Here is a 55516-nt window from a genome sequence, read left to right on the forward strand (position 1 = left end):
AACGCAACCCCATCGCCGTCGCGTTCGTCGCGATCCTGCTCATCATCGGCCTGCTGGCGGCCGCCGCCAACGCCGACGACCTGCCCGTCATCGGCGGCGGCACCGGTTACACCGCCTACTTCTCCGAGGCCGCCGGGCTGAAGTCGGGGCAGGAGGTCCGCGTCGCCGGCGTGAAGGTCGGCAAGGTCACCGGGGTCCGCCTGGACGGCCCGAAGGTGCGGGTCTCCTTCCGGGTCAGGAAGACCTGGATCGGGGACCGCACCACCGCCACCATCATGATCAAGACGCTGCTCGGCGGGAAGTTCCTGGCGCTCGACCCGCTCGGCAGGACCGAGCAGGATCCGGGGACGCCGATCCCGCTGTCGCGGACCGTGGCGCCCTACGACGTGATGCAGGCGTTCAACGACCTCGGCGGCACCCTCGGCCGGCTCGACACCGGCAAGATCGCCGAGTCCCTCACCGTGCTGTCGCGGACCTTCACCAACACCCCGCCCAGCGTCGGCAAGGCCCTCGACGGGCTGTCGGCCCTGTCCACGTCCATCTCCTCGCGCGACGCCCAGCTCGCCGACCTGCTGGCCGGGACCAAGCGGCTCTCGTCCACCCTCGTGTCGCAGAACTCCCAGTTCGAGTCGCTGCTCAAGGACGGCAACCTGCTGCTCGCCGAGCTGACCAGGCGCCGCCAGGCGATCCACGCGCTGCTCACCGGCGCCGCCGAGCTCGGCGAGCAGCTCCGCCACCTCGTCGACGACAACGACACCGACCTGCACTCCGCCCTCACCCACCTCGACAAGGTCACCGACGTGCTCACCCGAAACCAAAGCGACCTCGACCGGGCGCTGTCGCTCACGGGCACCTACATCCGCCTGTTCAACAACGCCGCCGGCAACGGCCGGTGGGTCGACGGATACCTGTGCGGCGCCGTGCCCCCCGACTACGTCACCGGGTCCGGATCGGCGTACACGCCGCCGAGCACCTGCCTTCCGCCCCGGGCAGGCGGCCGATGATCCGCCGGAGCCCCGTCCTGTCGATGCTGTTCGCCGCGCTGCTCGCCGCCGCGCTGGCCGTCGCCCTCTCGCAGCGCCCGCCCGGCACCCGGATCACCGCGTGGTTCACCAGCGGCATCGGCGTTTTCCCCAAGTCCAGCGTCCGCGTCCTCGGGGTGAGCGTCGGCCACGTCGATTCGGTCACCCCGCGGGGGCCGCGGGTGAAGGTCACCATGACCGTCGACCACGGCGTGAGGATCCCCGCCGGCGCCCGCGCCATCATCGTCGCGCCGTCGCTGGTGAGCGACCGGTACATCCAGCTCGCCCCGGCCTACACCACGGGCGCGACGCTCACCGGCGGAACCGTGCTCGACACCGACCGGACCGCCGTTCCGCTGGAACTCGACCAGCTCTACGACGCCGTCCGCGCGTTCAGCCGCGACCTCGCCCCCAACGGCAAGTACAACCCCGACGGGGCCCTGTCCCAGGCGATCGGCGTCGGCGCCGCGAACCTCAAGGGCAACGGCAAGAAGCTCAACGACACCGTCGAGGCGCTGTCGAAGCTGTTCAGGACGCTGGACGGCAGCGGCGACGACCTGTTCGGCACCGTGCACAACCTCGCGGACTTCTCCGGGATGCTCGCCGACAACGACCACCAGGTCCGCACCGCCGAGCAGCAGCTGGCGACGGTGTCGTCGTTCCTCGCCGACGACCGCGACGAGCTGGCCTCCACCCTCTCCGAGCTGTCCGCCGGACTGGCCAGGGTGAAGGTGTTCATTTCCGGGAACCGGGCGCTGCTGAAGAAGGACGTCGACAAGCTCGCCAAGCTCACCCGGACCATCACCGACCGGCGCGCGGCGCTCGCCGAGGCCCTGGACACCGCGCCGGTCGCCGCCTCCAACGCCCTGAACGCCTACGACCCGCTGACCGGGACGCTCATGGCGCGCGCGAACCTGCTGGAGGTCACCGCGGCCTACGGGCGGCGCGGTCCCGGCCCGCTGTGCGGCACCGCTGCACCGGGCGCGTGCGGGCCCGCAGCTAAGGCGGGCGGCTCGCCGCTCCCGCTGCCGCTCCCCGCAGCCGGAGGCCGGCCATGACCCGTCCGAAGTTCACCGCGGTGCTCCTGCTCGCCGGGCTCCTCACCACCGGGTGCGGGATCGGCGTGCAGGACATCACCCTGCCCGGCGGCGCCGACCTCGGCGCCCACCCCTACACCGTGCACGCCCGCTTCACCACGGTGCTCGACCTGGTCCCGCAGGCCGCGGTCAAGGCCAACGGCGTGACCGTCGGCCGGGTCGGGAAGATCACCCTGCCCCGCGGCTCCTGGACGGCCGACGTCACCCTGCTGGTCAACGGGCGGGTCCGGCTGCCGGCCAACGCCGAGGCGCATCTGGAGCAGTCGTCGCTGCTCGGCGAGAAGTACGTCGAGCTGGCCGCGCCCAAGGGCGAGCCGCCGGCCGGCCGGCTCGCCGACCGAGCCGTCATCCCGGTGGAGCGCACCTCCCGCAACCCGGAGGTGGAGGAGGTGCTCGGCGCGCTGTCGATGCTGCTCAACGGCGGCGGCCTCACCCAGATCAACACCATCGTCAAAGAGATGAACAAGGCCCTCGGCGGCAGGCAGGACGAGGTCAGGGAGGCGCTGACCCGGCTGTCCACCCTCAGCGGCGACCTCGACTCGCACCGCGCGCAGATCGTCGCCGCGCTCGACGGCCTCGACCGGCTGTCGAGCACCGTGGCCGCCCGCGATCCGCAGGTCGCGGGGATCCTGACCGACCTCACCCCCGGCCTGAAGGTGCTGGAGGAGCAGCGCGGCCAGCTCGTCACCATGCTCGGCGCGCTGGACAAGCTGTCGAAGGTGGCGGTGAAGGTGACCCGGGACAGCCACGACGACATCATCGCCGACCTGCACGGCCTCGCCCCGACCCTGCGCAAGCTCGCCGACACCGGCGACGACCTGCCCGCCTCCCTGCAAGTGCTGCTGACCTTCCCCTACACCGACCAGGTGACGCACGACATCAAGGGCGACTACATCAACGTGTACGCCACGATCACCGCGGCCAAGGGCTTCTGCCCGCTCCAGCCGACCGTCCCCATCGACCCGCCCCCGACCACCGAGACGTCCGCGCGGGCGCGCGCGCTGTCCCTGCCCCTGCCCGCCGCCGGCTGCACCCGGCCCTTCGACCCGAACTCCAAGGCGGCCGCGCCCTCGCTCACCGGGCCGACGCTCCCCGGCCCCGGGAGCCCCGCGCCCCAGGGGCCCGCCGCCGAGTCGCCCGGCCCGCAGGGCATCCTCGCCACCCTCGGGGGGCACTGATGCTCACCATCGCCACCCGCATCAAGCTGGTCGTGTTCGCGCTGCTGGCCGTGCTGGTCACCGGGTACATCGCCGTCCACTACGCCGACCTCGGACGGTACGTCGGGATGAGCGGCTACTACACCGTCCACGCCGACCTCGCCCAGACCGGCGGCCTGTTCCCCGGCTCCTCGGTCACCTACCGGGGCATCGAGGTCGGGAAGGTCGGCGGGATCCGCCTGCACGGCTCCACCGTCCGCGCCGACCTGCACATCGACCACGGGACGCGGCTGCCGTCCGACCTGACGGCAGCCGTCGCGAACCGGTCCGCCGTGGGCGAGCAGTACATCGACCTGCGGCCGCGCCGGGACGGCGGCCCCTACCTGCACGGCGGCTCCGTCATCGCCGCCAGCACGCCGGCGCCGGTCACCGAGACGCTCCAGGCCGTCAACGACCTCGCCGCGTCCGTCCCGCTCACCAGCCTGCGCACCGTCGTCACCGAACTCGGCGTCGCGTTCACCGGGCAGGGCCCCGACCTGCAGGCGCTGCTGGACAAGTCCGCGTCGTTCACCGCGACCGCCGACGCGCACTTCGACGACACCCTCGCGCTGATCCAGAACGGCAACGTCGTCCTGGCCACCCAGAACCAGGAGGCCGGCGCGCTGAAAAGCTTCGCCGCCAACTCGGCGCTGCTCGCCCGGCGGCTGCGCGACTCCGACGCCGACCTGCGCACCCTCATCACCGCCGCGCCGCCCGCCGGACTCCAGATCTCCCGGCTGCTGCGCGAGTCCGGCCCGGACCTGTCGGTGCTGCTCGCCAACCTGACGACGGGGTCGCGCATCGCCGCGCCGCGCACCGCCGAGCTCGGCCATCTGCTGGCCGACCTGCCGGCCCTCGCCGCGGTGGGCGTCACCATCACCCGCGACGGCACCATCAACCTCGGCACGGTGAACACCTTCTTCAACCCGCTGCCCTGCGTCACGGGCTACGGCGGGACGCCCTACCGCGACGGCCTCGACGTGTCGCACGCGCCGGCCCTCAACACCGGGGCCCGCTGCGACCTGCCCGCCTCGTCCGGCGTCAACGTCCGCGGCTCGGCGAACGCCCCCCACCACGGCGTCCCGCAGCCCGCCTCCCCCGGCGGCGCGCTCCAGGCCGCCGCCACCGCGGCGTTCCCCGGCGCGCTCAGCCTGCCCGCCACGCCACCCGTCCCAGGAGGAGACATGGCCGCACTGCTGCTTCCGGGCGGAGCCGACCGATGACCACGAGACTCCTCGTTCCGGCCCGGCCGGCCGCACGGACCGGCCTGGCGGCGGCGACGGCCGCGGCGGCGGCAGCGGCGCTGGCCTACGCGTCCCTGACCTGGGCGCCGGGCCTGCACCTGCGGCACGGCTCCACGAGCGACGCCGACGGACGCGCCCAGGTCACCGCGCAGGCCACCCGGCAGCTCACCGTCCTCACCTCGGCCGACCCCGCCGACGCGGCCGGCACCTGGCGGCGGTGGCTGGACTCCAGCACCGGGACCCTGCACGACCAGCTCGCCCGCGACCAGAAGGCCGGCATCGCCAAGCTCGCCGCCGGGCGCCTCAAGGCCGCGGGCCACGTCACCTCGGTCGGCGTCACCGACTACCACGGCACCGTCAGCGACGCCTCGGTCATCGCCGCCGTCATCGTCCACCTGACACCGAGCGCGCCGGACGAGGCGCGCCGCTACCAGGCCACCCTCCACCACACCGCGCACGGCTGGAAGCTGTCGTCGCTGACGGCGTTCAGCCCGCCCACGCCCGGAACGGGAGCGCCATGACCACCCACGACACGGCCGCAGACCACGGGACGAAGGCCGCCGAGGCCGAAGCCGCCGAGGCCGAGACGGCCGGCGACACCGAGGCGACCGGCACCGAGGCTGACGGCACCGAGGCTGACGGCACCGAGACGGGCGTGGCCGAGGCCGACGGCGCCGAAACGAGCGACACCAAGGCCGGCGACGCCAAGGCACGCGAACGCCCGCGCCGGGACAAGCCGCGCAAGGCGGCCGCGAAAAGGTCACCGAGAGCCAGACGGTGGGCGCTCGTCCTCGCGGTCCTGGCCGGCCTCGCCGCGGGCGGGACCGCCGCCCGGGCGACCGCGACCGGTGACGACACCCGCGCCACGGCCCGGCAGGACCGGATCCGCGCCTCCGTCACCGGCGAGGTCACCGCCACCCTGCCCGCCGTCTTCTCCTACAGCGCCGACAGCCTCGACACGACCCGGCAGGCGGCCGACCGCGGGCTCACCGGCGCCGCCGCCGCCCAGTACCAGTCGCTCATGAAGCGCGTGATGGTCGAGGCCCCGCGCCAGCACCTCACCGTGACCACCCGCGTCACCCGTACCGCGGTCATCACCTTGGACCGCGACACCGCGACGCTGCTGGTCTTCCTCGACCAGGTCAGCTCGCGCCCGGGCCAGAAGCAGGGCACCGCGTCCACCGCCCTGGTGGTCACCGCGAAGAAGTCCCGTGCCCAATGGCTGATCAGCGGCCTCGCGTCCGCCATGAAGGAGCGATCATGACCACCGACGCCGTGGACGGCACCGCGACCGACACCGCGACCTCGGCCGCCGACGACGAGCCGAAGGACACCGGCAAGGACACCGGCACCGGCAAAACCGCCTCCAAGCCCGCGGCCAGGGCCCGTCCGCGGCCCGGGAGAAGGACGATCACCATCGTGGGTCTGGTCGCCGTGACCGCGGCCGCGCTGTTCGCGGGCGCCGCCACGTGGCGGTACGTCGGCAGGGACGAAACCACCGGCCGTGAAGCCGCGCTGCGGGACCAGGTCGCCGCCGCGGCGACACAGGACGTCATCAACCTGAACACGCTCGACTACCGGACCACCGCCGCGGACCTGGACCGCTGGCAGAACTCCGCGACCGGCACCCTGTACGCACAGATCACGAGCGGTCGCGCCCAACTGGAGGCCGAGGCCGCCAAGGACAAGACCGTCAGCAGCGCCTCCGTCCTCGCGGTCGCGGTCACCGAGTTCGACCGGCGGGCCGGGAAGGCGGCCGTGCTGGCGACCGTGCGGGTCACCGTGACCAAGTCCGGCGGGAAGGGCGGCGCCGCCATCAGCCGCCTCATCGGCCAGCTGTCCCGCACACCGGCCGGATGGAAGATGTCCACGCTCTCGTCCGCGGGAGGCGGAGAATGACCAGCGCGACCACCACAGCCCTGAGGCGGGCCGTCAAGCGCGCACGCCGGCCCGCGGCCGGCGCCCGGCGCATGGCGGCCGCCCGGCGGCTCGCGGCACCGGCCGTCGCGGCGGCCCTGTGCGCCTACGGCGCGGCGATGTGGCATGCCGGAGGCACCGCGCCGCCGCGCACCGGGACCGCGCTGGTCGACGCCGCCGCGACGGCCGACGTCAACGGCCAGGTCACGCAGGCGATCAGCGCCCTGTTCTCCTACAACTACCTCGACCCGGGACGCACCGACACGGCCGTGCGGCTCTCCCTGACGCCGGCGGGACGCAGCCAGTACGGCAAGATGTTCACCCCGACGCGGCAGGCGGCCGACAAGCAGAAGGCGATCCTGACCACGACGGTCACGCACAGCGGCGTCACCAGCCTGCGGGACGGGCAGGCCCGCGTCCTCGTCTACGCCGACCAGCGCTCCACCACCTCGGCCGGCGGCTCGCAGCCGTCCTCGGGGACCGTGATCCTCGTCCACGCCGAGCGGATCAAGGACACCTGGAAGATCGGCCGCATCGACACCTTCACCTAGCACGCCAAGCCTCCGGACCCGCCCGCAGGTCCGGTTCCGCCGGTAGCCCACCATCCCCCCACCTGGAAAGGGCCACACGTGAAACCGATCAGACGCATCGTCGCGGCACTCGGCACCGCCGTGCTCGGCACCGCCCTCGCCGCCCTCTCCATCACCCCGGCGAGCGCCGCCCCGGCGCAGGCCGCGGACCCGGTCCCGAACTTCGACTACAGCAACTGCCCGAAGCTGCCGTCGGGGGCCGACCGGTCGGACTGGAGCTGCTTCGTCGCCGTCGTCACCTCCGGCGAGTTCAAGGTCGGCAAGTTCGACCAGCAGCTCACCAGCCCCATCACCATCACGTTCGCGCAGGGCTTCGACGCCGACGGCAACACCTCCACCATCTTCGGCAAGCTGCAGGCGAGCAAGATGCTCGTCCGCCCCGGCATCTTCGGCGACCCGATCCTGACCGCCGTCTACGCCAAGCCGGTGTACGTCGGCGGGTTCGCGATCGACAACTACAACATCGACATGAAGCTCAAGATCAACCTCACCAACCCGTTCCTCGGCGGGAGCTGCACGATCGGTTCGGACTCCTCCCCGATCGACCTGCACCTCATCACCGGGACGACGAACCCGCCGGCCCCGAACGGCCCGATCAGCGGGTCCCCGCCGCAGGTGGTGTCCCTCGACCCCTACGTCCTCAAGCTCACCAACGTCGACAACAGCTTCGCCGTCGGCCACGCCACCGGCTGCCTGCTCAACTTCGGCCTGGTCAACGCCATCGTCGACAGCCAGGCCGGAGTCCCCGCGGCCGCGGGCAAGAACACGATGATCTACAACGAGTACGCCAGCTACAAGAGCTACCTCAACCTCCCGTAACCGCGGTACCGGCGCCGGACGGCCGGGCCTGTGCGAGGCACGCCCCTGCCTTGCACAGGCCCGGCCTTCCGCACTTGCCTCTGGCGGCGGCGAAAGAGCTTTGATTACTGAAAGTAACTGTACGACTGCTTTGAGTGAACATAGCCTCGCCGCATGCCCATACCCACAGAACCCATCGGCAGCATCCCGCGCCCGGCCGAGCTGACGGGCGCCTCCCCGTCGGAGCGGGCGGCCGCCGCGGAACGAGCCGTCCAAGACACCGTCCAGCGCCTGCAGGAACTCGGCTCGCCGGTGGTGTCCGACGGCGAGCAGTCCAAGCCGAGCTTCGCCACCTACCCGGTCGAGGGGCTGACGGCCCTCGCCCCCGACGGTCCGGTGATCCCGTTCGCCGACGGTCACCAGCGGCAGCTGCCGCGGCTGACCGAAGGGCCGTTCCGCTACGCCCGCCGCGCCGAGGAGTACCTGCGGGCGGCCCAGCGCCATGCGAGCGTGCCCGTCAAGCAGGCGGTGATCGCCCCGTCAATGCTGAGCCTGCTGTATCCGGCCGACGGCCTCGACGGCTACCCGCGTGAGGCGTTCCTCGACGACCTGGCCGGCGAGGCCGAAGCCGACATCCGCTCCTGCCTGGACGCCGGCGCGCACGTCGTGCAGGTCGACTTCACCGAAGCGCGGCTGGCGCTCAAGCTGGACCCGTCCGGCGGCCTGCTGGAGAACTTCGTCGCGCTCAACAACCGGGTGCTGGAGCGCTTCTCCGGCGAGGAGCGCGCCCGGATCGGCGTGCACACCTGCCCGGGCGCGGACCTGGACTCCACGCACAGCCTCGACGTCGACTACGCCGCGCTGCTGCCCAGGCTGTTCCAGCTCAACGCCGGTGTCTTCTACCTGCAGATGGCCGGTGAGAGCGACCCCGACCGCGTCCTGAGCGTCGTCGCCGGCCACCTCCCGGCCGGCGCCCGCGCCTTCATCGGCGTCATCGACCCGATCGACCCGGCCGTCGAGACCCCGGAACAGGTCCGCGACCGGGTCCTGGCCGCCGCGCGGCATCTTCCCGCCGACCGTCTCGGCACCTGCGACGACTGCGGCTTCGCCCCCTTCGCCGACGACACCTCCACGTCGCGGGAGACCGCGTTCGCGAAGATCGCCGCCCGCGTCCAGGGCACGGCGATGGCCGCCGGGCAGCTGGGCCTGTGACGGGCCCGCCCCGCCCGGTCCCGCTTGGAGCTAGCCCCGCTTGGGCCAGACGGGGCCTTCGTCGGTCCAGACGACGCCCTTGTTGTGGCACAGGCAGAAGGGGTGGCCGATCGGGTCGGTGAAGATCCGCCAGCCGTAGCCCTCGGGGCCGATGAAGTCCCGCTGCAGGGTCGCGCCGAGGCCGACGACGCGGCGCTGCTCGGACTCGACGTCGTCCACTTCGAAGTCGAGGTGGAACTGCTTGGGGTGCTCGGTGTCGGGCCAGTGCGGCGCGCGGTAGTCGTCCACCCGGATGAAGGCCAGCTCGATCTCGCCGAACTGGATCCCGGCCCAGTCCTCGTGGCTGCCGTCCTTGATGGGGCGTCCCGTCACCTCGGAGTAGAACGCCGCCAGCTTCATCGTGTCCGGGCAGTCGATGATGAAGTCGGTGAGTCGCAGCATCCCGTGATCTTGTCACAAGATCACGGGAGCCGGGCCCGCCGCCGGCCCTCGGACGTGGCGGAATGTGGCCGCCGCCGCGCCGGTCGCCGGTCCCCTCGACCGCTCAGCCCTGCGGGTTCCGGGTGTAGCGGGCCAGTTCGTCGTAGTGCTCTTGCAGGGCCGGGGACTGGGCGACGCGGTTCTCCTGGAGCAGATTGCGGGCCATCTCCGGGGCGGCGGGCTCGCCCTTGCCGAACGCCTGAGCCATGTGCTGGGCGTGCGCCGGCTGCAGGCTCTCGCCGAACGGCGCTTCATACGGGTCGGTGACCGCTTCGATCAGGCACGGCCCGTCGGCCGCCATCGCCTCGGCGAACACCTCGGCCGCCTGGCCGGGTTCGTCGATGCGGAACGCGCGAAGGCCGCACGCGCGGGCGACGGCGGCGAAGTCGATCGGGTGCAGCTCGCAGGCCATCTGGGGGTTGCTCAGCAGCGCCGTCTGCTCCCACACCTCCAAGGCGAGGGAGTCGTTGCGCAGGACGACCACCTTGATCGGCAGTCCGTACTGGGCGAGGGTGGCGAGCTCCCCCATGCCCATGCTCATCGAGCCGTCACCGGTGAAGGCGATCACGGGCCGGTCGGGATAGGCGCATTGGGCCCCGATCGCGTACGGCACCGCCGAACCCATGCTGCACAGGGTGCCGGAGAAGGAGTACTGCATCCCCTGGCGCAGCCGCAGCCGGCCGCCCCAGGCGGTCACGGTGCCCGCGTCCCCGGTGACGATCGCCCCGTCCGGCAGCGCTTTGGACAGCTCCCACGTCACCACCTGCGGACGCAGCGGAGTGCCCGAACTCGCGGCCTGCTCACCGATCAGTTCCCACCACCGCCGATAGGACGCCTGCGCGCGCTCCAGGAAGGACCGGTCGGTCTTGCGGTCCAGCAGCGGCAGCAGCCGTTCCAGGACGTTCTTCGCGTGGCCGACCAGGCCGACCTCGACGGGGTAGCGCATGGCGATGCGGTCGGCGTTGAGGTCGATCTGCACCCCGCGCGCCTGCCCGGGCTCGGGCCAGAACTCGTAGTAGGGCGTGGACGACCCGACGATCAGGAAGCCGTCGCAGGTCTCGAACGCCTCATGGGAGGCGCGGGTGCCGATGAGACCCATGCCGCCGGTGGTGAAGGGGCTGTCGTCGGGCACGCAGTCCTTGCCCAGCCCGGCCTTGACGATCGGCGCGCCGAGCACCTCGGCCACCTGCTCCAGTTCGTCGCCGGCGCCCCGGGCTCCCGCCCCGGCGCAGATCGCGACCCGCTCGCAGGCGTTGAGGAGCTCCGCCGCCGCCCGCACCTGGTCCTCGGGCGGGACGACGGTGAACGGCTGCGGGGCGAGCGAGAGATGACCGGGGACGTTCTTGGGCGACGGGGTGTCGTCGCCGAGCGCGACGGACTGCACGTCGATCGGGATGGCCAGGTGCGAGGGGCCGCGGTTCATCAACGCGCTGCGCACCGCCAGATCGGTCGCCGGCAGGGCGTGCTCGGGACCCATGATCCGCTCGGAGAACATGCAGGCGTGCTCCAGCAGCCGGTCCGAGGGCAGGTCCTGCAGGAAGTGAGCGCCGATCGTGTCGTGGTAGGACAGGCCGGTGACGGCGATGACCGGCGCGCCGTCGACGCGGGCGTCGTACAGGCCGTTGAGCAGGTGGACGGCGCCGGGCCCGGCGGTCGCCGCGCACGCCGCGGGCCTGCCGGTGAACTTGGCGTACCCCACGCACGCCAGCGCCGCGTTCTCCTCGTGCCGGACATGCACGAACCGCATCCGCGGATGGGTGCGCAGCGCCTCGAAGAACCCGTTGACCTGGTCGCCGCAGATCCCGAAGCAGGTGTCGACGCCCCACTCCAGCAAACGCTCGACCACCAGATCCGAGGTCGTCCTGCTCTCCGCCTTCGTGGACCGCTCGCTCATCCGACGCCGCTTTCGCTCTCGCCTGCCGGCCGCTGAGGCCCGACAGGCCCGCGGTTCCGTCCCATGTTCCGCGCCCCTACCCGCATCGGTCCGGGCCACTCACCGTGGTGACACCAGGGTCATTACAACGGAGAGCCGCCGGCGGCCGCACCGGGGCGGCGAGCGGTCCCGCCGGCTCGCCCGCCGCCGTCGCGCGGGTGTCAGCCGCTGACGGTGATCTCCTTCTTCAGGCCCTGGGCCTGGTCGTTGCCGGCCGGCGACCACAGCTTGTGGGTGCCGGACTTCAGGGTGACCTTGAGGTCGGCGGTGGAGCCCGGGGAGAGCGTCGCGGTTTTCTTGGTGCCGCTGATCCCGGGGCCGGAGATGGCGAGCGCGTGCTCGGCCTTGCCGGTGTTCTTCACGGCGAAGGAGTACGCGCCCGGCGTGAAGGTGGTCGTGGACAGCTGCATGGAGTCGTCCGCCAGGGTCGCGGTCACGGTCTGGGCCTGGGCCGAAGGGCTGCCGTTCGTGTGACTCGAACCGGTCGAGTGCGGGCTCGGGCTCAGGGAGGCGTGAGCGGCGTCGACCGTCTCGACGGGGAGCAGGGCACCGGCCGCCAGAAGCACGGCGCCCGCCATGGTCGAAATGCTGGTTTTGTTCATAACCGCCCGACTCCCCGCCGCGGCGCCGGCGAAACCGCGCAGCCGTTGCCAAAACCCCAGGTCAACGCCACTGCGAGCGCTCATAACGCCGCCCGCACGGCGGTCGCCGAACGCCGAGAACCGCCGGCCTGCTGGACGCCCATCGGGCGCGTGCTCATGACCGGGCGCGAGTGCATAGCGAACGCATCGCGGATGTATTAACGGCTCGTTCCAGACTCGGGTGCTGTGAGGGACACACGCGTTAGGAACGTTCTCCTTCCCGGTGACGCGGGATTCGGGGAGGCGGCGACGCCATGGGCGGCCGGGATCCGGCAGCCGGTGATCGCGGTCGTCGAAGCGGCGGACGCCGCCGAGGTGGCGGACCTGGTGCGCTACGCCGCGGACGCGGGTCTGACGATCTCGGTGCAGCCCAGCGGGCACGGCGCGTCCGGCGATGTCGCCGGCGTGATCCTGCTGCGGACCGGCCTGATGGACCGCGTCGAGGTGGACCCCGCCCGCCGCACCGCCCGGGTAGAGGCCGGCGCCCGGTGGGACCGGGTGCTGGCGGAGGCGGCCAGGCACGGTCTGACCGGGCCGTCCGGTAGTTCCGCGACGGTGAGCGTGGCCGGGTTCATGGCCGGCGGCGGACTGTCGCGGTTCAGCCGCGGGCACGGGTGGGCGTCGGACTCGGTGCGCGCCCTGGAGGTCGTGGGCGCCGACGGCCGTGCGGCGCGTGTCACCGCCGGCACCGACCCCGAACTGTTCTGGGCGCTGCGCGGCGGCGGCGGAGACTTCGCCGTCATCACCGGCATCGAACTGGACCTGCTACCGATCCCGCATCTGCACGGCGGGCGGATCCTCTGGCCGGCCGCCCGCACCGGCGAGGTGTTGCGCGCCTTCCGGCAGATCACCGCGACCGCACCACGGGAACTGTCGCTGTGGGTCACCCGCAGCCGCACCACCGTCGCGGTCGAGGTCACCCATCTGGGCCGCGTCGACGATGCCCGAGATCTGCTGGCGCCGTTGGAGCGGCTCGGCGGCTCCCTGGCCGGCGACCCCGTCCCCGCGGCTCTCGCCGACGCCGGTGTGCGGACCCGCCGCTCACCGTTCCGCGCAGAACTACTCACCGGCCTCAACGACCAGGTCTTGGACCTCCTTGCGTCCGCGCCCCCGCCCTTGCACCTTCGCCACCTGGCGGGGGCCTTGGCCGAAGCCGATCCCGCACGCGGCGCAGGCGGCACCTTGGCCGAGCCGTATCTGCTGGTCACGGGGCCAGTGATCCCTGCCGGGCTCGGCCCGCATGTCAGCGGCCGCAAGCCCTACACCTTCCTCGCCCCCGGCGAATCCGCCGCCCACGCCTTCCCGCCACCGACCCTCACCCGGCTCCGCCACATCAAGGACACGCGCGACCCGCACCGGGTGCTCCGCGCCAACTTCCCCGTCCACCAATGAAAGGGAGAACTCCCATGTCCACCGTCTACTCCGTCGTCGCCGTGCTCACCGCCGCCTGGGTCGGCTTCTCCGGCTTCTCGCTGCTGCGCAAGGCCGACTTCGTCACCGAAGCGCTGGTCGAGTACGGGGTCCCCGAATCCTGGTGGCCCTGGCTGGGCGCGACCAAGGCCGCCGGCGCGATCGGCCTGCTGGTCGGGCTGGCCGTGCCCGCGATCGGCATCGCCGCCGGGATCGGCCTGATCCTGTACTTCGCCGGCGCCGCCATCACCGTGCTGCGGGCCCGCTCGTACAAGACCGTCGCCTTCCCGCTGCTGTACCTCGCCCCCGTCGTGGCCACGCTGTCCCTGAGCCTGGCCTGACCCCGCCCATCCCCCGGTTCACGGGTCCGAAATGCACGCCATTCCGTTCGCGTGGACGTTCGGCCGGCCGGAGTACTTCCAGCGGCAGACGGTCGTCGCGTCGGCCAGCGTCCCGTCGTTTCCCTCCCTGTCCCTCGAGCAGGCGGCCTGGGCGCCGAGGGCCACGGAATAGGGATAGCCGTGCGAGTTGCAGTAATCCGCTTGGTCCTGCGAGGTGAGGGTGCCGAGGTTTCTCGGCCTCGCCGGAGGGGGCTTGTGGGCGGCCGGCGGCTCGGCGCTGGTTCGCTGTTTCGGACTGCCGGACGGTCGGGGCGTTTTCGGCCTATCACTCTCCGTTCGCTTGGGAGTGGGGGAAGGTTTCGACGGAGTCGCCCTCGGCGACTTCGGGGCAGGGCTTTTTGGAACGCTCGAGGAAGTGTGAGGCTGAGGGCGCGAGGCCTCACCCTTCCTCGATCCAGGAACCAAGGAATAGGTGAGGGCACCGATTACCAGGAGGGTCGTCACGGCGGCCACGATTCGGAGGCGGCGGCGTTCGCGGGTGGCGACCGGCGGCGCGGGCAGGGGCGGCGGCGCGGGCGGGACGGTGACCTTCGGGGTGCGGAGAGCGCGCAGGAGGTCGCTCACCTCGACCGCGGTGGGACGCTGGGCAGGGTCTTTGACCAGGCAGGAGCGGACGATCTCGGCGAGGTCGCCTTCCAGCCCGTCCAGGTCGGGTTCGCTGTGCAGGACCGCCAGGGCGACGGCGGACGCGGAGGTGCCGCCGAAGGCCCGCTTGCCGGTGGCGGCGAAGACCATGGCGGCCGCCCAGGCGAACATGTCCGCCGCGGGCCCGGCCGGCCGGCCGTCGATGTGCTCGGGGGCCATGTAGCCGGGGGTGCCGACGACCTGGCTGCTGGTCAGCGACTGGCTGAGGTCCAGGGCGCGGGAGATGCCGAAGTCGATCACCACCGGGCCGTCGGGGCCGAGCAGGACGTTGCCGGGCTTGAAGTCGCGGTGGACGACTCCGCCGTCGTGGATGGCGGCCAGCGCGGTCACGGTGTTGACCGCCAGCCGGTCGAGCGCGGCGTCGCCGCGCGGGCCGTGCCGCCTGACCGAGGTCTGCAGGGACGGCCCGTCGACGAATTCGCTGACGATGTAGGGCTGGGCGTTGATCACGCCGCTGTCGAGGACCTGGGCGGTGCAGAACGGGGCGACCCGTTTGGCGATCTCGACCTCGGCCAGGAAGCGGGCGCGGGCCACCTCGTGGGTGATCAGATGGGGGTGCAGCAGCTTGACCGCGGTGCGCCGCTCCCCCTCGTCCCGGCCCAGGTAGACGGTGCCCTGGCCGCCGGCCCCGAGCCGGCCTTCCAGCCGGTGGCGGCCGATGCTCTCGGGGTCGCTGGGCAAGAGCGGCGACGATTCCGGCACGCATCCTCCAAACTTCCGATGGGAATTGATCGTAGGACCCGCCGCTAGATCACGGAGCGTTCGGAGCGGTTTTGAATGCGTCTCGACGCGCAAGGAAGCGTTAAATTCGGGTAGATCAGCCTGCACTGAGCGGCGAAATGGACCTAGGCGGGCGACAAGCGAAGGACCGCGGCTCCACCGGAGAGCGAAACAACGTGACGAGGAGCCGGAGGAGCGTGATCTCGGTGCCGCTTCGGGCGGTTATATCGGCCTTGTCATTGTCTTTCGCAGCATGGGCATGCCCCTTCGCGGGTTCGGTGCGTCGTTCAGGAGGACAGACCATAAGAGCGACGCCGCGGGACCGGTCCCGCGAGCGAACCGCGGAGTGCGTCCGACTAGCGAGACGTCGACCCGGCGATGTCTGCGGCCCTGCCCTTCAGAGCAAGGCGCGGGCGGTGACGGCGGCGTCGAGGATGCGCATACCGTCGGGGTCGCTCAGGTCGAGGCCGGTGAGTTTGGCGATCTTGCCGAGGCGGTAGTCGAGGGTGTTGCGGTGGATCCGCAGCTCGGCGGCGGTGCGGCTGCGGTTGCGGCCGTGCCGGACGAAGGTGCGCGCCGTCTCCAGCAGGACGGGGTTGGCGGCGAGGGGCTCCAGCTTGGCGGCGAGGCGGGCCAGCGCACGGCCCGGCCTGGCGAGCTGGTACTCGACCAGGACGTCGTCCAGCCGGTAGAGGCCGGGCGGCAGGTGGAGGCGGCGGGCGAGGGCGGCGACGTCCTCGGCCTCGGCGAGCGCGTCGGGCACGGCGCCGAGGGTGTCCGCGGTGGCGGCGGCCGCGGTGACCGGACGCGCGGTCGCCGCGCCGATCCGGGACAGCAGGGCGGGCAGCCGCTCGAACGCGTCCGGTGCGCGGGGCAGCAGCACCGTCCCGCCGTCGGTGGTGAGCGCGGTCAGGACGTCGGTCTGCTGGTGGGCGTCCAGCGCGGACTGGACGCGGCGGACCGTGCGGCGGACGTCGGGCTCGCCCGGCTCGGCGGGCGCCAGCCGCAGCAGCACGACGAGGTAGCCCGGCGCGAGCGTGATGCCCGACTGCTCGGCCAGCTCGGCGGCGGGTTCACCGGACAGCAGCGCGGCGACCAGGTCGCGGCGCAGGTCGCGGCGCTGGCCCTCGATCTGCTGCTGCTCGTGCAGGTGGGCGAGGGCGACCGCCGGCAGGACGCTCGCGAGGTAGCGGAGGGTGTGGACGGCGTAGCGGCGCAGTTCGGGCGCGTCGGTCCCTTCGGAGAGCAGCTCGAACTCGGTCATCGACGCGACCAGGTAGGCAGCGATGGCCGCGTCCAGCGGCAGCCCGTCCGCCGCGCGCCGCGCGGACCAGTCGATGATCTCGGTCAGCTCGACGGCGTCCGGGGCGCGCTCCTCGCGGAGGGTCTTGGCGATCAGCCGGGTGGTCTCGGTGAACGCGCGGTGCACCTCGCCGTCGAGCAGGTCGCGGGGCAGCGCCCGGTAGAACGGGATCTCGGTGGCGCAGCGGTCGACGGCGGCGCGGGTGATCTCGGTCAGCCGCGCCGTCATCCGGTCCTCGGTTCGGGACATTGCCCAATTCTGCCACGCCAGAATTGCCGCGGATGCGCACAGACAAGCGCCTTGGAAGGTGGCAGGTTGTGCATTTGCCACCCCGGACCGTTTCGGCGGCCCTTTCGTCCCGAGGAGCTCTCATGCGCCGCTTCCTCCTGCTCGCCGCCGCCATGGCGGGCGTGCTGCTCACGGCCCCGTCCGCGCACGCCACCGCGCCCGCCTCCACCGCGCCCGCCTCTACTGCACCGACCACCGACCAGTGGGACCGGCCGGGCCCCCACCAGGTGTCGGTGAAGAACGAGGCCGTCACGACGTTCTATTACCCGAGCGACATCGCGGCGGGCACGGCGTCCTACCCGGTGATCATCTGGGGGAACGGCACGTTCGCCACGCCGCCGGTGTACGACGGCCTGCTGCGGCATTGGGCGAGTTACGGGTTCATCGTGGCCGCCGCCGACACCGCCTTCGCCAACACCGGGCAGGAGATGCGCGCGGGCATCGACCGCCTCACCGTCCTGAACGGCAAGGCGGGCAGCCCCTTCCACGGCAGGGTCGACCTCGCCCACATCGGCGCCGCAGGCCACTCGCAGGGCGGTGCCGGCGCGATCAACGCGTCCGCCGACGAGCGTGTGACCACCACCGTCCCGATCCAGCCCGGGCCGCTGGCGACCACGTCCGGCGTCCACGGGCCGGCGCTCTACCTGGCCGGCCAGAACGACACCATCGTCGATCCCGCCTGGGTTCACGACTTCTACGCCCGCACCACGCAGGTGCCCGCCTTCTTCGCCGAACTCGCCGGCGCCACGCACTTCACCACCGTCGGCGACGGCGGCGAGTTCCGCGGCATCACCACCGCGTGGTTCCGCTACCACCTCTCCGGTGACCGGCAGGCGCGTTCGGTGTTCTACGGCCCGGACTGCGGGATCTGCTCCGGTTCCACTTGGCTGAAGGTGGAGCGCAACGCAAAAGCCCAGCAGGTGTCCGCGTCGTAGGCCCGCAGCCGGACCGGCAATACCTGCGGGCAGTCGCCGCCACCATCGGACGTCATTTCCGCCGACTTTTGGAGAAGAGCGCCATGTCGCCTCCGGTCCGGGACTCCGTCCTCGACGCGCCCCTCCTCCCCGCCTCGGACGTGTGCACCGCGGACCGGGACAGGCTGCTCGGCGGGCTGCACAAGCGCGTCCCGGACGCCGCCCGGGACGCCGTCCGCGAGATCGAACGCAAACTGCCCGGCTATGTGCGCGCCCACGACGCCCGGTACGGCGAGATGCTCTCCTTCACGGCGGAATGGGCCATCGGCCATTTCGTCGACCTCCTCGGTGATCCGGGCCTGCCGTCCGCCGCCATCACCGAGCACTTCCGGGAGATCGGTGCCGGGGAGGCGCGCGAGGGCCGCGGCCTGGAGATGTTCCAGAGCGCGCTCAGGATCGGCGCGGGCGTCGCCGTCCAGCGGCTGACGGAGGAGGCGGAGTCCCTGGACGGCCCCGTCACCGCGGCGGCCGTCGTGCGGGTGACGCAGGCGGTGCTCGGCTACCTCGACCGGCTCGCCTCCGCGGCCGCCGGAGGCCACGCCGACAGCGGCGCCCTGCGGGCGGGACGCGCCCAGGCGCAGCGGCGCGCACTCCTGGAGGCGCTGATCGAACGCGACGCAGGGCTCCCGCGGATCCGGTTCCTCGCCGCCGAATGCGACTGGCCGGTCCCGCGGACGGTGGCGGCCGTCGCACTGTCGGAGTCCCGCGGCGACCCCGGCCCTCGGCACGTCCTGCCGCCGGACGCCCTCCTCGGCCTCCACCTCGACGACCCGTGCCTGATCGTCCCGGACCCGGACGGCCCGGGACGCCGCCAGGCCCTGCACACCGCGCTGACCGGGTGGGGCGCGTCGGTCGGCCCGACCGTGCCGGTGACCCGCTGCGCCGTGTCGCTGCGGCTGGCGTGGCGCACGCTGTCGCTCGCGCGGGACGGCGTCATCGAGGCACCGTCACCGATCACGGCCGCCGACCACATCCCGATGGCGATGCTCGGCCGGTCGCCGGAGCTGACGTCGCTGCTGATGGACCGCAAGCTCCGCCCGCTGCTGTCGTCGCCGCGCGTGCACGCCCGCGACAAGCTGGCCGAGACGTTCCTGACCTGCATCGAGAGCAACTTCAGCCCGACCGAGGTCGCCGCCCGCATGCATGTGCACGCGCAGACCGTCCGGTACCGCCTCCGCCAGCTCGAGGCCCTGTTCGGCGACGACCTGCACGACCCGGCGCAGCGCCTGGAGTTCCATCTCGCGCTGCGCGCGTGGACCGCGCGCAATTGACGCCAGGCGCACCGCTCGGCTCCGGACCCGCGGGCCGGACGGGTCAGGACATCAGGACGTCCGCCGGCCGAATCGGCTTGTCGAGGAATCCGAGCTTGGTCATCGCGTCGGAGACGCGTTTCATGGCGGCGGGGTCATTGTCGACCGGCCAGGTCGTGGGAATGGCGATCGACGTCGCCTGGGCGGCGGTCAGATGCATGAACGTGGGAAGCGTGCCGCGGACGAGCTCGGGGTCCTTCTGGGCCAGTTGTGAAGCCTCGTTCAATGCGGCTCGGAATTGGCTGACGGCGGCGCGGTGGCCGTTGATCCAGGCGCCGGTCCCTGCCCATCCGGCGATCGGGAATCCACCGGCACTTCCTGCCCATGCGTCGATGATCCGGGGGTTGCCCGCCGTTCTGGCCCGGCTCTCCTGGGTGCCGGTGAGCCAGGAGGCGTCGACCTGGCCGTTGTCGAGCGAGGACAGCGCGTTCGGCACCGGGACCTGGACGTACTTGACGTCCTTGGGCCCGACGCCGGCCTCGGCGAGCCGCAGGTCGGTGACCAGGTCGGCGACGGAACCCGTGCCGGGCACACCGATCTTCTTGCCCTTCAGGTCCGCCATCGAGCGGATCGCGCTGCCCTTCTTGGTGAAGATGCCGTCGGCCCCGGCCTGCCCCACCCGGGACTGCGCGACGAACTTCAGTTTCAGGCCGTGGGACGCGCCGGAGAACACCGTGACGTAGTTGACCATGCCGATGTTCGCCCCGCCGGATTGCAGCGCGGCGACAATGGACGAGCCCGACTGGCCGGCCATGATGGTCACGTCCAGGCCGTGCTTGGCGAACAGCCCTTTCTGCTTGGCGATGTAGATGGGAGCGGCATTGGGCTGGGGCGAGACCAGGATCTTCAGCTTGGTCGTGCCGCCGGAGCCGGTGGAGGCCGAGCCGGACGAGCAGGCCGAACCGGTGGCGGCCAGCAGGCCCGCGGCGATGAGGGCCGGGATGGTGCGGGCATGGCGGACAGAACGCATGACGGCTCCAGGAAGTGCGTTGATGGGGTGGACGGAGGGCACGCGGGAGCTGCTTGTTCCAGCTGCTGAGGGTCAGCCGCTGTGGATCAGGTCGTAGATCTTGGCGCGGGTGTCGAGGTAGTCGTCGAGCCGCTTGGTGTCGACCTGGTCGCGGGGGTACGGGAGGTCCACGGCGACGGTGGCCATGACGTGCGAGGGGCTGCCGGACAGCACGAGCACCGTGTCGGCGAGGTAGACGCTCTCGTCGATGTCGTGGGTGACGACGACGATGCTGGTGGCGGTGTCGGCGCGGATGGCCAGCACCAGGTCCTCCAGGTCGGCGCGGGTCTGGGCGTCCACCGACGCGAAGGGCTCGTCCATGAGCAGCAGGCGCGGCTCGGTGACCAGCGCCCGGGCGATCGCCACGCGCTGCTGCATCCCGCCGGACAGCTGCCAGGGGTACTTCTTGGCTGCGTCCGAGAGCCCGACCATCGACAGCGCTTCGCGCGCGCGCCGGTGCCGTTCGGTCCTGGCGAGCCCGGCGCTGCGCAGGGGGAACTCCACGTTCCGGACGACGCTCAGCCAGGGGAACAGGGAGCGGCTGTAGTCCTGGAACACCACGCCGATGCCTTCGGGGATCCCGCGGATCGCCGTGCCCTCGAAGCTGACGGTGCCGCCGGTCGGCGCGATGAGGCCGGTCAGGCAGCGCAGCAGGGTCGTCTTTCCCGCGCCGGACGGGCCGACGATGGACATCGCCCGGGTCGGCTGCAACGCGAAGTCGATCGCGGCGATCGCCTGGTGCGACCGGGCGCCGGCCCCGTAGCGGTGCTCCAGCCCCTTGACCTCGAGGATGGGAGGGGTCGTCACTGGGTGCTCCTTAGAACATGCCACCGCAGGGCGTATTTCTCGATGACCAGGAAGAGGGCGTTGAACAGCACGCCGAACAGCGCCAGCACGGCGAGGGTCGCCCACAGCGCCGGGACGTCGAAGGTGTTCTGCGCCTGCAGTGCGGCGCCGCCGAGCCCGCCCGCGCCGGCGAACATCTCCGAGCCGACGGACAGCACGATGGCCAGGGACATCGCGACCCGCAGCCCGGCGAACATCTTGGGGCTCGCGGCGGGGAGCAGGACGCGGAAGAAGCGCCTGACCGGCCCGAGCCGATTGAGCCGGGCCACGTCCACCTGCAGCGGTTCGATGTCGGCCACACCCGACGCGGTGTTGAGCAGGACGGGCCACACGCAGCTGAAGACGACCACGGTCAGGTGCATCGCGGTGCCGACGCCGAGGACGGCGATCGAGAGCGGCACCACCACGATCGGCGGAGTGCTGCGCAGCAGGAGCAGCGGCGCGCCGGTGTAGTCGCGGGCGGCGGGCACCGCGCCGATCACCGCGCCCGCGACGATCCCCGCGCAGGAGGCGATGAGCCATCCGCCGATCGCTGTCTGGAAGGTCTGGGAGATCGCGGACCAGGCGGTTCCGGAGACGAACAGGTGCGAAGCGGGCCCCGACAGCCAGTCGCCGCGCAGCCGGTCCCAGATCGCCGACGGCGCGGGCAGGAAGAACACCGGCCGCGCGGTGGCCCGCCACTGCCACACCGCGAGGATCGCGGCCATGACGAAGACGCCGCTCAGCGCGCCGGCGACGCGCCTCATCGGGTCCGCTCCGTCGCCCAGGGGCAGGCGAGCCGGCCGGCCAGCGCGACGACCGCGCCGATCGCGATGCCGAGCACCCCGGTCAGCACCGCGGTGGCCCACAGCACGTCGATGTCGCCGGTGGAGGTCGCCTGGATCAGCACGCCGCCGAGCCCGTGCCCCGCCGAGGCGAGGTACTCGGCGCCGATGACGACGATCAGCGCGAGGGGCGCCGCGGTGCGCAGGCCGGCCAGCAGGAACGGCAGCATCGAGGGCAGGACGACCCTGGTGACGAGCGCGAGCCGGCCGCAGCCGAGGACGCGGGCGGCGTCGCGGGCCTGCGCGTCGACCTGGCCGACGCCGTAGACGGTGTTGAAGAGCATCGGCCACCAGCAGCCGAAGGCCCCGACCGCCACCTCCATGGTGGGGCCCTGGCCGAGCGCCAGGATCGCCAGCGGGATGAAGGCGACGGCGGGGACGGGCCGCAGGATCTCGAAGGGAAGCCCGAAGGCGCGGTGGGCGAGCCGGCTGGTGCCGAAGGCGAGGCCGATGACGATCGCCGCGACCAGCCCGGACGCGACCGCCAGCGCGACCGCCGCGACCGTGGCGAGCACGGCCGTCAGGAATCCGTGCGCGGAGGCCAGCTCGCCGACTTCGGAGGCGAGGCGGCCGAGGGCGGGGACCCCCCACTTGCGCGGCCCCCACCACGACAGCGTCTGCAGCAGCGCCGCCAGCGCGGCCAGACCGATGACGCCCCGCGATGCCGCGCGGGCCTTCGGCCCGATCGGGTGCGCCGGTCTCCACCGCCTCAGGGCGGCCGCCGGGCTCTGTTGTCTGGACGTTGGAGGCTCCTCCCACGAGGTGTTGCAGGTCACAGCGAGTTTCAATGAGCCAGTCCTGCAAGTCAAGACTTATGTCCTAAAAATCAGACACGACGTTCGGGTGTCGTGCCGCGGCTTTCCGGCATGCCGGCGGCCCGGCCGGCGCCGCCGCCGGCCGGGTCCCCGCCGGGCGGGTTTCAGGGGTTGACGACCGCCATCCACATCGGCTCGGCGCGCCGCAGGACGGCCGCCATCGCCGCCGCGGCGTCGCGCAGCGCGAACCGGTGCGTGATCAGCTCGTCGGCGTCGAGCCGCCCGCCGGCCAGCAGGTCGAGCACCGCCGCGGTGTTCTCGCGCGTGCAGCCGCGGGTCCCGACGACCCTCCAGCACCGCGTCATGATGACCCGGATGGGGAACGGCAGCGGGTCGCCGCTCCCGCCCATGTGGACCAGGGCCCCGCCGGTCGCCAGCGACTGCATCGCCTGCGCCGTGCCGGGGCCGCCCGGCAGGTAGTCCAGGACCGCGTCCGCCCCGTCGGGCAGCAGTTCGCGCAGCCTGCCCGTCAGTTCTTCCGTCCGCGCCCAGTCGGGGCCGAGTTCCTCCAGGGCGACCATGCGGACCGGCACCGGGCCGGCCAGCGGCCGCACCGCCTCCAGCCGCCCGGCGGATCTCCCGACCAGGACCAGTTCGCCCACGTGGAACGACTCGGCCAGCTTGACGGTCGCGGTGCCCATCGCGCCGGTCGCCGCCGTGACCACGACGCGTCCTCCCGGAGGGAGCCGGGCCTCGCTCAGCGCGCGATGGGCGTTGCCGAGTTCGTGCAGTTTCGCGGCCACGTCGAACCCGACACGGTCGGGCAGCGGATCGACGAGTCCTTCCGGGACGCGGATGTACTCGGCGAGCCCGCCGTCGTGGTAGCGGGCGTACAGCTCCATCGGACCGGTGCCGAAGGCGGCGTTGCCGATCATCGCGGCCTGCGCGCACATCTGCTGCCGCGCGGTCGTGCAGTACCGGCACGACCCGCACGACAGCATGGGATGCACCCGGACCCTCGTCCCCACCAGCGACCGGGCGGCGTCCGGCCCCGCGTCGACCACCGTGCCCGCCACCTCGTGCCCGGGCGTGCCGGGCAGATGGGTGAACCGCCCGCGCGCCAGGTGCTTGACGATGCTGGGGGCGAGCCCCGCCGAGGCGACCTGCACCAGCACGTCGCGCGGCCCGAGCGCGGGCACCGGCACCTTCTCCAGATGCAGGTCGAGCGAGCCCTCCCGGACCCGGACGGCGAGCATGTCCGTCATCGCAGCGCCTCGAGTTCGGACGGGGTGACGCCGCGGGCCTTCTTCGTCGCCTCGGCCACCTGCGGCATGGCCTCGGCCGTGGCCACCGCCAGGTGGACGCTGCGTTCGCGATGGACCCCGGTGAAGGCGACACCGCGCGGGATGCGGACCAGGTCGCCCGGGACGAGTTCGACCGCGCCGCGCTGCGTCACCAGGGTCCGCACCCCCTCCACCTGGTACTGGATCTCGTCGGCGTCGAGGTGGCGCCGGTAGGCGCGCCCGTCGGACGCCTCGGCGACGACCTGCCCGATGAGGATCCGCGGCGTCTCGTACAGCCAGGCCGTCCGCCCGCAGCGCACGAGGCGGATGCGGTCGTCGGTGCGCCCGGCCCGGTCGATGAGGAGCCGCTCGTCGGCGGGCGCGACATGGATCCCCTCGCCCTGCCCGCCCCGCATCTCGGTGATCATCTCGTTCTGGACGGCCGGCTCCCAGCCGGGGAACGGCGTCTCCAGGTACCCGGCGACCCGGGTCGCGGGGACGCGCTCGACGACCGGTCCGGGACTGTAGAAGAGCAGGTGGATGTCCGCTTCGCCGAGGTTGTCGTGCGCCACGCCGGTCGGGATGCGGGAGAAGTCGCCGGCGGTGTGGGTGATCGTCCCGAGTTCGGTGATCAGCGCCCGGCGGCCGGTCACCTGGTAGGAGAACTCCTCCACGTCGGCGTTGCGGTGGTAGAACCCCTGCCGGCCCGTCATCGTCTGGACCTCCATCCGCAGCGCATCGCTCTGGAACAGGCCCTGGGGATGGGTCCGGCCGCGGTCGACGTACTCGGGGCTGAAGTGGACGACCTCCAGCGGGCCATGGTCGCGCCGGGCGCGGGCTCGGATCGCCAGCGGCTCGCCGATCAGCAACTCCTCCCGACGCTCCAGCACCATGGGCGGCTCGGTGAACGGGAACCTGTCGAGGTGTTCGTGCACGATGCCCATGTCAGAGATATCCCTTCTCCTCGTAGAAGGCCGCCGCCCCGGGGTGCAGCGGCACCGGCGGGTCGAGCGGCAGGCTGCGCATGTCGATCGGGCTGGTCATCGCGGCGGTCGGACCGGTGAACCGTGCGGAGATCTGGTCCTTCTGCTCGTCCAGCGCCTCCAGCACCATGCGGACGATGTCGTCCGGGAGGTCCTCGGCGCAGTACAGGATCCAGCCGGAGAAGTCGATCGCCGGAACGTCCCGCTCCACGCCTCGCAGCCGCCCCTTCCGCAGGACGCCCGGCCGCATTCCCAGCTCGGCGCAGCGGGCCAGGACGTCCTCCTCGATCGGCAGGTAGTCGAGGTCGTAGGTCTCGCTGATCCGCTTCCACCGCCAGGTCATGACCGCCTCGTCGAAGACCGCGTCGAAGGACGGATCGACCGGCACCGACTCCGGCAGGTTGGGGTACTTGGGCCGGTCGTGCAGGATGCGGCCGCCCCACGACTCCAGGTCGGCGACCGTGAACCCGTAGAGGGAGAAGATCTGCTCCAGCGCGGTCGCGGCGGGATGGCCCGACTCCCTGGTGGGCATGGAGATCTTCAGCGGCAGCCGCCGCTCGCGCACGTCGTGCAGGCTCGCGACGCCGAACTCCTTGCGCACCGCCAGCACGAGCTGATCGTCGTGCGCGAAGCAGGCGAGCGTCCGCAGCCCTTCCTGCCCCGCCAGATGCCAGGCCGGCGTGGTGATCGCGACCTGGTAGCGCCCCTCCCTGACCAGGTCAGGGCCGTTGAACGCCAGTTCCGCGTAGGGGGTGCCGGTGACCGCCGAGACCGTCGAGCCGCGCGGCAGCCCGCCCCGGGCCAGGCCGTGGGCGAGCAGGCCGCCGACGTTGGTGAAGTTGCCGCCAGGACAGAGAAGCTTGAGATCGACCACTGTGTCTCCTTGCGAAGGTCCCGACACAGTAGCTCGTCCTGTATTCCGTGACTAGTGTCCTATAAATCGAGACAGTCACACTCTGCTGTCGTTCAACGGCACTCCGCCGGTCGTCGGCGGGCAGGAGGTCGTGACCGTCACGTCACGGGCCGTCACTTAACGTAGTGGGGTGGAGGACGAAGAGCAGATCATCGCTTTGGCGACCCGGCTGTTCGCGGAACTGGGCTACGACTCGACCGGAGTCGACCTGATCGCGGACGCGGCGGGAGACGGCGGCCAGACCCTGATCGCCGCGGCGGGCGGCAAGAGCGGCCTGTACCGGCGGGTCATGGACCGCGCCTACCGCGCCGAGCAGGACATGCTGGACGCCGCGCTCGCCGCGTACACGCCCGACCCGGCGGGCACGCACCGGGTGATCGACGACTACCTGGACTTCTACGTCGCGAACCCGGAGATCATCGCGCTCTGGATGCACCGGTGGATGGGCGACGCCGCCGACGTCGGCGAACTGGAGCACGACTTCGTCGATCCCCAGGACGAGCTGGTCACGGGCGTCGTGGCCGGCCAGGTGCCGCCGGACGTGGCCGTCGACCTGCTCGTCCGGACGGTGGTGTGGTGCGTGTTCGGGTTCCTGTCGGGCGGGGTGCGCGGCGGGCGCGGGCGGGCGGAGCCGCGCAGCCCCGAGGCGATCGAGCGTTTCCGCGGCTACCTGCACGTCCTCGTCGACCGGATGATGGCCCCCGCCCCGTAACGAGCCGGGGTCCGCCTCGGTTTTGCCGTCCGGTGTTCGCCGGGTCAGTTACGTCCTGCGCGGGCCAGGGCGTCGTGGGCCTCGGTGGCCATGGTGCGCACCAGGTCCTCCGCGGAGGGCAGGTCGGTGATGAGGTCGACGGCCTCGCCGGCCCAGACCGGCAGCGCCGGGATCGCGCCGCGCGCCACGTCCTCCCGGTAGTCCTGACGGGCCTGGGGATCGGCGGCGAGTTCGTCTTCCCGGCCGCGCCAGCGGTCGAGGTAAGGGTGCCCGAGGGTGCGGGCCGAGTACTTCGACGGCCAGCGGGAGCCGCGGGCAACGTCCAAGAGGGTGCTGCGCTCGGTGTCCTGCCCGCGCGCTTCGAGGAGCGCCTTGCTGGTCGCAGGGTCGACCAGTGCTTCGGCGGTGGCCTGGAAACGCGTGCCGATGAGCGCTCCGGCGGCGCCCAGCACAAGAGCCGCCGCCACTCCGCGTCCATCGGCGATCCCGCCGGCCGCCAGCACCGGCGTCGGCGCGACGAGGTCGACCACCGCGGGGACGAACGGCAAGGTGGATCGTCCGTGCAGGGAGCCGTGACCACCGCCCTCGGTCCCTTGCGCCACGATCACGTCGGCGCCCGAGTCCACGGCTCGCCTGGCCTCGTCCAGGTCGGTGACCTGCAGGATCAACGGGACGCCCGCCTGCCGGACACGCTCGGCGTACGGGCCGGGATCGCCGAAGGACAGCATCACGGCCCCGGGGCCGTAGCTCAGCGCGAGCTCCACCGCGGCAACGTCGATCGCCCAGGTCAGGAATCCGATGCCCCACGGCTTTCCGGTCTCCGCGACGGCCGGCACCTCCCGCGCGAGCCACTCCGGGTCCCCGTTCCCGCCGCCGAGCATCCCGAATCCGCCACCTCGGGAAACGGCCGAGGCCAGGGCGCCCCCGGCCGATCCGCCCATCGGCGCGAGTGCGATCGGGTGCCGGACGCCGAACTTCTCCGTGAACGCCGTCGACAGATCCATTGGCACATCATGGCGCATCGTCCGGCGACCTTCCGCACAAGATCAAGAGCCGAGCGGCGCGGGTGGCGGCGACGGGTGCCGCGGCGTTACCGTCGACGAAAACCAGGCCGTCCCGCCGGAAGGAGCCGAAGATGATGCCGCCTTTCTGCAGTATCTGCGGGGTGTCGGCAAGAGATGACGGCCTTCCGTCGTCAGAGTTCAAGCTCGTCCGGTTCGCGCTCACCCCCGAGGAGCAGGCACAGCAGGAGGAGCTGAACCGTTCGGGATGGGTCGGCCATCCGCCCGAGCTCATGTGGTTCTGCCTGGAGCACGCTCCGGCGGCAGAGGCGCTCTCGCATCTGCATTGGCGCGAGGCAACGGAAAAGCTGAGGCCGTCCCGCGGGTAGACGGCAGCGAAGCGGATCGTGGTTGTGCGTCAGGCGGCGCCCAGCGATCGGTGGTAACGGGCGGCCCCGGGGTGCAGCGGGATGGGTGTCCTGCCCATGGCCGCCGGGTCGAGCGGGTAGGTGAGAGGGCTCTGGTGCGCGGGGATGTGCCGGTACTGGCGCTCGATCGTCTCGCGGGTCTCGCCGAGGATCCAGGCGATCAGGTGGGCGAGGTCGTCGGGCAGATCGGAGCGGGTCAGTACCAGGAAGTCGGAGAAGTCCAGCGTCTCGAAGCGCGGGCAGCCGGGGAAATGCCCTTCTTGGACGGTCGCGGCCGGCCAGGAGTAGTCGGCGGCGAGGCCGTCCAGGACGGGGCGTTCGATCGGCAGGAAGGCCAGGTCACCGCCGAACTTCTGCCAGTGCGGCAGCATGTACGCCTCGTGGACGATCGCGTCGGCCTGACCGCTGATGATGCGGTCGAAGGTCTGCCGCGGCCGCTCGTCGGCCAGGATCCGGCCGCCCCAGCCGGTCACGTCCACGTCCGAGCGGACGAGGATCTCGTGGGCGGCCCAGCCGATGAGGTTGGTGCCGTCGTGCGGTGCGGTGGCCAGCCGCAGCCGTGGGCGCGCGGCCCGCAGTTCGGCGAACGAGGTGATCCCCAGTGACCGGCGAATCCCGACGACCAGGCGGTCGCGCTGCGGGAGGGTGCCGAGGGCCCGCAGGCCGGGGGCCGGTTCGGCGGCGAACGGGCCGCGGCCGTTGACCGCGGCGGCGGCGAACGCGGCCGGCGTGGTCAGCGCGATGTGGACCTGGCCGCGGTCGACGGCGCGGGCGGCGTCGGCACCGCCGCGGCCGGTCCAGATCCCGACCCGGGTGTGCGGCCCGCAGCGGTCGGTGAGCTCCTGCGCGATCCAGCCGCAGATGCGGTGGAGGTTGGCGGTGCCCCAGTCGCCCTGCAGGTTCAGGCGGACCGACCGGTTGAGCACGGGTGCGGGTGGACGCATGGTTCGCTCCTAGGGAAGCAGGACGGCCGGGCCGCCGCCATCAACTCATTAGCAATTGATAATAATCAATACCTCAACTAGGCGCGTCGTGCTCGCGGAGCAGGCGCATGACCGCTTCACGATCGCGGCGGTCCAAGGCGTCGACGAGCGCGACGTGCAGCTCGTAGCGCCTCCGGATGAACCCCTCCTCCGGCTCCCCCTCCGGCATGATCGACCGCGTCCGCGTCTCGATCACCTCCTGGACGCGCAGGTAGAACTCCCGCAGCATCGCGCCCGGGCCGATGGCGGCGAGCCGCCCGTGGAACCGCCAGGTGGCCTGCACGTAGGCGGGGCCGTCGCGACGGTCGGCGGCCTCCCCCATCACCTCAAGATGCTTGCGCAGTTCGGCGAAGTCCGCGGGCGAGCCGTGCCAGAGCGCGTCCTCCATGACCAGCGGTTCGATCGCCTCGCGGATGCGGAAAGCCTCCTCCAGTTCAAGGCGGGCGCCGTCCTCGGGCAGGCCGCCGGCGGCATCGTCCTGCAAGGCGTCCGAGGCGATCTCCGGGGCGAACAGCCCGCCGCCCGGTCCTGGACGGACCACGACCTGGCCGCGTTCCTGCAGCAGCCGAAGCGTCACGTTGAAGGTGCCGACCGACACCCCGCACATCGCCCGGACCTGCTCTTTGGTGCCCAGCCGGGCGCCCGGCCGCAGCGCCGCCAGCAGCCGGGCGACGTGCTCCGCCGCCTCCACCGTGCGGCTGGCGGCCGCCTGGTCTCCGCGCCGGTCTCCCGCGGTCGTCCTCCGAGCCATGCGGTCCTCCATCGTTATTAATTATCTTCGATGCCTTGACGCTGCCGGTCGGCGCCGCCCATCATACCGGTACGCGTATTCATCATGATGATTTCACCAGACGCGCCGGTCCGGTCGCCTGCCGTCGCGGAGGAGCCGGCGCTTCAAGACGACCGGCAAGACGCATCCATCAGAAGGAGTTCTCCCCGTGGGACTCGTGCACGAGATCATCGATGGCTTCGACCCCGCCGAAGCTCCACGGCGAGTGGCCCGCAGGGAGGAACTGCTGCTGGCCGAGCCGCTCCCCTCCCCCAAACGGCCGCCGCGCTCTTACCGCCCCATCCAGGCCGTCCACTTCCCGCCGCATTTCGTGCCGCAGGGGTTCGAGCCGCCCAAGGGCATCTACGAAAGCGACCACCTGCGGATCGAACGGCAGACTATGGCCGGTTTCCGGCAGCCCTTCTACCACCGCAACTGCGACGTCGACGAACTGTCCTACCAGGTGTACGGCACCCGGACGCTGATGACCGAACTGGGAACCCTCGACCTGGTGGCCGGGGACTTCTCCCGGATCCCGGTCACCGTCGCGCACGACAACCACGCCCACGACGACATCCACATCCTCTTCTATGTGCCCGCACCCGTCGCCGAACTGCGCCCCGCCGTCCGCGCTTCCGACCTGGTGATCCCGCCATTCCCCGGCTGGGAGCCCGCCGTCCGCAACCTCATGACGACCGAATGCCTGGGCGGCCCCGAACACGACATCGTCATGACGCCCGTCGACGAGCAGATGCTGCTGGAACAGGCCAAGGCCGAGCCGGAACGGATCAACGTGCTCCGCGCGGACTCCGATGCGGCCGCTCTCACCGATGAGACCGCGGGCACGGGCCGGACCATGTGGCTCTACCGATCCGCGCAGATCCGGATCGGGCACACCACGATCGAGCGGTCGGCGGGGCGCGTGTACCGCACGCACCGCGACGCCGACGACATCCAGTACCAGGTCAGCGGGCGACGCGTCCTGGTCACGCAGCTCGGCGTCCTGCACCTGGAGCCCGGTGATTTCGTGCGCGTTCCCGTCGGCGTCGCCGCCACCAGCATCGTCACCGAACCCAGCGAACACCTCACCGTGCTCTCCGCACTGGCCGTCCCGCAGGTCGCCGAAACCACCAAGTCCGGCGAGATCCTCAGCGTCCCCGAACTGGACCGGCTGCGCCCCTCAACGCCCTGACCTTCCTCCTGCCCCGACATCGTTCATACGAAGAAAAGACTCCGAAATGCCTGAGATGAAAGCCGCCCGCGCCTATAAGGGGTCCAGTGTCCTGCGATTGGAGCGGGTGCCGGTCCCGGAGCCGGGCGAGCAGGACGTGCTGGTCCGCGTCGCGTCCGCGGGGTTGGCGCCCAGCACCATGAAACTCCTGGCCAAAGGCGTGTTCCTGCACCTGCCCACCATTCCCGGCCATGAAGCCGCCGGCGTCGTCGAGCAGGTCGGCGCGGCCGTCGACCCGGCGCTCATCGGCAGCCGGGTCCGGGTCCACCCCATGCTGTCCTGCGGCGAATGCGTGTACTGCGGCAGCGACCGCGAGCAGATGTGCGCCGAAGCCGCGATGATCGGACAGGGCGCCTTCGGCACTGGCGCACTGGAGCTGTACGCCCGCTACCACGACGGCGGGCTCGCCGAATTCGTCCGCGCGCCGCACTGGCTGATCGACCGGATCCCCGACGACGTCGGCTTCGACGTCGCCGCCAAACTGCACGACTTCGGCAACGCCGTCCGCGCGCTGAAATGCGCGGGCCCCCTCAACGCGGCGACCGCGGTGATCACGGCCGCCACCGGCACGATGGGCACCGCCTCCATCGTCCTGGCCGAGCACTTCGGCATCGGCCGGCTCGTCCTGGTCGGCCGGTCCGCCGAACGGCTCGCCGCCGCCCGCCGCCTCGTCCCCCACCTGCGCACCGACACCATCGCGCTGAACGACCTGAGCCCCGGCTGGGAGACGAGCGGCGAACTCACCGCCCGCATCCGCGACCTCGTCCCGTCCGGTCCCGATGCGGTCCTCGACTACCTCCCCGAAGGCCCCGGCGCCGAACAGGGCCTGCGGTCGCTGGCCAACGGCGGCGTGTTCGTGCACATGGGCGGCAACGCCGCGTCCATCGCGATCCCCATGCGGGAGATGATGATCGGCTGCTGGCGCTACGTCGGCACCCGCGCCTGCACCCGCGACGACACCGCCACCGCGCTGCATCTCCTGGCGTCCGGCAAGGTCAAGGCCGAACAGCTGATCACCCACCGGTACACGCTCGACGACGTCAACACCGCCCTGACCGCCGTCGCCGAACGCCGCGAACCCATGTGGATGGGCGTCGTCCACCCCTGACCGGCCCTATCCACCTTGGCCCAGTGCGCACCCCGTTGAAGGAGCCCTTCCGATATGACCGAGTGGATCACCGTTGAGACCGCCGACGGGCCGATGCGCGTCCACACCGCACGCCCCGACGCGCCCGCCGACCGGGCCGTGATCGTCCTGCAAGAAGCATTCGGCGTCAACGACCACATCCAGGACATCACCCGCCGCTTCGCCGCACGCGGGTTCCTGGCGCTTGCCCCCGACCTGTTCCACCGCACCGGCATCACGACCCTCGGCTACGACCAGCACGCCGAAGCGATGCCGCTGATCGGCGCCATCGGACCGGACGCGATCACCACCGACATCGGCGCCGTCCTGGACCACCTCGCCGGCGAAGGCGTCCCCGCCGCCCGGACCGCGGTCGTCGGATTCTGCTTCGGTGGCCGCGCCGCCTTCACCGCCGCCACCACCATCCCCGGCCTCGCAGCCACCGTCGTGTTCTACGGCCCCGGCATCGCCGCCGGCCCCCACGCCGTCCTGGACCGAGCCGGAGCCATCGACGCCCCGATGCTCCTGCACGTCGGCGCCGACGACCCGACGATCCCCGCCGACCAGGTCAAAGCCATCGACGCCGTGCTGCAGAACGCGGGCACCGACCACGAACAGCACGTCTACGACGACGCCGGACACGCCTTCGCCTGCGACGCCCGCCCCCACATGTACCGCCCCGGCCCCGCCGACACCGCCTGGACACGCACCCACGCGTTCCTCGACCGGCACCTGCCCGCGAGGAGCTGAAGCCGATATCGGGCGCCGGTGCCCTGGCCGGCTCAGTGCCCCGGCCGGCGGACCCCGGCCCTCAGCAGGTCGGACATCCAGGCATAATGGAACACATGTTCGACATGCTGGGGCGCTGAGGTGTGGGTACCGCCCGCCGTCACGTACCGCGCCATCGGGGGTCCGGCGTTCCTGCTCGCCTGGGAGCAGCAGCCGGACCGCTCCTGGTGGGCGAGGATCCTGTGGGTCGAGCTCGGCCGCGAGGGTTGCACCGGCCGGCATGCCCGTGTCGCGGGCACGGAGGTCGCGCCGATCGCCGGTCAGGACTACCGGACCGTCCCCCGCCACCGCGTCACGCGTCGCACGCGCCCGCCGTCCGACCCCACGGATCCGCGCGACCCGCACCATCGGCCCAACGCCGAGGAACGGCACCGGATCGCCTTTGAACGAGCCCTGAGACGCAAGCCCGACCCGGACTTTTAAGCCCCTTCGTCAACCGCCTTCGCCGGTATGAATCGCTCAAGAAACCAGGTCGAGGTGGCTTTCCGGGACGTCATCGAGGAACCGCCCACTTCGGCGATTTCGCCGGTCTAGGCTGGACGGCGACTTGGCGCCGGGAAGTCTGGAGGTCCCATGATGGCCGGGGAAATGCATGACCGGGGGCCGGACACGCCCCCGTTCGACACCAGCGTCGCGCACATCGCCCGTATTCAGGACTACTGGCTGGGCGGCAAGGACAATTACGCGCCCGACCGCGAGGCGGCGGAACAGGCCATCTCGGCGCTGCCCGACATGGTCGCCTCGGTGCGCAACACCCGGGCGTTCCTGGCCCGCGCCGTCCGCTTCCTCGCCACCGAGCGGGGCGTGCGGCAGTTCCTGGACATCGGCACCGGCATCCCGACGGCCGACAACACCCACGAGGTCGCGCAGGTCGCCGCCCCGGAAAGCCGTGTCGTCTACGCGGACAACGACCCCGTCGTGCTCGCGCATGCCCGTGCCCTGCTCACCGGCTCTCCGGCCGGCGCCACGTCCTACATCGACGCCGACATCCGCGACACCGGCACGATCCTGGGGGCGGCGAGAGAACTCCTGGACTTCGACCGGCCCGTCGCGGTGATGCTGATCGCGATCATGCAATACGTACCGGACGAGTCGGACCCCTACGGGGTCGTCCGGACGCTGATCGACGCGATCCCCAGCGGCAGTTACGTGGCGATCTCCCATCCCGCCACCGATATCCAGGCCACGAGAATGGCGAACATGGCCGACCGGCTGAACGAGGCCATGGCGCAAACGATCACACTGCGCAGCCGCGAACAGGTGGCGGCGTTCCTCGACGGCCTCGACCTGGTCGAACCCGGCCTTGTACGCGCTCCTGAATGGCGTCCGGACGACCCCGCCCTGGCCTCGACCCCGTCCACCATGTGGAGCGGCATCGCTTTCAAGCCCTGAAATACCCGCCCCCCGAGACCGGCCACCGCGGATACGGCGACGGCGGTGACGGGTCGTGAGCACAGCACGTCGATCAGGCGGGCATCGTGGCCTCCGGCACGCCACCACGGCCGTCGAGGCGCGCCACGGCCGCGTTGAGCGATGTCGCGCGCGCCGGGCGAGGGGCCGGGCCGACAATGTCGGTGCCATCGCCTTTAATCGAAGGGTGGACGTTGAAGAGCGCATCGCCGAGCTGACCGCCGAGGTCAAGCGGCTGAACGACCTGTACTACGGCTCCGGCGACAGCCCGCTGCCGGACGCGGACTACGACGCGCTGAAGGACGAGCTGGCGGCGCTCGTCGCCGAGCACCCCGAGCTCGAACCGGCCGACAGCCCGCTCGGCAAGGTCAACGCGCCCGCGGAGCTGACCGGCCCGACCGTGCGCCACGCGCGGCCGATGCTGTCCCTGGCGAAGGCGACGAGCGAGGAGCAGATCCGCACGTTCTGCGAGCGGTTCGTCGGCCAGGTCTTCCGCGTGTCGGAGAAGCTCGACGGGCTGTCGCTCAGCGTCGTCTACACCGACGGCGCGCTCGACTACGTCGCCACGCGGGGCACCGGCGCGGTCGGCGAGCTGGTGACCGGGAAGGTGCGCCACGTGATTCCCGGCCTGCCGGCCCGGATCGATGCGCCCGGGCGCGTCGAGGTCCGCGGTGAGGCGGTGATGCTGCGGTCGGTGTGGGCGGCCTACAACGAGGCGCACCCGGACAAGACACTGACCAACCCCCGTTCGGGCGCCGCCGGGACGCTGGTGCTGAAGGACCCCGAAGCGGCCGCCGAGGCCAAGCGGCTTCTGCGTTTCTACGCATTCGGCGCCGATCGCGACGGCGTCGCGATGGACCTTCCGGCGGGTTTCGAGCCGGTCGCCCAGTACGTCTGTGCCAGTGCCGAAGAGGTGGTGGACGCGATCGAGGAGATCGGCGGCCGTCGCGACGGGCTGGACTACGACATCGACGGCGCCGTGGTGCGGCTGCACGAGCCGGCGGCGTTCGACGCGGCGGGCTTCAACAGCGCCGAGCCGCGCGGGGCGATCGCGTTCAAGTACCCGCCGGAGGAGAAGCTGACGACGCTGCTGTCGGTCGAGTGGCCGGTCGGCAAGATCGGCCGCGTCCCGCCGCGCGCGAAGGTCGCGCCGGTGTTCGTCGGCGGCGTGACGGTGGAGAACATCACCCTGCACAACCCGCGGCTGATCCGCGAACGCGACCTGCGGATCGGCGACACGGTGGCGGTCGTGCGGCGCGGCGACGTGATCCCGTTCGCGGGCCGCTCGCTGCCGGAACGGCGCGACGGCGGCGAGGTCGAGATCGTCCCGCCGGCGCACTGCCCGTCGTGCGGTTCCGAGCTGGAGGTCCGCGGCACCGGTGAGGAGCGCTGGTGCGTGAACCTGCAGTGCCCGGCGCAGGCGACGCGCCGGCTGATGCACTGGGCCTCGCGGCAGGCGGCCGACATGGAGGGCGTCGGCGACGTCTGGATCGAGAAGCTCGCCGAGGACGGCGTGCTCAGGCGCCGCAGCGACCTGTACGACCTGACGGCCGACCAGCTGCTCGGCTACGAGCGGATGGGCGAGGTCAGCGCCGGGAACATGGTCGAGTCGATCGCGTCGTCCAAGGGCATGGGGCTGCGGCGCGCGCTGATCGGACTGGCGATCCCGATGGCCTCCGAGGGCACCGCCAAGCGCCTCTGCCTGGCCGGCTACGAGCGCATCGAGGACGTCGCCGCGGCAACCGCCGAGGACCTGGTGGCGATCCGCGACATCGGGCCGAAGGCCGCCGAGAGCATCGTGGCCTTCTTCGCCCGCCCGGACGTCCAGGAGGAGATCGCGGCGCTGCGCGAACGCGGCGTGGACCTCGACGTGCTCGACGAGGACCGGCCGGTCGACGCGGCGGCCGCGGGCGACTCGCCGCTCAAGGAGGCATCGGTCGTGATCACCGGCGCGTTCACCGACCCGCGCTCGGGCGCGAAGATCAGCCGGCCGGACGTCACGCGGCTGGTCGAGCAGGCGGCGGCGACGGCCGCCTCGTCGGTCTCGGCCAACACCGACTACCTGCTCGCCGGCGACAACGTCGGCGCCGCGAAGACCGGCAAGGCCGAAAAGCTCGGTGTCACGGTCGTCCACCAGGACGAACTGTGGCGCTGGCTGGCCGAGGCCGGGGTCATCTGACCGCTTCGGATCAGCCGGGGACACGTCCGAAGATCCGGCTGCCCGGCGCGTCGGGGTCGTCCCCGGCCCAGAACTCGTACCAGTGGGCGGCGAACTCCTCCCTGGAGATCGCCCCGTCCCCGTCCAGGTCGAGCAGCGCGAAGGTGTCACCGACGTCGGCGTGGCCGCCGCTCCACGCCTCGATCATCCGCTGGTACTCGGCCGGGGAGACGAGGCCGTCGCCGTCCTCGTCCACGGCCTCGAACATCGAGTCGGCGGTCGCGGTGACCGCCTCGGGCATGCCGTCGAGCAGATCGACGACGGTCAGAACGTCGTCGATCATGACCGCGTCGGCCGTCCGGGAGTGCACGGCCAGGGTGTCCCACCAGCCGCGCATGACCGCCAGAAGCCGTTCCTCGTCGCCCGCGACCCGGACGGCCGCCCACCGCCGGGCGAGGTCTTCGAAGTCGGACTCGCGGAGGGCTCCGTCCCCGTCGCCGTCCATGGCGTCGAAGACGGACCGCACTTTGTCTCGCTGAAAGGTGCTCGCCACGCTCCTGTCGTCCCCGTATCCCCGAAGAGGAACACTGCCTGCACAGCGCCCTAGGCGTCACAGCCGAGTGACAATTCAGTCACCTGGAGTCACATTCGCGGCATTGACCTGGCCCTGAGCGAACGCCACTCCCCTCCCCGAAGTCCCGCGCTGAACAGATGCCCGATGACCTTCCACTCCGCCCAAGACGCGGGAAGGCGAGCCGACAGTCCATGAAGCGTTCCACAGTATGGCTGCTGACCGGGCTTGGCTTGACCCTGTGCGTTCCGTTGGTTGCGATAGGGATGATCTCGCACTTGGAAACGACCAATTGCGCACATACGAAACGCCAGGTTAAAGCCGCACGGAACGCAGTAGCGTCGGAAACCGCAGAGCTTCGTGCCGGCCCTTTCAAGGTGATCGCCATCTGCGATTCTGGCGACCCCGCTTACGCCAGTGCAGCCCTCAACTCGTCGACGCCCCCGGAGGAGGCGGTCCGGCGATTAGAAAAGAGGGGCTGGAAATCCGCAGGCTCCGAGCAAGCCAACGGACACGTGATCAGCAGATTGCCGAAAAAGAAGCTTGCTGATGGCCGCATCACACTATGGATCGGCAGCGCCACCGCCCAAGCGCCTGCCTCCATCGGCTTCAGGGTGGACTGAGAACCATCGACCGGCGGGACGCCCGCGGGCTCCCCGACCAACCCCACGGCGGCCGCCACCTGCACTCCGCCTCGACGCGGTATACCTGCCCTCGTCCCGCTCGCGTGCTGGGCGTACGCGGTCATGGCCGGCAACGGACGGCGCGCGCTGCACCCCGCCCGTCGCGCACAGCAACGCGGTTGGCTTTGCCTCCCAGGCGCATCAGCCGTCAGCGCCGGCGTTCTCAAAACGTGATACTTGTCGCGCATCAAGTGTCCTGGACGGGGGATGCACGGGCTCAGACGACAAAAGAGGAGGCACCCCCGATGCCCTGGTTGATGATTCTCGTTCTGCTGCTGGCCCTGCTCCTGTTCGGCCTCGGCTTCGCTTTGAAGCTGCTGTGGATAGTGGCCGCAATCGTGCTGGTCCTGTGGCTGGTCGGCTTCCTGGCCCGCAGCACCGGATCGTCCGGCAGGCGCGGACGCTGGTACCGCTGGTAGGCCGCAATAGAAGGCCGGTATAGGGGCCGCGTTCGAGAGACGCGGCCCCTATACCGCATTCATTGGATTGTCATCCGCCGCTGAGCCCGCCGACTCGCGTTCGCCTGTTGCCGGCTTCGGCCGTCCTTGGGCGGCAAGGCGGAGTGCGAGATCGTGGAGTTCTGGTAACCGCAGCACACGGTCGCCGTAGCCCGGTAGTGGAACGTGGAGCAGTTCGCTCCATCGGGCGGGAATCGCGTCCGCGCCATAGCAGGCTCCGGCAAGGCCGCCGCTGACCGCCGCGACGGTATCGGTGTCGCCGCCGAGGTCGATGGCGGCCCGCACCGCCTCCTCGTAGCCGCCGGTCGTGCGCACCGCCCATACCGCGGACCCCAGGCAAGGCCAGACTGCGCCGTTGAACTCGGTGGCCTGGTCGGGATGCCAGTCGCGGGACAGAACGGCCGCGTACCGGTCACGGTGCCCGGGATGGACTGCGTCCAGGATGTCGGGGATCGCGGCGATCGGATCGGCGCCCAGAAGTGCACGGCGTACGAGTTCGTGGAAGACGGCGGTGCCCTCCCAGGCCGCACGGTCGCCGTGGGTGAGGGCGGCGATGCGGCGCGCCGCGTCCATGGTGGCCCGCTGCCCGTCAGCCGCGAAGTAGACCGCTGACGGTGACGCCCTCATCAATGAGCCGTTGCCGGCGGCCCGCCGGTTGACCTGGAAATGGACGGCGGCGGCCAAGTCCCAGGGCATGCCGTTGGTGAGCACGTCCTCGGTCTGCAGTCCGATATCCTTCGGCTCGGACGCGGCCCACCGCTGAAAGCGGGAGAAGATGTCGGGCAGGTCCAGACCGTCTCGTTCGATCAGGGATTCCGCGACGAGAATCGCCATCTGGGTGTCATCGGTCGCCTCGCCCGGGTCCCAGCCTCCGCCCCCGCACATCTCGCCACCGTCACCGCACACCGGGAAGCGGGCGGAGAAGACGCCTGCGGGGCCGAACTCGAACGGCGCCCCCAACGCGTCGCCGACCGCGGAGCCGATGACCGCGCCGACTGCCCGTTCAAGCCGTTTCACAAGGGGAGACTGCCACACCAGCCCGCCCGTGACCAGGTCGAATGCAGTCAAGCCGCACATGTCTCTGTCGAGAGAGAACTTGATCGTGTGGTGCTTCTCTGGCGGCGTCTGCTGGCGGTTATGGGTGCTTTGAGCGGGGGGTGAGCAGGACCTCGATCAGTGTGTCGATCAGGCCGGGAGGAATGCTCGTCCCGGTCAAGGCGCGATAGACGATCGGGCCGACGAGCGCGTCCATCGTGGCGTCGGGGGCGAGTTCGGGCGAGACCTCGCCGGCTTCGATCGCCTGCGCGAGCATGTCGCGTTCTTGTGCACGACGCGGACCGAGATAGCGCTCGTGGAAACTCTTGGCCGTACCGGGATCGTGCTGCGCCTCGGCGATGAGCGCGAGCAGGACCTTGCCTGCGGGGTCGTGGCTGAGAAATCGCGCGAAGCCGTGCAGGTAGCCCCGGATGCTCTCCGCCGTGGGCTTCTCCACCGGGACAGGGAAGCGTTTCTCGCTGTCCTCGATGAGCGTGTCGAGGAGGATCTCGACCTTCGAGGGCCACCACCGGTAGATCGTCTGCTTGGCGACGCCGGCGCGGCGCGCGATCGCCTCGATGGTCAGCGCACCGAAGCCGTGCTCGGCGAGCAGATCGTCCGCGGCATGGAGCACGGCCAGGCGCGCAGCCTCGTCGCGGCGGCTGCCGGAGTGCGGCCTGCGTCGCGGAGAGCTCGTGGCGGGCATGCCGGACACGATATCCGGCCTCGGACCTCGCACGTTAGTCTAGACGCAACGTTGCGTCTAGACTAAGCCTCCCCATCGCGAAGGAGTGAACGTGTCCCCCATGTGCGAACGCCTGGCTCTCGTCATCGGAGCCTCCCGAGGGCTGGGGCTCGTCCTGGCCGACGAGCTCGCCGGCCGAGGCTGGCGAGTCATCGCCACGACGCGCCGGAACGGCGGCGAACTGCAGGCGAACGCCGAAGCCTCGGATGGACGGCTGCGGATCGAATCGCTGGAGATGACGAGCCCCGAACAGCTGGCCGCTCTGCGTGAACGCCTGGCCGGCCATCAGCTCGACCTGCTCTTCGTCAACGCAGCGATCGACCGGGGCGACCTGCCGATCGACGCGGTCCCGACCGAGATGTTCACCGAGGTGATGATCACCAACGCGTTGAGCCCGCTACGCGTCCTCGAAGCCCTCCGGGGCCTCGTCGCACCCGGCGGAACCGTCGCGGTCATGTCGTCCGAGCAGGGCAGCATCTCGCGGAACACCGAAGGCGGCTACGAGCTCTACAAGGCCAGCAAGGCCGCGCTCAACCAGCTGATGCGCAGCTACGCCACCCGCTACGCCGACGACGGACGGACCAAACTGCTCATCGATCCCGGCCACAACCAGACCCGACTCGGCGGACCCGACGCGCCCCTCACCCCTCGGGAGAGCATTCCGGCGGTCGTCGACGTTCTCGAGGCGCAGGCGGGCGCCCCCGGTCTGCGGTTCCTGGATCGCCACGGCGAGACCGTCCCGTGGTAGAGCCCCAGGCCGATGCGCCTGGAGCCGCCGCAGGTCGGCCGCCGGGGTAGGGCTGGGCATACCTCAAAGTTGGCGGCTAGCCGTCATGCGGCGGACGGTGCCGGCGGGGTGGGATCGTGGACATGAAACGAAAGCTCTTCTTCCTCGGCGCCGTCCCCTTGGCGGCCGTGACCGGCGTGGCCCTGATCGGCGAGTTCGGGAGCCACGCCTGGTTCGGTCCCGCCCCGGCGTCGGCGCGGGCGATATCCGACCACCCCGGGGCCTGGTCGCAGACCTGGGGTGCGGCGATGCAGTGGCCCATCGCCGGCGGCCAGGACGAGGGGCCGAACTGGTCGGTGAAGGGCTTCGGTGACCAGTCGCTGCGCCAGGTCGTCCGGCTCAGTTCGGGGGGCGCGAAGGTCCGGATCCGGCTGTCCAACCTGTACGGCACCCGGCCGTTGAAGGTCGCCGGCGCCGCGGTCGCCCGGTCGGGCGGCGGCGCCAAGGCCTGGCCGGGGACGACCGCGGCGGTGACGTTCGGCGGCGCCCGCTCCGCGACCGTGCCCGCGGGCGCCGAGGTCGCCAGCGACCCGGTGACGCTGTCCACCGTGCCGCTGGAGAAGCTGGCGATCACGCTGCGCTTCACCCGGCCGACCGGGCCGGCGACGTTCCACCGCTTCACCACCCAGCCCGCCTACCGCGCCTCCGGCGACCACCTGTCCGACGTGGGTTCCGACGCCTACACCGAGTCCACCGACGCGCAGTACTACCTGGCAGGCGTGGACGTCGCGGGCGGCAGCGCCTCCGGCACCGTGGTGGCCTTCGGTGACTCGCTCATCGACGGCGTCGGCGCGACGCCCGGTGCGGACGCCCGGCTGCCGGACGCGCTCGCCGAGCGGCTCGCGGCCGCCCGGCAGCCGCTCGGCGTCGTCAACGCCGGGATCGGCGGCAACCGGCTGCGCTACGACTCGGCATGCAGCGGCGAGAAGGCCACGGCGCGGTTCGCCCGCGACGTCCTCGACCGTCCCGGCGTCCGAGCGGTCATCGTCCACCTGGGCGCCAACGACATCCGCGACAGTCCGGATGACCCCTGCCTGCGGCCCGGCGGACCGGCGACCGCCGCCCAGGTGATCGACGCCCAGCGGCAGTTGATCCGCGCCGCCAGGGCCCGCGGGCTCAGGGTCATCGGGACGACCATCCTGCCCATGAAGGGCGCCCTGTTCCCGGTTTGGACACCCCAGGTGGAGAAGGAGCGCGATGCCGTCAACCACTGGGTCCGTACCGGCGGCGAGTACGACGCGGTCCTGGACGCCGACCGCATCCTGGCCGACCCCGCCGACAGGGACCGTCCACGGCTCTCCTACGTCTATGAGGACGGCCTGCATCCGAACGACGCCGGGTACCAGGCACTGGCCCGCGGCATCGACCTCGCAGCCCTGCGATGAACGCCCCGGCCACGACCGCGAGCCGCATGCAACTGCCCAGCGGCCGGTGCGCACGTGGGACCACACCAGGTGAGCAGCACGTACCGATACTCTCTGCGATCAATCTGACTCTTACAGCGATTCGGGACGGCGGCGGCCGACGTGCTCGGTTTCGCCGGGGTGAGCCGGGTACAGGGCTCTAAATAGGACATTTCGACCTGGTCAGGGAGGTACGGCCATGACTGGGATGATGAATGCTCCACGCACCTCGATGTCCGGCATGCTGAAAGCGCCGCGCAGCCGGGGTGTCGTCAACGGGCTGCTCCTGGTGCTTCTGGGGTTGTGGGGCGGGTTCATACCGTTCGTCGGCCCCTACTTCAGCTTCGGGTTCGGGTCGACCGCCACGTGGGACTACACCTCCGACCGGCTGGTGCTGTCCATCCTTCCGGCGATCGCCGTCGTGCTGGGCGGGCTGATCCTTCTGGTCAGTGCCGCCCGACCCGTCGCCATGTTCGGCGCTTGGCTGGCCATCGCGGGCGGCGTGTGGTTCGTCGTCGGCACTACGATCGCTCCCTTGTGGGGCGGCGGCCCTGGGCCGGCGCTGGGAGGCCAGACCCGCCGGATCGCGGAACACCTGTCGTTCTACCAGGGGCTCGGCGCCATCATCGTGCTGCTGGCGGCGACGGCGCTGGGACGCTTCCTGGTGGTCGGCGTGCGAGAAGCACGACGAGCCGAGATGGAACGCGCCGCCGCGACCGCAGGGGCCGCCGGGGCCGCGGACCGGGCCGGTCGCGGCACGGCGGTACCCGAGGCGGACCGCTCCGGGCGAGGATCCACTGCTGCTCCGCAGTGGGACCGGCAGACGCCCCCGGACCGCGTGGGCAGGGAGGAGGACGCCAGGGGCGGCCACCGCACCTGGCATGCGAGCATGCCCCGGCGGCACTGACCCGGAGGTATGCGGCCATCCCGCAACTGCTGCCCATTGGCAGCACGGCTTCCTCGGCATCTCTCAGGTGCGGCGCCCTGACCCCGATTCGGACAGGGCGCCGCACCTGATCTTCCCCTACGCATAGCGGCTCCGGCCTTGCCCTACGCGTAGCGGCTTCGGTCTCTCGCTACACGTGGGGCTCCGGCCTTGCCGCATGGCGGCTTCGGTCTTTCCCTGCGCATGGCGGATCGGTCTCTCCCTACACGTGGCGGCTCCGGCTTTCGCTACGCGTGGTCGCTCTGGCCTTGCCCCTACGCGTGACGGCTCCGGCCTTGCCGTATGGCGGCCGAGCGGAAGTTCGGACGCGGGCCCGGCTGTTCTTGGCGCACCTGGCGTCCCTCATGGGCTACGCCGTCTTGCTGTGGTTGAGAACGCCGTCGACCGGGGGTTGCGCAGCCAGGTCGCGCCCGCCGGAAGTCGCGTCGACGCGGAGGGATGGTCGAGACCGGCACCGGCAGGAGCGGGCTTGGACGTACTACGGCGGTGCGGATGCCGTCCTTGACCGGCGCCGACCGCTGGTCGTCCAGGCTGAAGGGTGGTGGGCCGGGACATGTTGGCTCACGACACCACGTACGCGCATTGGGGGCTCGGGCGGCGCCTTAGTGGTGGTGGCGGTGCAGGGCGTGGGCCTTGTGGTGCTCGGGCGGTGTCGCGCGTGGAGTATGGCGGACGGCCGCTGCCAGAAGCAGCAGGACAGCCGCCGTCCCGAAGACGACGTTGCCGGTCAGAGCGACCGGAATCGACACGCCCATCTCCTTGGCGTGCGTGAAGCCGACCCACACGTAGGTGAGCAGCGCGCCACCCGCCAGTGCAAGACGGTGCGGGGCGCCCCAGCCACGGCTCCGCGACCAGCGCACGCACAGCGCGACGGCCCCGCCCACCACGACGAGCCATGCCGCCACCGGCCACCAGGTCGAGAGTCCCTCGGGCAGCTGGTCGCGCAGCCAGTAGAGGCTCGTGACGGCGAAGGCCGCGGCGCCGACCGTCCATGGGCTCGGCGCGTCGGCGTCCGATCCGGGTGCCGGACAGCCTCGCAGGAGGAACCCCACCACGATCAGCCCGGCGATCGTGGTGCCCGCGACGGCGAACTGGTGCGGCGAGGCGACGAAGTGCTCCGACTGCGCCTGCGCGACGCCCAGCAGCACCGATGCGGCCGCGAAAAGGACGCCGACGAATGGCAGTCCGACGCGTCCGAGCCACGGCCGGCGCGGATCACGCGCGAACGCCTCGACGAGGGCGATCGGCACGCAGATGCTCCAGATCGTGTGCATCGACACGACGTCCTCGATCATCTCGACGCTGGTGCCGAGCAGCGGGATGTGCGTCGACGCGTACGCCGCCCCCATGTCGAACCCGCCGTAGTGCGGGTTCCACAGCATCTGGTCGACCGGCCCCTCCTCGATCAGCGCGTAGGCGACGGCGAGCACGATCATCGTCGGCCAGCCGCGTCCCGTACGCCGGGCCGTCTCGCGCACCAGCAGCGCCCCGCCCCCGTACAGCGGCGCCAGCATGACCAGGCCGGACAGCTCGGTGATCGGCTGGTTGCCGAGCAGGAACTCCCCCACCAGGGGTGCGAGGAGGAACAGGGCCAGGGCCAGCAGGAGCCTGCGGCGGCGCGCAGCACGGAACATGTTCTCGACCCTAGGAACGACGCTCCGCCCTCCGAATCGGCCAACGGTCGATGGCGGGGTGGCCACTTGGCCGTACGGCGTGCGCCCTCGGGCCTGGTCACCGGTCTTCCTATGCCGGGCGCCGTGGCCCTTCACCTGCTCGGTGCGGCGGTTCCGGCTTGTTCGGGCGTCTTTACCGTGCCCGGATGCCGTCGAGGATGAGCGAGATGACGCCCTCGGACTCCGCTTCGATCTCGGGTGAGCACCACTCCGCGGCATGCATCGGATCATGGAAGCGGCTCGTCGCGTCGAAGACGGCTCGCGCGATCACGTCCGGCTCACCGGCGGCGAAGTCACCGACGGCGATGCCGTCGACGACGATCGCGCGGATCTGGGCGAGCAGGGACGCGACATGGGCGGAGGACACGCTGCTGTGCTCGGCCGCCAGCACCCGGAAGGTGGCGAACAGCTCCGGGTCCTCCCGCGCCTTGGCCCATTTTGCGGCGAACATGGCGGTGAGCAGGCCGCGCAGCCGGTCGGACGGGGCCGGTCCGGAAGCTCGGACCGCCGTGGCGAGATCCTCTCGGCCCCGGTCGAGCCAGCGCCGTATCACGGCCTCGCGCAACGCCGCCTTGGATGGGAAGTGCCGGTAGACGCTCCCGTGGCTCACTCCCAGTAGCCGTGCGACGTCGAGGACGGTGGTCTTCTCCGGACCGTGGCGGCGCAGTACCTCTTCGGTGGCCGACACGATCGTCTCCGCGTCGAGCGGTTCCCCGCGCATCGGGCCTCCTCATCGGGACGAGGTGAAGCCGGCGTCTCCCCTGGCCGTTTCCCGTCGAAACGGGCTTCCCCAGCGAGGAACGTACGGCAGGGGACTGACGGAAGCCAAACCATGTCAGTTCATCCACTGACTGACAAATATTGATATCTGTCATCCACCGACTGTACGGTAAGGGTGCGACCTTAGACCGAGGAGGCATTCTCATCAGCACCGCTACCGCCGCATTCGCCGGCCGCACCGTGTCCCGGATCGGCTACGGCGCGGCTCAGCTCGACCGCCTGCACGACCGCCGCGACGAGGCCGTCGCGCTGCTGCGCCGCGCCGTCGAGCTGGGCGTGGACCATGTGGACACCGCCGAGTTCTACGGCTTCGGCTTCGCCAACGCCGTGATCCGCGAAGCCCTGCGTCCCGAGGACGACGTCCTGGTCGTCACGAAGGTCGGCGCCGATCCCGACCCGGGTGGGCGGCTGCCGCTGCGGATCGCGCAGCGCCCCGAGCAGCTGCGGGCCAGCGTGGAGGACAACCTGCGCAGCCTCGGCAGAGAACACCTCGCTGTGGTCAACCTCCGGCGCCTCGACACCGGGCCCGGCCTGCGGGCCGAGGGCGACCAGGTGGTCGACCTCGACGACCAGCTCGCGCTGATGACGGCCCTGCGCGACGAGGGCAAGATCGGCGCGATCGGCCTGAGCAGCGTCACCCTCGACGGTCTTCGCCGCGCCCTCCCGGCCGGCATCGTCTGCGTGCAGAACGCCTACAGCCTCGTCTCCCGCGACGACGAGGACATGCTGCGGCTGTGCACGGCCGAGGACATCGCCTGGGTGCCGTTCTTCCCGCTCGGCGGCGCCTTCCCCGGCCTGCCCAAGGTCACCGAGGAGCCGGCCGTCCGCGCCGCGGCCGATTCGCTGGGCGTCACGCCCTCACAGGTCGGGCTCGCCTGGCTGCTGCACCACGCCCCGAACGTGCTGCTCATACCCGGCACCGCCGACGCCGCCCATCTGGAGGCCAACATGGCGGTCGGCGAGATCGCGTTCGACGATGCCACTGGCGCCGCCCTCGACGCCGTCGAGTCCCGCTCAAGCGAGGTTTCGATCGGCTAGCCGGGAGGCGATGGCGCGAGGACGGCGGCGCCGTGGGTCAGGCGCTGATCCATTCGGTGGAGGTGGTGACCTCGGCGAGGACGTCCGGCACGGGCGAGACGCCGATGCCGGGGCCGGCGGGGACGTCGAGGTGGCCGCCGTCCAGCACGAACGGTTCGGTGACGTCGGTGGCGAAGTAGCGGTGCGAGCCGGAGGTGTCGCCGGGGAGGGTGAAGCCGGGCAGGGCGGCCAGGGCGAGGTTGGCGGCGCGGCCGATGCCGGTCTCCAGCATGCCGCCGCACCAGACGGCGACGCCGTGGGCGCGGCACAGGTCGTGGATGCGGCGGGCCTCCAGGTAGCCGCCGACGCGGGCGGGCTTGACGTTGATGATGGAGCAGGCGCCGAGCGAGATCGCGGCGGCGGCGTCGGCGGCCGACTCGATCGACTCGTCCAGGCAGACGGGGGTCGTGAGGCGGCGGGCGAGCCGCGCGTGCTGGACCATGTCGTCGTTGGCGAGCGGCTGCTCGATCAGCAGCAGGCCGAAGGCGTCCAGCCGGGCGAGGTGCGGCGCGTCCACGAGGGTGTAGGCGGCGTTGGCGTCGACCTGCAGGAGCAGGCCGTCGCCGAAGCGCTCGCGGACGGCGCGGACCGGCTCGACGTCCCAGCCCGGTTCGATCTTGAGCTTGATGCGGACGTATCCCTCGTCGACGTAGCGGGCGACGGCGTCGAGCAGTTCGGGGATCGAGTCCATGATCCCGACGGACACCCCGCACGGCACGCGGTCGCGGGAGGCGCCCAGGTGCCGGGCCAGGGACTCGCCGGACGCGCGCAACCGGGCGTCCAGGACGGCGGTCTCCAGCGCGGCCTTGGCCATGCGGTGGCCGGTGAACGGCTCCAGCGCGCGCCCCACGGCCTGGGCGTCCACGTCCTTCTTGGGGAGGGCGGGGATGAGGAACCTGCGCATTACCTCGGCGGCGCCGTCCACGTACTCGGCGCTGTACCGAGGTTCGGACATGGCGGAGCATTCCGCCCAGCCTTCGGCGTCGGGCGTCACGACCCGGACGAGCAGGACGTCGCGGTCGGTCTCGACGCCGAACGAGGTGCGGAACGGCGACACCAGCGGCATCGCGATCCGGCGCAGTTCGATTCCGGTGATCTTCATCGGGGGCTCCGATCGGACGGCCCGGCGGCGGGCGGCCGGGGGGCGCGGGAGACGACGTAGCAGGTGCGGTCGTGGAATCCGGTGACGCGGGCGCCGCCGGCGAGCAGGCCGCCCAGGACCTCGCGGACGGCGAGGCGCCAGGCGCGGGCGGCGCCGGGATCGGCGCGGCGCAGGCCCTCGATGTCCTCGGGCAGGGCGACCAGGACGGTCTCGGCGTCGACGGAGCCGATCACGGGCCGGCCGTCGCGGTCGAGCACGCCGTGCGCGGCGTCGGCGGGCGGTTCGGCGGGCCGCGGGGGCGGGCCGGCGATGTCCCAGGCGGCGAGGACGCGGTCGGTCTCGTCGCCGCCGTTGATCGCGTCGGTCATGGCGCCGTAGAAGGAGGTCAGGTACTCCTCGGGCCGGGCGCCGAGCTTGACCAGGTTGAAGTGGGCGTTGCGGCGGACCAGCGGGTCGTAGGTCCAGGTGATGCGCGACAGGCCCCGGGCGAGCGCCCAGTCGCGCTGGTGCAGTTTGAGCGCCAGGCCGATGCCGCGGCCCGCGACGGCGCCGGTGACGTGCGAATGCAGTGCGGTGCCGGCGGGCGCGGCGAGGAACGCCACCGAGCAGCCGACCATGCGGCCGTCCTCGTAGGCCCCGGCGACGTAGTTGCCGGCGTGGGCGAGCGCCCGCATCATCTCGACGGAGACCGGCCCGGCGTCGTCGCCCCAGATCCGGCCGATGAGGCGGTAGGTCTCCTGGAGGTCGGCGAGGTCGTGCAGTTCGCGGATCCGCGGGCCGGTCACCGGGTCGCTCCGACGAGGTCGGCGAGCAGCAGCGCGCGGCGCGGCATCTCGGCGATGACCACGTGCTCGTCGTCGGCGTGGGCGCCGCCGCCGACGGCGCCGAGGCCGTCGAGGGTCGGGCAGCCGGCGCCGGCGGTGTAGTTGCCGTCGGACGCGCCGCCGACGGCGACGGCGCGCAGCGGGCCAAGGCCCCGCGCGGCGGCCAGCCGTCCGGCGAGCGCGAAGAGCTCGGCCGACGCGGCGGATTCCAGCGGCGGGCGGTTGGGGCCTCCCCTGAGCTCCAGCCGCGCGCCCGGCACCTGGGGTTCGAGCCCGTGCAGGAGGTCGTCCACCTCCTGCTGCGCGGCCCGCGTCGGTACCCGCACGTCCACGGCCAGCGACGCCCGCGCCGGGACGGTGTTGCCCGCGGTCCCGGCCGCCAGCACGGTCGGGGTGAGCGTCGTTCCGTCCCCGGCCCGCGTGGCGATGGCCTCGATCGCGAGGGTCTGGTGAGCGATCTCGACCGCGGAGTTGACGCCCTTCTCCGGCTCCAGGCCGGCGTGGGCGGCGCGGCCGTGCACGACGATCTCGTAGTTGGACACGCCCTTGCGGGCGGTCTTGAGCGCCCCGCCGTCCGCGGACGCCTCCAGGACGAAGGCCGCCGCGCAGCCGCGCGCGGCCTCCTCGATCAGCGCCCGCGAAGTGGCGGAGCCGACCTCCTCGTCACCGGTGACCAGGACGCACACCCCGTCGAGGGACGGCAGGGAGGCCAGGGCGTGGAACATCTGGACCAGCCCGGCCTTCATGTCGAAGACGCCGGGGCCGGTCGCGACGCCGTCGCGCACCGTCCAGGGGCGGTCGGCGAGCGAACCGGGCGGCCAGACCGTGTCATGGTGGCCGAGCAGCAGCACGCGCGGGGCGCCGAAGGCCCAGCGGAGATGAGGGACGCCGTCGATGACGATCGTCTCCGGTGCGGCGCCGAGCAGGCGGGCGCCCTGCGCGGCCACGGTCCGGGCGCTATGGACCAGTGCCGGCCGATCGGCGGAGAAGGACTCGCAGGTGACGAGTTCCTCCAGGTCGGCGAGCATGGCGCCGAGCCGGTCCGTCATCGCCGCGAGGGCGTCGTCGTCGGCGCCGGTACCGCCGGCGCGGGTGTGCGGATCAGCCGGCACGTGTGCGTCCTCCAAGGATGAGCTGCCTGCGGACGGTCAGGACTGGGGCGAGGCGGGGGCCGGACGGCCCATCTCGGCGCCGAGCACGCGGTGGAGGTTGCCGCCGAGGATCTTCAGGACGTCCTTCTCGGGCAGTCCACGGGCCACCAGCGCGTCGGTGACCAGCGGCATCCCGGCGGGCCCGTCCAGGCCGGGGAACTCCCACATCGGGTCGTCGTCGAACGTCTCGCACGGCGGCGTGACGTCCTGCAACACCTCCCGGACGAAGTCCGCGCCGAGCCCGACGTGGTCGATCCCGGCCACCTCGATGACGTGCTCGATGTGGTCGACGATCCGGTCCGCGCTCACGTCCGCCGGCGTGCCGGCGAGGAAGCCGGGCACGAAGTTCACGCAGACCACTCCCCCGGTCGCGGCGACGCCGCGGATCTGCTCGTCGGTCAGGTTGCGGTGGTGGTCGCGCAGAGCGCGCGCGCAGGAGTGCGTCGCGATGATCGGCCGGGCGGCCAGTTCCAGGACGTGGGCGACCCCGGACGCGCTCAGGTGGGAGATGTCGAAGACCATGCCGAGCCGCTCCATCGTGCGGAGCGCCTCGACGCCGGCGGCGGTGAGCCGGCTGCCGGTGGCGTCCTCGCGGCTGCCGTCGGCCAGCGGGGTGCGCCCCCAGTGCGCGATCGAGGCCACCCGGACGCCGAGCCGGAACAGCGTCGGGATCAGCTCCACCGAGTCGTCGACGCCCGGGGCGCTCTCCAGCGCGAGCACCAGCGCGATCCGCCCGGCGGCGAGCGCCGCGTCGACATCGGCGCCGTCCAGGCAGAGCGCGACGTCGCCGGGGTTCTCCTCGGCCAGGACGTGCGCGCATTCGATCATCCGGAGGGTCTGCCGGAGCGCGCCCTCCCGCCGGTACTGCTCGTCGATGAACACCGGGAGGACCTGGAGGTCGATCCCGCCTTCGCGCAGCTGCGGCAGCCACCGCTCCCGGAAGAACGCGCCCCACCGCTCCGGCGGCCGAGCCGAGACGGCCATCAGCAGGTCGTTGTGCGCGTCGGCAACCACGGCGCGGTGGTGCAGTTCCCTGGACATGGCGGTTCAGCCCTCTCTGACGTAGCGGCCCCTTGCGAGGCTATGGGAGATGAACATGGTTCGACGAAAAGGAGAGCGCATGACGCACCGTCCCTCTCGCCCCCGGCTGTCGGATCCCGCCGGCCAGGACGTCGTGGAGACCGCGCTCGCGCGGGCCGCGGCCCGGCTGGACGAGCGGCTCGCGGCGGCCTTCGCCATCGGCAGCCTGGCGCACGGCGGGTTCGCTCCCCTGGTCAGCGACGTGGACGTGGCCCTCGTCGTCGACCGCGCCGACGACACGGCGGCGGCGGCCATCGACGCGGCCCGGCGGGAAACGATCGAGCGGTACGCGGACTCCCCGCACCACGCCTTGGCGGCGCGCCTTTCGATCTTCTGGAGCGACTGGGCGAGCCTGGCGGACGGTTCGGAGGCGGGGCGGTTCCCCGCGACCGATCGGCTCGACCTGCTCGACTCGGGGGTGCTGCTGCACGGCACCGACCGTCGCGCCGGCTGCGCTCGCCCCGGCCACGACGAGCTCTTCCTGGACAGCGCCGCCTTCGCCGGGACCAGGTTCGCCGTCCCCGCCTACCTGCACACGCTCCGGCACCCGGACGAACTCGCCGCTCAGGGCGCGCGCGCCGTCACCAAGGCGGTGCTCTTTCCCGTCCGGCTGCTCTACACCGCCGCCACCGGCCTGCTCGGACGCAATGACGACGCCGCCGGCTGGTACACCGCTCCTCCGCAGCCGTCCAGCGGCCTGGTCGGGGCCGCCGCGCGGTGGCGGTCGGACGGGATCGACGACGCCGCCGCGGCCGCCGGGCTCCTCCGCCGCGAACTGCTGCCGCTGTACCTGCACTGCCTCGGCCGCCTCCGCGACCACACCGCCCGATCCAGCAGGCCGGAACTCGCCGCCCCGCTGACCCGGCTCCTCGCCGCCCTCGGCTCCCCGGCCTGAGCGGCGGGTCCCGGACGGCTCAGGTGGCGAGGAGGGCGTCCATTTCGGCGGCGAAGAGCAGGGCGGGGTCGAAGCCCATCCCGTCGAAGTGGCCGGCGAGCTCCAGGGACAGGACGCCGTGCAGCCGCGTCCAGAAGGCCAGGGCCCGGTGCAGGACGGCGGGCGGGGCGGGGTGCTCGCGGGCCCAGTCGCGATGGTCGGCCAGGTGGGCGTCGAACGGCGTCGCCGGACGGTCGGACGGCAGCGCCGCGCAGGCGTCCAGCAGGACCGCCATGGTCTCGGCCGAGATGCTCGTGATGTCGTCGGGCGCGTGGTATCCGGGGACGGGGGTGCCGTAGATGAGCAGGTACCGCTGGGGGTCCTCCAGGGCCCAGGCGCGCAGGGCGTGCGCCAGCCCGGCGAGGTCGGCGCCGCCGTCGGCGGCCGATCGGAGGGCGTCGGCGAGGCTCCGGTAGGCGTCCCGGACGAGCTCGGTGATCAGTTCGTCGCGGCCGGCGTAGTAGCGGTAGAGCGCGGGCCCGCTCATGCCCATCTGCTTGGCGATCGCGTTGAGGGAGAGCGCGGACGCCCCGGTCGTGGCGATCTGCTCCCAGGCGCGCTCCTTGATCTCGGCGCGCACCTGGGCGCGGTACCGCTCGCGCGGGGTCGTCGTGCCCGTCTCCGCCATGCCCTGCCGCCTTCCCGCCCACCGCGATACAGCATCAAGATTTAGTTAGAGGCTATCACGAACCCTATTGACTCTCGCCGCGGTCGCTGGTTATAACTTCTAACGGAAGCACGAGCATCTAGCGAGAAGCGAACCAGTGGAGGTCGGTATGAGCACCGGAGAACTCGTCGAGGTCGTCCTGCCGGGCAAGGTCGAGCCGGAAGGACTGCAGATCAGGCGCGGGGACGTCCCCGCGCCGGGGCCGGGTCAGGTCCTGGTCCGGATGGAGGCGACCGGCGTCTCCTTCGCCGAGCAGCAGATGCGCCGCGGCCGCTACTACGACCAGCCGGCGTTCCCGTTCGTGCCCGGCTACGACCTGGTCGGCACCGTCCAGGCCGCGGGCCCGGGCGTCGACCCCGCCCTGGCCGGCACCCGGATCGCGGCGCTCACCAAGATCGGCGGCTGGGCCAGCCACGTCCTCCTGGACGCCGCGGACGCGGTTCCGGTCCCGGCCGGGATCGGCGCGGCGGAGGCCGAGACGCTCGTCGTCAACGGCATCACCGCCTGGCAGATGCTGCACCGCAAGGCGCGCGTGCGCGCCGGGCAGACCGTCCTCGTGCACGGCGCCAACGGCGGTGTCGGCTCGGTGCTGGTCCAGCTCGCCCTGGCCGCGGACGTGAAGGTGATCGGCACGGCGTCCACCCGCCACCACGACCTGCTCCGGGACCAGGGCGTCGTCCCCGTCGACTACCGCTCCGGCGACGTCGCCGCGCGGGTCCGCGAGCTCGCCCCCGGCGGGGTGGACGCCGTGTTCGACCACGTCGGCGGGCGCGGCATCGTCGACTCGTGGCGCCTCCTGGCCCCCGGCGGCACCCTCGTCTCCTACGGCAGCGCGTCCACCCGCGACGACGAGGGGTCCAAGCAGTGGCCCGTCTTCAAGCTGCTCGGCCGGGTCTGGCTGTGGAACGCCCTCCCCAACGGGCGCCGCGCCTACTTCTTCAACGCCTGGGCCGGACGCGCCCTGTCGAAGGACCGGTTCCGGGCCCGGCTGCGCGCCGACCTCACCGAGGTCTTCGCCGCCCTGCAGCGCGGCGACGTCACGCCGCGGATCGCCGCCGAGCTGCCGCTCGCCCGCGTCGCCGACGCGATGCGGCTCGCCGAGTCCGGCACCGTCGCCGGAAAGGTCGTGCTGACGCCGTAGCCCCCAGGGAACCGGGGAAACTCTCTCCGGTTCCGCTGCTACCGTGACCCCACGAGGCGAGGGGGCGGACGATGGCGAGGGCGATGCGGGCGGACGCGCGGCGCAATCTCGAACGGATCCTGGCCGCCGCGCGGGACATGATCGTCGAGCGCGGCCCCGACGTTCCCTTCGACGACGTCGCCCGCCGGGCGCAGGTCGGCAGCGGCACGCTGTACCGCCGCTTCCCCGACCGCGGCACGCTGCTGCACGCCGTCGCCCTGGACGCGCTGACCGGCACACTGCACGCCGTCCGCGACGCATGCGAGCAGGAGGCCGAACCGTTCGACGCGCTGGCCCGGTACCTGCGCCGGACGCTCGAACTGCGCGTCTCGGCGGTGCTGCCGGCACTGCTCGGCCGGGTCGATCTCGAAGGCGATCCCGAGCTGTCGCCGCTGCGGGCGGAGGCCGTCCGGCTCCTTGAGGGCCTGGTCGCCGCGGCGTACGGGGCCGGGACCCTGCCGGACGACGTCACCTTCGCCGACATCGGCATGATGGCCGTCCGCATCGCCCGCCCGCTCCCCGGGCCACTGCCGGCCGAGGAGAAGCAGGCCCTCGCCCGCCGCCACCTGGAACTGTTCATCCGCGGACTCCGCGCCCAAGCCGCGTCATGACGAGCCCCCGAACCAGCCGATGAGGCGATGCCGCCGGTGCGGGCTGGTCAGAGGTTGTGGCGGAGGAGGAGGTCGTCGGGGAAGGGGTCCAGGTAGGTCTGGCCGGCGATGTAGGCGAGGTGCTCGCCCTCGGCGTGGTGGCGCAGGAGGGCGATCGGGACGCTCAGTGGCGCGCGTCCCTGCCGGTAGGCGTCGATGGCGGCGAGGACGTCGTGGCGCCGCGTGGGGTCCAGGTCGTCGCTGATGAAGCCGAGGACGTGCTGGAGGGCGTTGGTGTGGCGGCCGCGTCCGGCGCGGACTGCGAGGGCGGCGGTGAACGCGCGGCTGTAGTCGCGTTCGAGGTCGTCGCGGGGTCGCTCGCCGGCCCGGGCGACGATGCGCCCGGTCTCGCGGTAGCCGTCGGGGGCGTGGGCGAGCAGCTGGAACTTGTGCCTGCCATGGAAGGCGACGAGGTCGCGGGGACGCCAGTCTCCGGCGAAGAACTCGCGGAGCCTGGCCTGGGCGAACACCCGCTCGACGAAGTGCTCGCGCAGCACGGGGTCGTTGAGCCGGCCGTCCTCCTCGACGGGCAGGTCGGGGTAGGCGTCCAGGAGCAGGGCTGCGAACACGCCGCGGCCGCGCCGGTCCACCGGCTGGCCGTCGGTGCGTTCGCCCGGGCGGCCGGACGCGTAGCGGGGCAGGTTGGACAGCCCGCAGCTCGGCGACCTGGCCTTCAGGACGTATCCGTCGATGCCGTCCAGGTCGGGGAGCCGGTGTCCGGCCAGCGCGGTCATGGCCGCGGTGTGGTCGGACGCGCCGTCCTTGGTGACGATGTGCCCGTCGGTGCGCAGCCGCATCGTGGGGCGCGGCGCGCCGAGGCCGATCTCCATTTCGGGGCAGACCGGCACCCAGTCGACGTGCCGGGCCAGCAGCCCGGTGAGGAACCGGTCCCTGCTGTGGCCGCCGTTGTAGCGGACGGGCGCGCCCAGCAGGCAGCTCGACACGGCGAGCCGGGGCCGTGCGTGCCGCCGCTGAGGGCTTGCCGTGTGGTTCGGTGAGGTCATGGCCTCCTAGGCGTCCCCGCCCGGCGGCCGTCCGAACCGGTCCGGCGGCACGCGGCTCCGGCGCCGTTCAGGCGGCCGACCTGGGGGAACACGGATCTTATGACGTGGCGAGAGGCGGCGGGCTGACGCGCCGATGAGTACTTCGATCATGCTGTTCACGCGCGATCTGCGGGTGCGCGACAACCCGGCGCTGGAGGCGGCGTGCCGGGCGGAGCGGACGGTCCCGGTGTTCGTCTTCGACGACGCGCTGCTGGCCGGGCCGTTCGCCGCGCCAAACCGCGTCCGGTTCCTGCTGGACGCGCTCGCCGATCTGCGCGGTTCGCTGCGCGGCCTGGGCGGTGACCTGGTGGTGCGGCGCGGCGATC

General features: G+C 71.9%; 58 protein-coding genes (2 of these 58 only partly in view). 32 read left to right on the top strand and 26 right to left on the bottom strand.

What is annotated here, in order from left to right; all coding sequences use genetic code 11:
• The 10 genes from J4709_RS08260 to J4709_RS08305 all read left to right on the top strand — a co-directional run.
• Window positions 1-1004, top strand: the 3' portion of a protein-coding gene (locus tag J4709_RS08260) for an MCE family protein (protein WP_232383173.1). The gene continues 61 nt to the left of window position 1, outside the view; 1004 of the gene's 1065 nt are visible here — the last part of the coding sequence; its start codon lies off the left edge, out of view; the stop codon is at window positions 1002-1004.
• Window positions 1001-2080 carry an MCE family protein gene (locus tag J4709_RS08265; RefSeq protein ID WP_208238755.1) on the top strand — a complete coding sequence of 360 codons (1080 nt, stop codon included), beginning with the start codon at window positions 1001-1003 and terminating at the stop codon, window positions 2078-2080. Before J4709_RS08260 ends, J4709_RS08265 begins: the two co-directional genes overlap by 4 nt.
• Window positions 2077-3297, top strand: a complete 1221-nt coding sequence (locus tag J4709_RS08270) for an MCE family protein (RefSeq protein ID WP_208238757.1) — start codon at window positions 2077-2079, stop codon at window positions 3295-3297. Before J4709_RS08265 ends, J4709_RS08270 begins: the two co-directional genes overlap by 4 nt.
• Window positions 3297-4538, top strand: coding sequence for an MCE family protein (locus J4709_RS08275; RefSeq protein ID WP_208238759.1), 1242 nt, complete (start codon window positions 3297-3299; stop codon window positions 4536-4538). Before J4709_RS08270 ends, J4709_RS08275 begins: the two co-directional genes overlap by 1 nt.
• Window positions 4535-5080: a hypothetical protein gene (locus J4709_RS08280; RefSeq protein ID WP_208238761.1), complete on the top strand. Its 546-nt coding sequence runs from the start codon at window positions 4535-4537 to the stop codon at window positions 5078-5080. The genes J4709_RS08275 and J4709_RS08280 overlap by 4 nt, the downstream gene beginning before the upstream one ends.
• On the top strand, window positions 5077-5823 hold the full coding sequence (locus J4709_RS08285) for a hypothetical protein (RefSeq protein WP_208238763.1): 747 nt from the start codon (window positions 5077-5079) through the stop codon (window positions 5821-5823). Before J4709_RS08280 ends, J4709_RS08285 begins: the two co-directional genes overlap by 4 nt.
• Complete coding sequence (locus tag J4709_RS08290) at window positions 5820-6458, top strand: Rv1363c family protein (protein ID WP_208238765.1); 639 nt, start codon at window positions 5820-5822, stop codon at window positions 6456-6458. The genes J4709_RS08285 and J4709_RS08290 overlap by 4 nt, the downstream gene beginning before the upstream one ends.
• A complete protein-coding gene (locus tag J4709_RS08295; RefSeq protein ID WP_208238767.1) occupies window positions 6455-7027 on the top strand; it encodes a hypothetical protein in 573 nt (190 codons plus the stop codon). Before J4709_RS08290 ends, J4709_RS08295 begins: the two co-directional genes overlap by 4 nt.
• 78 nt (window positions 7028-7105) lie before the next feature.
• Window positions 7106-7885, top strand: a complete 780-nt coding sequence (locus J4709_RS08300) for a hypothetical protein (RefSeq protein WP_208238769.1) — start codon at window positions 7106-7108, stop codon at window positions 7883-7885.
• Window positions 7886-8038: 153 nt separating this feature from the next.
• A complete protein-coding gene (locus J4709_RS08305) occupies window positions 8039-9076 on the top strand; it encodes a cobalamin-independent methionine synthase II family protein (protein ID WP_208238771.1) in 1038 nt (345 codons plus the stop codon).
• A gap of 30 nt (window positions 9077-9106) precedes the next feature.
• Here J4709_RS08305 and J4709_RS08310 read toward each other — a convergent pair whose 3' ends face one another.
• From J4709_RS08310 to J4709_RS08320, 3 genes are all read right to left on the bottom strand, one after another.
• On the bottom strand, window positions 9107-9517 hold the full coding sequence (locus tag J4709_RS08310) for a VOC family protein (protein WP_208238773.1): 411 nt from the start codon (window positions 9515-9517) through the stop codon (window positions 9107-9109).
• Between the two features lie 103 nt (window positions 9518-9620).
• Window positions 9621-11450 carry a thiamine pyrophosphate-dependent enzyme gene (locus J4709_RS08315; protein WP_208238775.1) on the bottom strand — a complete coding sequence of 610 codons (1830 nt, stop codon included), beginning with the start codon at window positions 11448-11450 and terminating at the stop codon, window positions 9621-9623.
• Between the two features lie 200 nt (window positions 11451-11650).
• The gene (locus J4709_RS08320) at window positions 11651-12067 is read right to left on the bottom strand and encodes a hypothetical protein (RefSeq protein WP_208238777.1); all 417 of its coding nucleotides are present in this window, start codon (window positions 12065-12067) and stop codon (window positions 11651-11653) included.
• Between the two features lie 249 nt (window positions 12068-12316).
• On the opposite strand from J4709_RS08320, the gene J4709_RS08325 reads away from it, so the two are divergent.
• Together J4709_RS08325 and J4709_RS08330 are read left to right on the top strand one after the other, a co-directional pair.
• Window positions 12317-13522, top strand: coding sequence for an FAD-binding oxidoreductase (locus J4709_RS08325; RefSeq protein WP_208238779.1), 1206 nt, complete (start codon window positions 12317-12319; stop codon window positions 13520-13522).
• A 14-nt stretch (window positions 13523-13536) separates the two neighbouring features.
• Window positions 13537-13881, top strand: a complete 345-nt coding sequence (locus J4709_RS08330) for a DoxX family protein (protein ID WP_208238781.1) — start codon at window positions 13537-13539, stop codon at window positions 13879-13881.
• A gap of 18 nt (window positions 13882-13899) precedes the next feature.
• Here the strand turns inward: J4709_RS08330 and J4709_RS08335 are convergent, their stop codons facing one another.
• Together J4709_RS08335 and J4709_RS08340 are read right to left on the bottom strand one after the other, a co-directional pair.
• The gene (locus tag J4709_RS08335; RefSeq protein ID WP_208238783.1) at window positions 13900-15267 is read right to left on the bottom strand and encodes a serine/threonine-protein kinase; all 1368 of its coding nucleotides are present in this window, start codon (window positions 15265-15267) and stop codon (window positions 13900-13902) included.
• A 436-nt stretch (window positions 15268-15703) separates the two neighbouring features.
• Window positions 15704-16858 carry a PucR family transcriptional regulator gene (locus J4709_RS08340; protein ID WP_208238785.1) on the bottom strand — a complete coding sequence of 385 codons (1155 nt, stop codon included), beginning with the start codon at window positions 16856-16858 and terminating at the stop codon, window positions 15704-15706.
• 122 nt (window positions 16859-16980) lie between these two features.
• Between J4709_RS08340 and J4709_RS08345 the strand changes: the two genes are divergently transcribed.
• Together J4709_RS08345 and J4709_RS08350 are read left to right on the top strand one after the other, a co-directional pair.
• Entirely contained in the window at window positions 16981-17832 is an 852-nt protein-coding gene (locus J4709_RS08345; protein WP_208238787.1) for an alpha/beta hydrolase family protein, read from the top strand.
• A gap of 83 nt (window positions 17833-17915) precedes the next feature.
• Entirely contained in the window at window positions 17916-19142 is a 1227-nt protein-coding gene (locus J4709_RS08350; protein WP_208238789.1) for a PucR family transcriptional regulator, read from the top strand.
• 43 nt (window positions 19143-19185) lie between these two features.
• Here the strand turns inward: J4709_RS08350 and J4709_RS08355 are convergent, their stop codons facing one another.
• From J4709_RS08355 to J4709_RS08385, 7 genes are all read right to left on the bottom strand, one after another.
• The gene (locus tag J4709_RS08355) at window positions 19186-20151 is read right to left on the bottom strand and encodes an ABC transporter substrate-binding protein (protein ID WP_208238791.1); all 966 of its coding nucleotides are present in this window, start codon (window positions 20149-20151) and stop codon (window positions 19186-19188) included.
• A gap of 72 nt (window positions 20152-20223) precedes the next feature.
• Window positions 20224-20997 (bottom strand): ABC transporter ATP-binding protein, encoded by a 774-nt coding sequence (locus J4709_RS08360; RefSeq protein ID WP_246342552.1) that lies wholly within the window; start codon window positions 20995-20997, stop codon window positions 20224-20226.
• Entirely contained in the window at window positions 20994-21782 is a 789-nt protein-coding gene (locus tag J4709_RS08365) for an ABC transporter permease (RefSeq protein WP_208238793.1), read from the bottom strand. The genes J4709_RS08360 and J4709_RS08365 overlap by 4 nt, the downstream gene beginning before the upstream one ends.
• Window positions 21779-22648: an ABC transporter permease gene (locus J4709_RS08370; protein WP_208238795.1), complete on the bottom strand. Its 870-nt coding sequence runs from the start codon at window positions 22646-22648 to the stop codon at window positions 21779-21781. The genes J4709_RS08365 and J4709_RS08370 overlap by 4 nt, the downstream gene beginning before the upstream one ends.
• A gap of 131 nt (window positions 22649-22779) precedes the next feature.
• Window positions 22780-23880 carry an alcohol dehydrogenase catalytic domain-containing protein gene (locus J4709_RS08375; protein WP_208238797.1) on the bottom strand — a complete coding sequence of 367 codons (1101 nt, stop codon included), beginning with the start codon at window positions 23878-23880 and terminating at the stop codon, window positions 22780-22782.
• Window positions 23877-24842 (bottom strand): hypothetical protein, encoded by a 966-nt coding sequence (locus J4709_RS08380; RefSeq protein ID WP_208238799.1) that lies wholly within the window; start codon window positions 24840-24842, stop codon window positions 23877-23879. The genes J4709_RS08375 and J4709_RS08380 overlap by 4 nt, the downstream gene beginning before the upstream one ends.
• A 1-nt stretch (window position 24843) precedes the next feature.
• On the bottom strand, window positions 24844-25755 hold the full coding sequence (locus J4709_RS08385) for a TAXI family TRAP transporter solute-binding subunit (protein WP_208238801.1): 912 nt from the start codon (window positions 25753-25755) through the stop codon (window positions 24844-24846).
• A 169-nt stretch (window positions 25756-25924) separates the two neighbouring features.
• Here J4709_RS08385 and J4709_RS08390 point away from each other — a divergent pair, with 169 nt between their 5' ends.
• Window positions 25925-26506: a TetR/AcrR family transcriptional regulator gene (locus J4709_RS08390; protein WP_208238803.1), complete on the top strand. Its 582-nt coding sequence runs from the start codon at window positions 25925-25927 to the stop codon at window positions 26504-26506.
• A 44-nt stretch (window positions 26507-26550) separates the two neighbouring features.
• Here J4709_RS08390 and J4709_RS08395 read toward each other — a convergent pair whose 3' ends face one another.
• Window positions 26551-27510: an NAD(P)H-dependent flavin oxidoreductase gene (locus J4709_RS08395; protein WP_232383174.1), complete on the bottom strand. Its 960-nt coding sequence runs from the start codon at window positions 27508-27510 to the stop codon at window positions 26551-26553.
• Between the two features lie 131 nt (window positions 27511-27641).
• Between J4709_RS08395 and J4709_RS08400 the strand changes: the two genes are divergently transcribed.
• Window positions 27642-27896 carry a hypothetical protein gene (locus tag J4709_RS08400; RefSeq protein WP_208238805.1) on the top strand — a complete coding sequence of 85 codons (255 nt, stop codon included), beginning with the start codon at window positions 27642-27644 and terminating at the stop codon, window positions 27894-27896.
• Between the two features lie 29 nt (window positions 27897-27925).
• Here the strand turns inward: J4709_RS08400 and J4709_RS08405 are convergent, their stop codons facing one another.
• Together J4709_RS08405 and J4709_RS08410 are read right to left on the bottom strand one after the other, a co-directional pair.
• Window positions 27926-28879 (bottom strand): TAXI family TRAP transporter solute-binding subunit, encoded by a 954-nt coding sequence (locus J4709_RS08405; RefSeq protein WP_208238807.1) that lies wholly within the window; start codon window positions 28877-28879, stop codon window positions 27926-27928.
• Between the two features lie 73 nt (window positions 28880-28952).
• Window positions 28953-29669 carry a GntR family transcriptional regulator gene (locus tag J4709_RS08410; protein WP_208238809.1) on the bottom strand — a complete coding sequence of 239 codons (717 nt, stop codon included), beginning with the start codon at window positions 29667-29669 and terminating at the stop codon, window positions 28953-28955.
• A gap of 187 nt (window positions 29670-29856) precedes the next feature.
• On the opposite strand from J4709_RS08410, the gene J4709_RS08415 reads away from it, so the two are divergent.
• The 6 genes from J4709_RS08415 (at window position 29857) to ligA (ending at window position 36422) form a co-directional block, all read left to right on the top strand.
• Complete coding sequence (locus tag J4709_RS08415) at window positions 29857-30879, top strand: hypothetical protein (protein WP_208238811.1); 1023 nt, start codon at window positions 29857-29859, stop codon at window positions 30877-30879.
• 46 nt (window positions 30880-30925) lie between these two features.
• On the top strand, window positions 30926-32026 hold the full coding sequence (locus J4709_RS08420; protein ID WP_208238813.1) for an alcohol dehydrogenase catalytic domain-containing protein: 1101 nt from the start codon (window positions 30926-30928) through the stop codon (window positions 32024-32026).
• Window positions 32027-32080: 54 nt separating this feature from the next.
• Window positions 32081-32794, top strand: coding sequence for a dienelactone hydrolase family protein (locus J4709_RS08425; protein ID WP_208238815.1), 714 nt, complete (start codon window positions 32081-32083; stop codon window positions 32792-32794).
• A gap of 120 nt (window positions 32795-32914) precedes the next feature.
• On the top strand, window positions 32915-33256 hold the full coding sequence (locus tag J4709_RS08430) for a hypothetical protein (RefSeq protein ID WP_208238823.1): 342 nt from the start codon (window positions 32915-32917) through the stop codon (window positions 33254-33256).
• A 165-nt stretch (window positions 33257-33421) separates the two neighbouring features.
• Window positions 33422-34225, top strand: a complete 804-nt coding sequence (locus J4709_RS08435; RefSeq protein WP_208238825.1) for an SAM-dependent methyltransferase — start codon at window positions 33422-33424, stop codon at window positions 34223-34225.
• A 205-nt stretch (window positions 34226-34430) separates the two neighbouring features.
• Complete coding sequence (gene ligA / locus J4709_RS08440; protein ID WP_208238827.1) at window positions 34431-36422, top strand: NAD-dependent DNA ligase LigA; 1992 nt, start codon at window positions 34431-34433, stop codon at window positions 36420-36422.
• Window positions 36423-36432: 10 nt separating this feature from the next.
• Here ligA and J4709_RS08445 read toward each other — a convergent pair whose 3' ends face one another.
• Complete coding sequence (locus J4709_RS08445; protein WP_307801076.1) at window positions 36433-36954, bottom strand: EF-hand domain-containing protein; 522 nt, start codon at window positions 36952-36954, stop codon at window positions 36433-36435.
• Window positions 36955-37166: 212 nt separating this feature from the next.
• Between J4709_RS08445 and J4709_RS08450 the strand changes: the two genes are divergently transcribed.
• Together J4709_RS08450 and J4709_RS08455 are read left to right on the top strand one after the other, a co-directional pair.
• A complete protein-coding gene (locus J4709_RS08450) occupies window positions 37167-37595 on the top strand; it encodes a hypothetical protein (protein ID WP_208238830.1) in 429 nt (142 codons plus the stop codon).
• 317 nt (window positions 37596-37912) lie between these two features.
• The gene (locus J4709_RS08455; RefSeq protein ID WP_173101833.1) at window positions 37913-38074 is read left to right on the top strand and encodes a DUF5670 family protein; all 162 of its coding nucleotides are present in this window, start codon (window positions 37913-37915) and stop codon (window positions 38072-38074) included.
• A gap of 48 nt (window positions 38075-38122) precedes the next feature.
• Here J4709_RS08455 and J4709_RS08460 read toward each other — a convergent pair whose 3' ends face one another.
• A complete protein-coding gene (locus tag J4709_RS08460; RefSeq protein ID WP_232383175.1) occupies window positions 38123-39181 on the bottom strand; it encodes an ADP-ribosylglycohydrolase family protein in 1059 nt (352 codons plus the stop codon).
• A 67-nt stretch (window positions 39182-39248) separates the two neighbouring features.
• Window positions 39249-39854, bottom strand: coding sequence for a TetR/AcrR family transcriptional regulator (locus J4709_RS08465; protein WP_208238832.1), 606 nt, complete (start codon window positions 39852-39854; stop codon window positions 39249-39251).
• 100 nt (window positions 39855-39954) lie between these two features.
• On the opposite strand from J4709_RS08465, the gene J4709_RS08470 reads away from it, so the two are divergent.
• The 3 genes from J4709_RS08470 (at window position 39955) to J4709_RS08480 (ending at window position 42990) form a co-directional block, all read left to right on the top strand.
• Entirely contained in the window at window positions 39955-40641 is a 687-nt protein-coding gene (locus J4709_RS08470) for an SDR family NAD(P)-dependent oxidoreductase (protein ID WP_208238834.1), read from the top strand.
• A gap of 122 nt (window positions 40642-40763) precedes the next feature.
• Window positions 40764-42065, top strand: a complete 1302-nt coding sequence (locus J4709_RS08475; RefSeq protein WP_208238836.1) for an SGNH/GDSL hydrolase family protein — start codon at window positions 40764-40766, stop codon at window positions 42063-42065.
• 217 nt (window positions 42066-42282) lie between these two features.
• Window positions 42283-42990, top strand: a complete 708-nt coding sequence (locus J4709_RS08480; RefSeq protein ID WP_208238838.1) for a hypothetical protein — start codon at window positions 42283-42285, stop codon at window positions 42988-42990.
• A gap of 641 nt (window positions 42991-43631) precedes the next feature.
• On the opposite strand, the gene J4709_RS08485 is transcribed toward J4709_RS08480, so the two are convergent.
• Both J4709_RS08485 and J4709_RS08490 read right to left on the bottom strand, forming a co-directional pair.
• A complete protein-coding gene (locus J4709_RS08485) occupies window positions 43632-44663 on the bottom strand; it encodes an AF_0692 family protein (RefSeq protein ID WP_208238840.1) in 1032 nt (343 codons plus the stop codon).
• 172 nt (window positions 44664-44835) lie between these two features.
• Window positions 44836-45423: a TetR/AcrR family transcriptional regulator gene (locus J4709_RS08490; RefSeq protein ID WP_208238842.1), complete on the bottom strand. Its 588-nt coding sequence runs from the start codon at window positions 45421-45423 to the stop codon at window positions 44836-44838.
• 239 nt (window positions 45424-45662) lie between these two features.
• On the opposite strand from J4709_RS08490, the gene J4709_RS08495 reads away from it, so the two are divergent.
• A complete protein-coding gene (locus tag J4709_RS08495) occupies window positions 45663-46520 on the top strand; it encodes an aldo/keto reductase (RefSeq protein ID WP_307801077.1) in 858 nt (285 codons plus the stop codon).
• 37 nt (window positions 46521-46557) lie between these two features.
• Here the strand turns inward: J4709_RS08495 and menC are convergent, their stop codons facing one another.
• From menC to J4709_RS08515, 4 genes are read right to left on the bottom strand one after another with little or no spacing between them, the layout of a single operon-like run.
• On the bottom strand, window positions 46558-47661 hold the full coding sequence (menC, locus tag J4709_RS08500; protein WP_208238844.1) for an o-succinylbenzoate synthase: 1104 nt from the start codon (window positions 47659-47661) through the stop codon (window positions 46558-46560).
• Window positions 47658-48446 carry a GNAT family N-acetyltransferase gene (locus J4709_RS08505; protein ID WP_208238846.1) on the bottom strand — a complete coding sequence of 263 codons (789 nt, stop codon included), beginning with the start codon at window positions 48444-48446 and terminating at the stop codon, window positions 47658-47660. The genes menC and J4709_RS08505 overlap by 4 nt, the downstream gene beginning before the upstream one ends.
• On the bottom strand, window positions 48443-49597 hold the full coding sequence (locus J4709_RS08510; protein WP_307801079.1) for a M20/M25/M40 family metallo-hydrolase: 1155 nt from the start codon (window positions 49595-49597) through the stop codon (window positions 48443-48445). Before J4709_RS08510 ends, J4709_RS08505 begins: the two co-directional genes overlap by 4 nt.
• Window positions 49598-49633: 36 nt before the next feature.
• A complete protein-coding gene (locus J4709_RS08515) occupies window positions 49634-50677 on the bottom strand; it encodes a dipeptidase (protein ID WP_208238848.1) in 1044 nt (347 codons plus the stop codon).
• Window positions 50678-50756: 79 nt separating this feature from the next.
• Here J4709_RS08515 and J4709_RS08520 point away from each other — a divergent pair, with 79 nt between their 5' ends.
• Window positions 50757-51611: a hypothetical protein gene (locus J4709_RS08520; RefSeq protein WP_208238850.1), complete on the top strand. Its 855-nt coding sequence runs from the start codon at window positions 50757-50759 to the stop codon at window positions 51609-51611.
• Window positions 51612-51630: 19 nt separating this feature from the next.
• Here J4709_RS08520 and J4709_RS08525 read toward each other — a convergent pair whose 3' ends face one another.
• Window positions 51631-52278: a TetR/AcrR family transcriptional regulator gene (locus J4709_RS08525; protein WP_208238852.1), complete on the bottom strand. Its 648-nt coding sequence runs from the start codon at window positions 52276-52278 to the stop codon at window positions 51631-51633.
• Window positions 52279-52426: 148 nt separating this feature from the next.
• Here J4709_RS08525 and J4709_RS08530 point away from each other — a divergent pair, with 148 nt between their 5' ends.
• Together J4709_RS08530 and J4709_RS08535 are read left to right on the top strand one after the other, a co-directional pair.
• Entirely contained in the window at window positions 52427-53458 is a 1032-nt protein-coding gene (locus tag J4709_RS08530) for a medium chain dehydrogenase/reductase family protein (protein WP_208238854.1), read from the top strand.
• Window positions 53459-53529: 71 nt separating this feature from the next.
• A complete protein-coding gene (locus J4709_RS08535; protein ID WP_232383176.1) occupies window positions 53530-54108 on the top strand; it encodes a TetR/AcrR family transcriptional regulator in 579 nt (192 codons plus the stop codon).
• A 47-nt stretch (window positions 54109-54155) separates the two neighbouring features.
• Here J4709_RS08535 and J4709_RS08540 read toward each other — a convergent pair whose 3' ends face one another.
• Complete coding sequence (locus tag J4709_RS08540; RefSeq protein WP_208238856.1) at window positions 54156-55151, bottom strand: YbgA family protein; 996 nt, start codon at window positions 55149-55151, stop codon at window positions 54156-54158.
• A gap of 133 nt (window positions 55152-55284) precedes the next feature.
• On the opposite strand from J4709_RS08540, the gene J4709_RS08545 reads away from it, so the two are divergent.
• Window positions 55285-55516 carry the beginning of a cryptochrome/photolyase family protein gene (locus tag J4709_RS08545; RefSeq protein ID WP_208238858.1) on the top strand. The gene runs 1061 nt beyond the window's last position, so only the first 232 of its 1293 coding nucleotides appear in the window; the start codon lies at window positions 55285-55287; the stop codon falls past the right edge of the window.

The sequence above is a fragment of the Actinomadura violacea genome (assembly GCF_017573465.1).
Lineage (GTDB): Bacteria > Actinomycetota > Actinomycetes > Streptosporangiales > Streptosporangiaceae > Spirillospora > Spirillospora violacea.

Excerpts from the sequence above, each read along its gene's own strand:
- J4709_RS08515 (WP_208238848.1), bottom strand. The coding sequence starts at position 50,677 with ATGTCCAGGGAACTGCACCACCGCGCCGTGGTTGCCGACGCGCACAAC.
- J4709_RS08480 (WP_208238838.1), top strand. The coding sequence starts at position 42,283 with ATGACTGGGATGATGAATGCTCCACGCACCTCGATGTCCGGCATGCTG.
- J4709_RS08380 (WP_208238799.1), bottom strand. The coding sequence starts at position 24,842 with ATGGGCATCGTGCACGAACACCTCGACAGGTTCCCGTTCACCGAGCCG.
- menC (WP_208238844.1), bottom strand. The coding sequence starts at position 47,661 with ATGAAGATCACCGGAATCGAACTGCGCCGGATCGCGATGCCGCTGGTG.
- J4709_RS08290 (WP_208238765.1), top strand. The coding sequence starts at position 5,820 with ATGACCACCGACGCCGTGGACGGCACCGCGACCGACACCGCGACCTCG.
- J4709_RS08520 (WP_208238850.1), top strand. The coding sequence starts at position 50,757 with ATGACGCACCGTCCCTCTCGCCCCCGGCTGTCGGATCCCGCCGGCCAG.
- J4709_RS08345 (WP_208238787.1), top strand. The coding sequence starts at position 16,981 with ATGCGCCGCTTCCTCCTGCTCGCCGCCGCCATGGCGGGCGTGCTGCTC.
- J4709_RS08540 (WP_208238856.1), bottom strand. The coding sequence starts at position 55,151 with ATGACCTCACCGAACCACACGGCAAGCCCTCAGCGGCGGCACGCACGG.
- J4709_RS08395 (WP_232383174.1), bottom strand. The coding sequence starts at position 27,510 with ATGGATCTGTCGACGGCGTTCACGGAGAAGTTCGGCGTCCGGCACCCG.
- J4709_RS08265 (WP_208238755.1), top strand. The coding sequence starts at position 1,001 with ATGATCCGCCGGAGCCCCGTCCTGTCGATGCTGTTCGCCGCGCTGCTC.
- J4709_RS08405 (WP_208238807.1), bottom strand. The coding sequence starts at position 28,879 with ATGCGTCCACCCGCACCCGTGCTCAACCGGTCGGTCCGCCTGAACCTG.
- J4709_RS08455 (WP_173101833.1), top strand. The coding sequence starts at position 37,913 with ATGATTCTCGTTCTGCTGCTGGCCCTGCTCCTGTTCGGCCTCGGCTTC.
- J4709_RS08475 (WP_208238836.1), top strand. The coding sequence starts at position 40,764 with ATGAAACGAAAGCTCTTCTTCCTCGGCGCCGTCCCCTTGGCGGCCGTG.
- J4709_RS08340 (WP_208238785.1), bottom strand. The coding sequence starts at position 16,858 with ATGTCCCGAACCGAGGACCGGATGACGGCGCGGCTGACCGAGATCACC.
- J4709_RS08375 (WP_208238797.1), bottom strand. The coding sequence starts at position 23,880 with ATGACGGACATGCTCGCCGTCCGGGTCCGGGAGGGCTCGCTCGACCTG.
- J4709_RS08525 (WP_208238852.1), bottom strand. The coding sequence starts at position 52,278 with ATGGCGGAGACGGGCACGACGACCCCGCGCGAGCGGTACCGCGCCCAG.
- J4709_RS08315 (WP_208238775.1), bottom strand. The coding sequence starts at position 11,450 with ATGAGCGAGCGGTCCACGAAGGCGGAGAGCAGGACGACCTCGGATCTG.
- J4709_RS08275 (WP_208238759.1), top strand. The coding sequence starts at position 3,297 with ATGCTCACCATCGCCACCCGCATCAAGCTGGTCGTGTTCGCGCTGCTG.
- J4709_RS08410 (WP_208238809.1), bottom strand. The coding sequence starts at position 29,669 with ATGGCTCGGAGGACGACCGCGGGAGACCGGCGCGGAGACCAGGCGGCC.
- J4709_RS08425 (WP_208238815.1), top strand. The coding sequence starts at position 32,081 with ATGACCGAGTGGATCACCGTTGAGACCGCCGACGGGCCGATGCGCGTC.
- J4709_RS08355 (WP_208238791.1), bottom strand. The coding sequence starts at position 20,151 with ATGCGTTCTGTCCGCCATGCCCGCACCATCCCGGCCCTCATCGCCGCG.
- J4709_RS08320 (WP_208238777.1), bottom strand. The coding sequence starts at position 12,067 with ATGGCGGGCGCCGTGCTTCTGGCGGCCGGTGCCCTGCTCCCCGTCGAG.
- J4709_RS08285 (WP_208238763.1), top strand. The coding sequence starts at position 5,077 with ATGACCACCCACGACACGGCCGCAGACCACGGGACGAAGGCCGCCGAG.
- J4709_RS08365 (WP_208238793.1), bottom strand. The coding sequence starts at position 21,782 with ATGAGGCGCGTCGCCGGCGCGCTGAGCGGCGTCTTCGTCATGGCCGCG.
- J4709_RS08485 (WP_208238840.1), bottom strand. The coding sequence starts at position 44,663 with ATGTTCCGTGCTGCGCGCCGCCGCAGGCTCCTGCTGGCCCTGGCCCTG.
- J4709_RS08305 (WP_208238771.1), top strand. The coding sequence starts at position 8,039 with ATGCCCATACCCACAGAACCCATCGGCAGCATCCCGCGCCCGGCCGAG.
- J4709_RS08310 (WP_208238773.1), bottom strand. The coding sequence starts at position 9,517 with ATGCTGCGACTCACCGACTTCATCATCGACTGCCCGGACACGATGAAG.
- J4709_RS08470 (WP_208238834.1), top strand. The coding sequence starts at position 39,955 with ATGTGCGAACGCCTGGCTCTCGTCATCGGAGCCTCCCGAGGGCTGGGG.
- J4709_RS08330 (WP_208238781.1), top strand. The coding sequence starts at position 13,537 with ATGTCCACCGTCTACTCCGTCGTCGCCGTGCTCACCGCCGCCTGGGTC.
- J4709_RS08450 (WP_208238830.1), top strand. The coding sequence starts at position 37,167 with ATGAAGCGTTCCACAGTATGGCTGCTGACCGGGCTTGGCTTGACCCTG.
- J4709_RS08530 (WP_208238854.1), top strand. The coding sequence starts at position 52,427 with ATGAGCACCGGAGAACTCGTCGAGGTCGTCCTGCCGGGCAAGGTCGAG.
- J4709_RS08435 (WP_208238825.1), top strand. The coding sequence starts at position 33,422 with ATGCATGACCGGGGGCCGGACACGCCCCCGTTCGACACCAGCGTCGCG.
- J4709_RS08490 (WP_208238842.1), bottom strand. The coding sequence starts at position 45,423 with ATGCGCGGGGAACCGCTCGACGCGGAGACGATCGTGTCGGCCACCGAA.
- J4709_RS08400 (WP_208238805.1), top strand. The coding sequence starts at position 27,642 with ATGATGCCGCCTTTCTGCAGTATCTGCGGGGTGTCGGCAAGAGATGAC.
- J4709_RS08535 (WP_232383176.1), top strand. The coding sequence starts at position 53,530 with ATGGCGAGGGCGATGCGGGCGGACGCGCGGCGCAATCTCGAACGGATC.
- J4709_RS08465 (WP_208238832.1), bottom strand. The coding sequence starts at position 39,854 with ATGCCCGCCACGAGCTCTCCGCGACGCAGGCCGCACTCCGGCAGCCGC.
- J4709_RS08270 (WP_208238757.1), top strand. The coding sequence starts at position 2,077 with ATGACCCGTCCGAAGTTCACCGCGGTGCTCCTGCTCGCCGGGCTCCTC.
- J4709_RS08295 (WP_208238767.1), top strand. The coding sequence starts at position 6,455 with ATGACCAGCGCGACCACCACAGCCCTGAGGCGGGCCGTCAAGCGCGCA.
- J4709_RS08350 (WP_208238789.1), top strand. The coding sequence starts at position 17,916 with ATGTCGCCTCCGGTCCGGGACTCCGTCCTCGACGCGCCCCTCCTCCCC.
- J4709_RS08420 (WP_208238813.1), top strand. The coding sequence starts at position 30,926 with ATGCCTGAGATGAAAGCCGCCCGCGCCTATAAGGGGTCCAGTGTCCTG.
- J4709_RS08280 (WP_208238761.1), top strand. The coding sequence starts at position 4,535 with ATGACCACGAGACTCCTCGTTCCGGCCCGGCCGGCCGCACGGACCGGC.